The organism is Citrobacter sp. C6_1 (assembly GCF_014596835.2).
In the GTDB taxonomy this organism is placed as follows: domain Bacteria; phylum Pseudomonadota; class Gammaproteobacteria; order Enterobacterales; family Enterobacteriaceae; genus Citrobacter; species Citrobacter pasteurii.
Genome location: NZ_CP115031.1, coordinates 572,621 through 630,291, shown reverse-complemented (window position 1 = coordinate 630,291; position 57,671 = coordinate 572,621). Strand labels below are relative to the sequence as shown.

Here is a 57,671-nt window from a genome sequence, read left to right as displayed (position 1 = left end):
TTCCCACCGCCAATCCCAACCACACCACGGCAACCGTGCTGCTTCAGAATGGCAATCAGGCGATTAATTTCGACATGGCTGCATTCACCATTGAAGCGTTCCGCGTGACAACTAATACCGTGGCTGTGCAGGCCATTGAGTACTTTGTCTCCCGCCAGTTTCATGACGAAGTCATCTGCAATCACGAAAAAGCTGTCTGCCAGATTTTTAGCGTATTGACCAAATAAGGTAGAAGCGTCAGGACCCTGGAGATATTTGGCTGGAGATTGAATAACTTTTAGCATTCCTTTCATCCTCAAATAAGTACATGTTTTTACATGGTGAGCCCTGGCGTTAACCTGTTTAGCCTGTTGCGAACGGCGAAAACGGGAGGTACCGGAGCGATGCAATAACTGTATGGCGAGGCGGGAACAAAAAAATCATTCATCTTTTTGTTCTGATATGAAACAGATAAAAATGACATGCGTTCCATATTGAAACGGTTAACCCTGAAAATATTAAGGTTTGCGATCCCGATCCGTTCATTTATCGACAAATCCTTGCAGAACGCGAAAATCAAATTCCCTTTGCCCCTCTCTGACACCGTTAAAAGCAGTAACAAAACGTTTACTGTGCGCTGTGGCCAGCACTGAAAAGGCGATAAAAAAGTCGAGCGGGCTCGCATTGTGATCGTTCTCCTCAAAAATACGTTCCATTACGGAACAAAAAATAACAATTACGTTCCGTAATGAAACTCATTTTGCCGCTGTTTTTTTCCACGCTGACTCCGCCAGAATCTCCCCATCGCCTCCGCACCATGACAATGCATTCGGGGGTTTGTCTTACACTCAACCTCGAGGAGCCGTTATGTCTCAATTCTTTTTTAATCAGCGTACCCAACTCGTTAACGACGTCATCGACGGTACGATTATCACCAGTCCGTGGAACAATCTGGCGCGTCTGGAAAGCGATCCGGCTATTCGCATCGTGGTACGTCGCGATCTCAACAAAGATAACGTGGCGGTGATCTCTGGTGGTGGCTCAGGACACGAACCCGCCCACGTTGGCTTTATCGGCAAAGGGATGTTGACCGCGGCAGTTTGTGGCGACGTGTTTGCGTCCCCGAGCGTAGATGCAGTGCTTACCGCAATCCAGGCGGTAACTGGCGAGGCTGGCTGTTTGTTGATCGTTAAAAATTACACCGGCGATCGTCTTAACTTCGGCCTCGCCGCCGAAAAAGCACGCCGCCTTGGCTATAACGTCGAAATGCTTATTGTCGGCGACGATATCTCCCTGCCGGATAACAAGCATCCTCGCGGGATTGCGGGCACTATCCTGGTACATAAAGTGGCAGGCTATTTCGCTGAACGCGGCTACAACCTCGCTACCGTCCTGCGTGAAGCGCAGTATGCAGCAAGTAACACCTTCAGCCTGGGCGTCGCCATTTCCAGTTGCCATCTGCCGCAGGAAACTGACGCCGCCCCGCGCCACCATGCGGGCCATGCCGAACTGGGCATGGGCATTCACGGCGAACCGGGTGCTTCGGTTATCAACACGCAAAACAGTGCGCAGGTGGTGGCTCTGATGGTCGATAAACTGCTGGCGACACTGCCTGAAACCGGCCGTCTGGCGGTGATGATTAATAATCTGGGCGGCGTGTCCGTTGCTGAAATGGCGATTATCACTCGTGAACTGGCAAACAGCCCACTGCATCCGCGTATCGACTGGCTGATTGGCCCGGGCTCGCTGGTCACCGCCCTGGATATGAAAGGTTTCTCGCTGACCGCCATCGTACTGGAAGAGAGCATCGAAAAAGCACTGTTAACCGAAGTAGAAACCAGCAGCTGGCCGACGCCTGTCCCACCACGCGAAATCAACTGTGTGCCGTCATCGCAGCGCAGCGCGCGTGTCGAATTCCAGCCCTCAGCCAACACGCTGGTCGCCGGGATTATTGAGCAGGTCACCGGAACACTTTCCGATCTGGAAACACACCTCAACGCGCTGGATGCCAAAGTAGGCGATGGTGATACGGGTTCAACTTTTGCCGCTGGTGCGCGTGAAATCGCTGACCTGCTGCATCGTCAGCAGCTTCCACTGGATAACCTCGCCACGCTGTTCGCCCTGATCGGCGAACGCCTGACCGTGGTGATGGGCGGGTCCAGCGGCGTACTGATGTCCATCTTCTTTACCGCCGCCGGTCAAAAGCTGGAGCAAGGGACTGATGTTGCCGAAGCCCTGAACACAGGGCTGGCGCAGATGAAGTTCTACGGTGGTGCAGACGAAGGTGACCGTACGATGATTGATGCGCTGCAACCCGCACTGACATCTCTGCTGGCACAACCGCAAAACCTGCAAGCCGCTTTTGACGCCGCACAAGCAGGCGCAGAACGTACCTGTCTGTCGAGCAAAGCCAACGCGGGTCGCGCATCATATCTCAGCGGCGAAAGCCTGCTGGGCAATATGGACCCCGGCGCGCACGCCGTCGCAATGGTATTTAAAGCGCTGGCAGAGAGTGAACTGGGATAAGCCATAAGTGCCTGATGCGCTGCGCTTATCAGGCCTACGAGTGCAAAGCTTTGTAGGCCGGATAAGGCGCTTGCGCCGCCATCCGGCGAAGATGCGCCTGATGCGCTGCGCTTATCAAGCCTACGAGTGCAAAGCTTTGTAGGCCGGATAAGGCAACGCCGCCATCCAGCTGAATATTAACGATAAACGCGAATACCGCCTTCTACGCCCCGGCTAAACAGTACTTGCCACAGCTCAATATCTCTGGCGCGGAACGCACCAGCACAAGCGCACAGGTAATAATTGAACATCCTTCTGAAGGTGGCGGAATAACGTGATGACAGTTCCGGCCATGCCTGATTAAAGCGCTCGTGCCATGCCATCAGCGTTTTATCGTAATCGCTGCCAAAGTTATGCCAGTCTTCCATCACAAACCGTGATTCGCTGGCCTCGGCAATATGGGAGATCGCCGGTAAGCAGCCGTTCGGGAAAATGTATTTATTGATCCATGGATCGACGCTCATCCCTTTTTTATTGCTACCAATGGTATGTAACAGGAACAGCCCATCCGGTTTTAAACAACGGTCGGCGATGCTGAAATAGGTGTCGTAGTTTTTCGGCCCTACGTGTTCAAACATCCCCACGGAGACAATACGATCGTAGTGTTTATCGAGGTCGCGATAATCCTGCAGCAGAATATTAACGTCCAGCCCTTCACAGCGCTGCTGCGCCATTTTCTGCTGCTCTTTGGAGATAGTGACCCCTTCTACCGCCACGCCGTAATGACGCGCCGCATATTCGGCCAGCCCGCCCCAGCCACAACCAATATCGAGTAAACGCATACCCGGTTTAAGTTGCAACTTCTCGCAGATCATTTTTAATTTGGCATTTTGCGCGTCTTCTAAGGTGGTTGCCTCTTTCCAGTAGCCACAGGAATATTGCATGTGGGGATCCAGCATGAGCGCAAAGAGATCGTTGCCAATATCGTAGTGTTCTTTACCGACAATCCACGCACGACTGCGAGACTGCAAATTAAACAGGCGGGCGCTGGCAATACGCAATATATCCTTCAGATTTCCCGGCATTTGCTGGTCGAGTTTTGCTTTCAGGATTTTGCAGAACAGAACATCGAGCCGTTCGCAATCCCACCAGCCTTCCATATAGCTTTCGCCAAGCCCTAAGGAGCCTTGTTGCAGCACCCGTTTAAAGAAACCGGCATGATGAAGCTGAATGTCCCAGGGGCGGGAACCATTGATCTGAATATCTGCTTGCTGGAGCAGCTCTTTTCCCATTCGGGTCCAGTTATCATTTGTTTCATTGACGATGACAGCATCTGAACAAAGCGTGTTCATGGTATTTACCAAAAGTGGGCTATTAATTATTACGCAAGATTATTATGGAAAAAAGAATGTATGTATTATGATTTGCGGACAAGATCTATCGAACAGCGGCCACACCACCGGGAGCATTGACGATTTATTTATGGAAACTCTCGCGCAAAAACATTGGAATTCCTTCCCGGACGATTCCATGGCAGAGCTGCCGCAGGACGTTTACTTTCGCTCTTATGTCCTTGAAGCCAACCACCATGTTCCGCAGCACTCGCACGCTTTTATGCAGTTTCATTTTGCCCGCAAAGGCAGTATGCGCATTGATGTCGCCGGCAAGTGCTGGATAATCCCCGCGCATTACGGCATCTGGATCCCCAATAATACTGAGCATGCAGTTTGGGCGCTGGATGATGTGCATTTAGAAAATCTGGATATTAAACCGGGTTTTCTCGAAGAAAGTATCCATGAGTGTAAAGTCGTGGCGATCAGTGATTTCGCCAGAGAGTTTATTCATTACGCCACAAATTCAATTTCAGGCCATTATGATAGCCAGTCAAAAGAAGGCAAACTGGTCAGTGTGCTGGTGGACATTATTCTGCAATTACCAGAGGTCGCCTTTGTATTACCCTGGCCACAGGATCGTGAATTAACCCATGTGTGCCGAACAATACAAGCGTCTCCGGCGCTGGAACATTCTGTAGAGTATTGGGCACAACATTTGGGTATGTCTGCCCGTACCTTTTCGCGTCATTTCAAAAAAGAAACCGGATTACCCTTCAGCGTCTGGAAGCAAAAAATGCGAATTCTGGAGTCTGTACTCATGCTGAAGAAAAATAAAAGCGTAACCGCCGTGGCGCTCGATGTGGGATATTCAAGCACCGCAGCGTTTAGCTATGCATTCCGCCAGGCGTTTGGCGTTTCACCGTCACATTATTAATTAACGTTCCGACGTTGATGCCAGTAAGCCGCAGCACGCACCAACTGCTGATCGAAAGCCTCAGTAGCAAAGCGGGCGCTCAGGTTTTTCACCACTTTTCCTTCGCCAGTTATCCAAATGAAATAATCCTGTGCAGGTACGATCAGCTGTGAAAGCTGATCATTCACTGCCTGTTCGTCATGGCCGACAAACCACTGAATCGTAAAACCGTCGAGATGAGCGAAATAATCCTGATACGCTGCATCGTGTACGCTGACCAGCGCCGTCACGTTTGGACGTACCGCTAAACGACCGATCGCCTCCAGCCGACGACGTAGCGCTGGCATTCCAGATTCATCACACACGTAAACCTGGTACGCATAGTCTTCTGGTACCACCAGCGAGCCACGCGGTCCGCCAATCGTCAATTTGTCACCTTCACGCGCATTCATCGCCCACGTACTCGCCACCCCGCCATCGTGGATATAAAAATCCAGCGCCAGTTCATGGCGTGCCGGGTCATACAACGGCGTGTAATCACGGGATACCGGGCGTACACCCTCTGGCCAGACAATCCCCTCATCCGTCACCACGGGTGGCACAAAGTGACTGCCCGGCTCAGGGAAAAAGACCTTGGTGTGGTCGTCAAAACCCTGTGAGCTAAAACCATCCAGAGCGTCACCGCCCAGTACAATGCGCTGGAAACCCGCGCTGATACGTTCAACCCGCAGGACGGTCAGTTCACGGAAGCGCAGCTCATTGCGAACGCGCTGTGGATAGCGTGAAGTGTTATTTGTCATTTTTTCGCCTTTGTGACAGAGATTAGATATATCTAAATAAATTTTAAATGATAATGATTGCTAGTTGAGAATATTGCAAGAACTTTTTTGATAGGGTCTGGATAGAGCATCTCAAACGCTGCAATAAAAAATAAAAACATATAAATCAATCAAATAAATTAATATCTCTGCATGGACTTGCAAATAGAAAAAATTTAGATATAAATTAGATATATCTAAACAACATCGGGAGATGAATGATGCAAGATCATCATGAAGGGTGCTGTAAACATGCGGAACACCAGCACGAAGGCTGCTGTAAGGGTGAAGAACGTCATCACGAAGGCTGTAACAAAGAACACCATCATGAGCATGGCTGCGGACACCGCCACGGCCGCGGCGGTGGTGGCGGTCGACGTCAGCGTTTCTTCGGCCACGGCGAATTACGTCTGGTGATTCTGGATATTTTGACCCGCGATGCCAGTCACGGTTATGAACTAATCAAAGCCATTGAAACATTGACTCAGGGTAATTACACCCCAAGCCCGGGCGTGATTTACCCGACACTGGATTTCTTGCAGGATCAGTCGCTTATCGCCATCCGTGACGAGGAAGGCGGACGTAAGCAAATCACAATCACGGAGCAAGGCCTGCAATGGCTGGAAGAGAACCAGGAACATCTGGAACATATCCACGAACGTATTAAAGCACGCTGTGTCGGCTTTGAATTACGCAAGAATCCACAGATGAAACGAGCACTGGAGAATTTTAAAGCCGTGCTGGATCTGCGGGTCAATCACGGTGACACCAGCGAAGCGCAAATCAAGAAGATCATCGGTATTATCGATCGCGCATCGCTGGACATCACCCAGCTTGATTAAGCAGGCTGCGCGTCCTCTTTACGCACGCGGAACACTTTAATCATCTCTTTTAAGTGTAATGCCTGTTCGTTTAATGACGCCGCTGCCGCAACGGACTCCTCTACCAGACAGGAGTTCTGTTGCGTGGTGGTGTCGATCAGGCCAATCGCACTGTTAATCTGCGAAATACCGTCCGTCTGCTCGCGGCTGGCCTGACCGATTTCCCGTAATATCACATCCATTTCTTCAACGTTAGTGACCATTCCATTGATCAACACGTTGGCTTTTTCAACCAGCACCAGTCCTTCCCGGGTCTGACTGGTGGAATCTTCAATCAGATTGCGGATCTCACTGGCAGACGATGCGCTTTTTTGCGCCAGTTGACGCACTTCTCCGGCAACTACCGCGAAACCACGCCCATGCTCACCGGCGCGTGCCGCTTCGACAGCCGCATTCAGCGCCAGGATATTGGTTTGAAAAGCAATCGAATCTATCAGGTTGATAATCTCTGACATACGGTTAGAGGTTTCATTAATCACGCGTATTTTCTGCGTCACCTGATTCATCATCTCACCGTTGTTTTTCACCACCGCCGCCGCTCCCGTAGACAGCTTCGTCGCTTCATGGGTATGGTCTGCCGTCGTTTTTACCGTCGCGGTAATTTGTTCCATCGACGCCGCCGTCTGTTCTACCGAGCTTGCCTGTTCTTCGGTACGCGCAGCCAAATCCTGATTACCCGCGACAATCTGCGCCGCCGCCGCAGAGATATTCTCGGAGCCGTTTTGCACTTCCTCGACAATCTCTAACAGTCGGGTTTTCATTGCCATCAGCGCTTGCAGCAGCACACCGGTCTCATCCTTCTGTTCCATACTGATATTGCGAGTAAGGTCGCCCTGCGCAATCGCCTCGGCAAACTGCACGGCTTCATTAAGGGGTCGGGTAATTGAGCGCACAATATACCAACCCATCACACAACCGGCGGCAATGCTAATCAGCGCCAGAGTAATCAACAGCGCACGATTGGTGTGGAAATCATATTCCACCTGAGCGCCCGCCTTCTGCATCTGGGCATCTTCAATGGCGATCAATTCCTGCACTTTTGCTTTATACGCCTGCTGCACATTCACCGTGCGGGTCATCATCTCGTGCATCGCACCGGAGCGATCGTGATTCTGCAGCGCCTGCAGAATACGGAATCGGGAAGCCAGATACTGCTCACGCACATCGCGGATATCCGCAACAATTTTTTTGGATGCATCATTGAGAGGCGCAGCACTCAGCGCATCCAGCAGAGCAGAAATTTGCTGGCTGATGGTATCGAGCTTTTTCTAGGACGCCTGGGTCCATTTGCCTTCCTCATCCAATAACATCAATTGTTGAGTACTGACAAACTCCTGAAAATTATCAATGAGCAGATTGGCTTTTACCGTAATCGGATAGTCATTGGTAATGATGTTCTGCATCCCACTGTTACTACGATCCAGACTCAACAGCGAAAGACCCGAACTCACCATCATCAGTACAATAAACAAACCAAACGCGATAAATAATTTCGAGCGAATCTTTACGTTATGCAAGAACATATTTTCTCCCTGGAGACAGTTTTCTTCAGACAGATAACCTTATCGGTCAATACCAACCTAACTTTATGATATTGATCGTTTTTTAATTTACACCAATGTTACGAAATAGTTTTTGACGATGAATCAAGCAAGACCGATCGTTATATAAGCGATATTTAACAATATTTAAAAATAGGACGCTCACGGTTAGAACGGAATAAGGAAAATAGAATCGTAATACCAAAGTGGTATTATTTAATATATGATTAACAAAAATATTACAAAAAACGCCTACCGGGGACGATAAGCGTTTGGCGGGAAAATGGAATGGGGTGAGAATTAATGCAGCACGGTCACCGCATCTTCCAGACGACCGGCACGATGTTTTACCATTGCTGAAATCTGCGCGCTCTCTTCAACCAGTTCAGCATTTTTCTGCGTAATATTGCTCAACTCATTTACGGCACGGGTCAGGCTGGAAAGCCCATCTGACTGCTCCAGCGTTGAATGGCTGATTTGAGCAATCAACTGTGTCACATTCTGGACCTGCGCCACAATATCATCCATTGTCCGCCCTGCGGCATGAACCTGATCGGAGCCGGACTGCACCTTGTCGGCGCTGGCATCAATCAGTTTACGGATATCATTTGCTGCGCTTGCACTACGACTGGCAAGATGACGCACTTCTCCCGCCACCACGGCGAATCCTTTCCCCTGCTCACCTGCCCGTGCGGCTTCAACGGCGGCGTTCAGAGCCAGAATATTTGTCTGGAAGGCGATATCGTTAATCAGGGTCGTGATAGTGCCGATCCGTTGGGTGCTGTTGGCAATATCGTCCATTGTTTTAATGACCGTATCCATCGCCTCACCGCCCTGTGTCGCCGCGCTGCTGGCGGCAATAGACAGCTTATCAGCGGCCGCAGCTGTCGCAGAGTTTTGCTTCACCGATGCCGCCATCTGATTCATGGTGGTGACCGTTTCCTGCACATTCTCTACCGTCTGCTGTGTATGCTTGTTTAAATCATCACTGCCTTTCGCCAGCGTTTCACTGTCGTTACGCACACAACTGACCTGACTCGACACGTCATGAATAAGCCAGCGGCACATTAACCCTAACTGCCCCACCGCCCGTAGCATCAGACCCAGTTCATCGCTACGGTTAAGATGGGTCACGCTGTTGCGCTCGCCAGTCGCGACTTTCAGTGCCTGCTGGGCAACATTCTCGATTGGGCGCACAATCTGCCATTCGAAAATAACCGTCGCCAGCATCATCACCAGTGCGCTCACCAACAGTTGCGGCCATTCAGCGCCCATCTGCTGTAGCGCAGTCGCCAGGATAACAAACATGAAAGCCATGACACTGCGTACCCGCCAGCGAACCGGCAGCGACGGGAGTTTACCCAACCAGCCTTTACGTACCACCAACCCCTTATGGACGCGCCGATGACAACGGCCTTCATTGAGTGCTTTATATAAGGGTTCGACCGCCGCAATTTCCGCTTCCGTCGCCCGGGTACGGATCGACATATACCCGGTTACGCGCCCTTCCCGCACCATCGGCACCGCATTGGCCCTCACCCAGTAGTGATCGCCATTCTTCCGCCGGTTTTTCACAATACCACTCCACGGTTCCCCCTGTTTCAGGGTGTACCACATATCCGCAAACGCCGCTTTCGGCATGTCCGGATGACGAACCAGGTTGTGCGGCTGAGCAAGCAATTCATTCAGCTGATAGCCGCTGACCTGGACAAAGGTATCGTTCGCATGGGTGATATAGCTTTGTAAATCGGTGGTCGACATGAGGGTGATATCATCATCCAGCGGTGTATTTTGCTGGCTAACATAGGGATGAGAAGACATGGTTGCGTCCTGTGCAGGTTATCTGGTTGTTAACTCTTTCGGCTTATGTTATTTCGGCGCTAATCTTTTTAACTTTAGTTGTTAAATTTGATTTAGATCGCAATTTGCGATTAAACCTCAAAATTTGTACGTTTTCTAATTCATTGATTTAAATTACTTTCATTACGTAACTATTCAACACACCTTCACTCTGCGCACCGCAATAGTGCAATTTTCGCCCACTTTTAGCGCAATAACGCGTTTTTCCCGTCGGTTTTACGTGCGTAAACCTGGGTAAAATATCAGCAAATGTTAATGTTTGAGATTAAATGTTGCACAAGCAAGATCTTCCCTGGTGTTTATCCCGATTTTCGTTAAGCGCGTCGGGATGGCGCAATCCCTGCAATACTTAATTCAGTATCATGTGATACGCGAGCTCCGGGAGCATATTTTGAACAGGTTACCTTCCAGCGCATCGGCTCTGGCCTGCAGCGCACACGCACTGAATCTCATCGAGAAGCGAACGCTTGATCATGAGGAAATGAAAGCACTAAACCGAGAGGTGATTGATTACTTCAAAGAACATGTCAATCCTGGGTTCTTAGAGTATAGAAAATCTGTAACTGCCGGCGGGGATTACGGAGCCGTAGAGTGGCAAGCGGGAAGCCTGAATACGCTTGTCGACACCCAGGGACAGGAGTTTGTCGATTGCCTGGGAGGTTTTGGAATTTTCAACGTGGGGCACCGTAATCCAGTAGTGGTCTCCGCCGTACAGAATCAACTCGCGAAACAACCTCTGCACAGCCAGGAATTACTTGACCCATTGCGGGCCATGCTGGCAAAAACGCTTGCTGCACTGGCACCCGGAAAGCTGAAATACAGTTTCTTCAGTAACAGCGGAACCGAGTCGGTTGAAGCGGCGCTAAAACTGGCGAAAGCGTATCAATCGCCGCGCGGTAAATTTACATTTATTGCCACCAGCGGAGCCTTCCACGGTAAATCGCTGGGGTCGCTATCCGCCACCGCTAAATCAACCTTCCGCAAACCGTTTATGCCGCTGCTGCCGGGCTTCCGCCATGTTCCTTTTGGCGATATTGATGCCATGCGCACCGTCCTGAGTGAATGCAAAAAGACCGGCGACGATGTTGCCGCTGTGATTCTGGAGCCGATCCAGGGGGAAGGAGGCGTGATCCTACCGCCGCAAGGGTATTTAACCGCGGTACGTAAACTTTGCGATGAGTTTGGCGCGCTGATGATCCTCGACGAAGTGCAAACCGGCATGGGGCGCACTGGCAAGATGTTCGCCTGCGAACATGAAAACGTGCAGCCTGACATTCTGTGTCTGGCCAAGGCGCTTGGGGGTGGCGTGATGCCAATTGGCGCGACCATTGCCACCGAAGAAGTGTTCTCCGTTCTGTTCGACAATCCTTTCCTGCATACCACCACGTTCGGTGGCAACCCGCTCTCATGCGCGGCGGCGCTGGCGACCATTAACGTCCTGCTGGAGCAAAATTTACCCGCTCAGGCAGAGCAGAAAGGCGATATGTTGTTGGATGGCTTCCGTCATCTGGCGCGTGAATATCCGGATCTGGTACACGACGTTCGCGGTAAAGGCATGCTGATGGCGATTGAGTTTGTCGATAATGAGATTGGCTACAGCTTTGCCAGTGAAATGTTCCGTCAGCGAGTGCTGGTCGCCGGAACACTGAATAACGCGAAGACGATCCGTATCGAACCGCCGTTAACGTTAACGATCGAGCAATGCGAACTGGTATTGCGATCAACCCGCAAAGCCCTGGCCGCATTACGGGTGAGCGTGGAGCAGGTATAACCACTGCCGGATGTATCTTATCCGGTCTACTAAAGGACCTCCTTTGTAGGCCGGTTAAGGACCGGAAGGCTGGTCACCGTTGTTTAACGGTGCGGCCACACAATCCCATGCGGATGCGGTAATTAGCGTGATGCTCGATCCTAAAGAGTTCAACACATATGTCCCACCTGGCTCCGCTGCACTGACCCATCCGACCTTCGGCGCGGACGCGTCTGGGTGGATCAGTTCTGGTTCGGGCTAAAAGGGATGGTGCATTATGGCTATCGCGATGAAGCATTAAAACTGGCCGATACTTTCTTCCAGCATGCCAAAGGGCTGACGGCAGAAGGCCCAATTCAGGAAAACGACAACCCGTTGACCGGCGCGCAGCAGGGCGCACCTAACTTCTGCTGGAGCGCCGCGCATCTCTACATGCTGTATAACAATTTTCTTAAACAGCAGTAACGTCGATTGGCTCTCCTGAAAAGGAGAGCCTCTTTTTTGAATCTCATCACAATCACGGCATTCCCCTTTTCCCTTTTACGCGGCGACGGCTAAATTAGTAACTCATCCGACCACATAACAATAATTTTACATACTGGACACCTTTATGAGCTATCCGTCGCTGTTCGCCCCGCTCGATTTGGGATTCACCACGCTTAAAAACCGCGTGCTGATGGGTTCAATGCATACCGGTCTGGAAGAGTATCCCGATGGTGCAGAACGGCTGGCTGCGTTCTATGCTGAACGCGCTCGTCACGGCGTAGCCCTGATTGTGACCGGAGGAATTGCGCCCGCGTTATCGGGCGTGGGTATGGAAGGCGGCGCGATGCTGAACGACACCAGCCAGCTGGCGCACCACCGTATCATTACCGATGCGGTTCACGATGAAGGCGGGAAAATTGCCCTGCAAATCCTGCACACTGGTCGCTACAGCTATCAACCGCATCTGGTTGCGCCTTCAGCCATCCAGGCCCCTATTAACCGCTTTATGCCGCATGAACTGACGCACGATGAAGTGCTGCAACTGATTGAAGATTTCGCCCATTGTGCACAGCTGGCGCGGGAGGCAGGCTACGATGGCGTCGAAGTGATGGGCTCGGAAGGTTATCTGATCAACGAATTCCTGACCCTGCGCACCAACCAGCGCGATGATGAATGGGGCGGTGACTATGCCAACCGCATGCGTTTTGCCGTGGAAGTCGTGCGGGCGGTGCGCCAGCGTGCCGGCAGTGACTTTATTATTATCTTCCGCCTGTCGATGCTCGACCTGGTGGAGCAAGGCGGAACCTTTGACGAAACCGTCCAGTTAGCTCAGGCTATAGAAGCCGCAGGCGCCACAATGATTAACACCGGCATTGGCTGGCATGAAGCGCGTATTCCCACTATCGCCACACCGGTACCCCGGGGTGCGTTTAGCTGGGTAACGCGCAAGCTGAAAGGGCACGTGACGATCCCACTGGTCACCACTAACCGCATCAACGATCCGACCGTTGCGGATGACATTCTGGCACGCGGCGATGCCGATATGGTATCGATGGCCCGGCCATTCCTTGCCGATGCTGAGCTGCTGTCAAAAGCACAAACCGGGCGAGCGGATGAGATCAATACCTGTATCGGCTGTAACCAGGCCTGCCTGGATCAGATCTTCGTCGGCAAAGTCACCTCTTGCCTGGTGAATCCGCGCGCCTGTCATGAAACCAAAATGCCGATCGTTGCGGCCACTCAGCCGAAAAATCTGGCGGTGGTCGGCGCGGGCCCTGCGGGTCTCGCTTTTGCTATTAACGCCGCCGCGCGTGGACATCATGTAACGCTGTTTGACGCGCATGGCGAGATAGGCGGGCAGTTTAATATCGCCAAACAGATCCCCGGCAAAGAAGAATTCTATGAAACCCTGCGTTACTACCGCCGGATGATCGACGTAACGGGTGTCACGCTGAAACTCAATCAGTTTGTTAGCGCCCACGAACTGCAAGCCTTTGATGAAGTGATCCTCGCCAGCGGGATCGAACCGCGCATGCCGCCGATCGAGGGGATCGATCACCCTAAAGTACTAAGTTACCTCGACGTCCTGCGCGATAAAACGCCGGTAGGGAAACGCGTGGCGATCGTTGGCTGCGGAGGGATCGGTTTTGATACCGCCATGTATCTGAGCCAGCCCGGCGATCCCACCAGCCAGAATATTGCCGAATTCTGCGTGGAATGGGGAATCGACACCAGCCTGCAACAGCCCGGCGGTTTACGTCCGGAAGGACCACATCTACTCCGCAGCCCACGCCAGATAGTGATGTTGCAGCGTAAAGCCAGTAAACCCGGGCAAGGTTTAGGTAAAACAACGGGATGGATCCACCGCGCTACCCTGCTTTCACGCGGCGTAAAAATGATCCCGGCAGTCAGTTATCAGAAAATTGATGATGATGGCTTACACGTTGTGCTGAACGGCGAACCGGTGATCTTTAACGTGGATCACGTGGTGATTTGCGCCGGACAAGAGCCACGCCGTGAACTGGTCGATCCGCTGCACGCGGCAGGTAAAACGGTGCATCTGATCGGGGGGTGTGACGTGGCGATGGAGCTGGATGCCCGACGCGCTATTGCGCAGGGGACCCGCTTAGCGCTGGAGATTTAACACGTTGTATCCCGTAGGTCGGATAAGGCAACTGCTCACATCTTTGCCTGATGGCGCTACGCTTATCAGGCCTACGAGGCAGCTCGTGTAGGCCGGATAAGGCGTTAGCCGCCATCCGGCACACGCGATTAGCGGCGGCGACCCGTTTTGATCGCTTTCAGCACCACAAACTTATTGTTGGTGGCGATGGTCACGCAGTTGCCAAAAATCTTCTTCAGCTTGTGGAAGTAATCGAGGTGGCGGTTGGCCACGATGTACAATTCACCATTGATTTTCAGGCAGCGACGCGCGTGGTGGAACATCTCCCAGGCGATGTTATCGGTCAGCGCATGTTTCTGATGGAACGGCGGGTTACACAACACGGCGTTAAAGCGGAAAGGCTCCACGCCAGACAACGCGTTGTTGATCATAAACTCGCAGCGATCCAACGCTTCCGGCATGTTGCTTTCGACGTTCAGACGGCTTGATGCCACCGCCATCGGTGATTCATCCACAAACACCACGCTGGCTTGCGGGTTCTTCTCCAGCAAAGTCAGGCCAATCACACCGTTGCCACAACCGAGATCGACAATCTCCCCTTCCAGATTTTCCGGCAGATGCTCAATAAAAAAGCGCGCGCCGATATCCAGCCCGGTACGGGAGAAGACGTTGGCGTGGTTATGGATAGTCCAGTCGGTACCTTCCAGTTTCCAGCTCAGCGTCTGCAAGGCATCAGCCAGTTCTGGATTACTGAAAGTGCAGTTAATCAGACGGGCTTTTTTCCACGCCAGCGTGGTGGTGGTTGGACCTAGCACCTTTTCAAACAACTCCAGCGTCGAGGTATGCACATCGCGCGCCTTCGCCCCGGCGATGATGCGCGTTTGTGGCGTTACCACTTCGCGCAGAGCACGCAGTTGCTGCTCCAGCAGCGCCATGGTTTTTGGCAGCTTAATCAGCACCACGCCCGGCGCCTGCGGATATTCAGCGGTGCTGTCGAGGAATTTGACGCTCGACTCGGCAATATCGTTGTGACGCAGGTTCTCACGTGTGGCAAGCTCGCTGAGATAGGAGTCGCCAATGCTGTACGGCGTATGTTCCGCCAGCGCACAGCCCAGCGCACCGAAGGTATCATTCAGGAGAAGCACCGGGCCGCTAATCTCGGTATCGTCCAGCTGTTGCAGCAGATATTCATCTGCAGCTTCCCACGCCAGCAGCGGGTTAACGTCATCCGTTTCCGGGAAACGTTTAAGTGACAGCGAACGGAAACCGTTGTCTATGTGGCTCATCGGCCCTCCTGAATGGTAAAATTTCGGCGTATCCCTGAAAAGGGTGCGTGAGTATACACTTTTTATACTTTATATGGGGCACTAATGAGTCAGTTGACCTATCTGCAAGGCTACCCGGAAAATTTACTTTCCCAGGTTCGTACGCTGATTGCTGAACAGCGTCTGGGGGCGGTGCTGGAAAAACGTTATCCCGGTACGCATGACTTCGCGACCGACAAAGCGCTCTGGCAATATACCCAGGATCTGAAAAATCAGTTTCTGCGTAACGCCCCGCCGCTGAATAAAGTCATGTATGACAGTAAGATACACGTGCTGAAAAATGCGCTGGGACTGCATACCGCCGTCTCTCGCGTGCAGGGTGGCAAGCTCAAAGCCAAAGCGGAGATCCGCGTCGCTACCGTGTTCCGTTCTGCGCCTGAACCTTTTTTACGCATGATCGTCGTACATGAACTGGCGCATCTGAAAGAAAAAGAGCACGACAAAGCGTTTTATCAGTTGTGCTGCCATATGGAACCGCAATACCACCAGTTGGAGTTTGATACCCGCCTGTGGCTCACGCAACAATCGTTAAAGCAAACTGCGTAGTCGCGCACTGGCTTTGTCTTCAGGGCATGCTAAATTGACGAAAGAATCCCTTTTCGCAGCCTGAAGGCCTTTATGATACGTTTCGCAGTAATTGGCACAAACTGGATCACCCGCCAGTTTGTCGATGCCGCCCATGAAACCGGCAAGTATAAGTTAACCGCAGTGTATTCCCGTAGCCTTGAACAGGCACAGACCTTCGCCAATGATTATCCCGTCGAGCATCTGTTTACCTCGCTGGAGGCAATGGCGCAAAGCAACGCGATTGATGCCGTTTACATTGCCAGCCCGAACTCTCTGCACTTCCCGCAGACAACGCTGTTTCTACAGCACAAAAAGCATGTCATTTGCGAGAAACCGCTGGCCTCAAACCTGGCGCAAGCCGAAGCCGCTATCGCCTGCGCGCGCGAAAATCAGGTGGTGCTGTTTGAAGCGTTTAAGACCGCCAGCCTGCCTAATTTCCTGCTATTACAGCAATCACTCCCCAAAATTGGGCGAGTCAGGAAAGCGCTGATCAATTACTGCCAGTATTCTTCACGTTATCAGCGTTATCTGGACGGTGAAAATCCCAATACGTTTAATCCGGCGTTTTCTAACGGTTCAATTATGGATATCGGCTTTTACTGTCTGGCCGCTGCGGTTGCGCTCTGGGGTGAACCACTGAGCGTTCAGGCAAGTGCCAGCCTGCTGGAAAGCGGCGTCGATGCCCACGGCGTGGTGGTACTGAATTACGGCGATTTTAGCGTCACGTTGCAGCACTCGAAAGTCAGTGATTCCGTACTGGCCAGCGAAATTCAGGGCGAATCAGGGTCACTGGTTATCGAGAAGATTTCCGAGTGTCAGAAAGTGTGCTTTATTCCGCGCGGTGGCAAAACGCAGGATCTTACGGTGCCTCAGCACATCAATACTATGCTTTATGAGGCAGAGGCTTTTGCTCATCTGGTTGAATCCGGCGAAGTGGATCATCCGGCACTGGCCGTCAGTCGTATTACCGCCAAACTGCAAACGGAGATTCGCCGCCAGACCGGCGTTATTTTCCCCGCAGATGATGCACAGATACCGCTGACCGCGTAAAAGTATGTAAAATGAATGTTGCAGGCCATTGACTGAAGGCATGGCCTGTAATATTTTGTAACCCGCAAAGGGGAGTAACTTCGTTGTCGGTTGATCGTCATTACGATGTGTGAAAAACCACATCCGGTCACCGGGCGATAACAAAGGAATACGACAGCGTATTCCTTTGTTGTTGTAAGTGAGACCTTGCCGAATGGCAAGGTCTATGCATAAAAAGCAGCGGCTAACGTCATTCGGCGTTGGCCGTTTTTTTATGCATGGGGAAATAAAATGAATACTGTCGGCACACCGTTGTTATGGGGTGGCTTCGCTGTTGTGGTGGTCATTATGCTGGCCATCGACCTGCTGCTACAGGGTCGTCGTGGCGCACATACGATGTCGATGAAACAGGCCGCGGCCTGGTCAATCATCTGGGTAACGTTGTCGTTGCTGTTTAACGCGGCATTCTGGTGGTACCTGGCTGAGACTCAGGGCCGTGCCGTTGCCGACCCGCAGGCGCTGGCGTTCCTTACCGGCTATTTAATTGAAAAATCGCTGGCGGTAGATAACGTCTTTGTCTGGCTGATGCTGTTCAGCTACTTCTCCGTACCGCCTGCATTGCAGCGTCGGGTACTGGTGTATGGCGTGCTGGGAGCGATTGTTCTGCGTACGATCATGATCTTCGCTGGCACCTGGCTTATCACCCAGTTTGAGTGGCTGCTGTACGTGTTCGGCGCGTTCCTGCTGTTTACCGGCGTGAAAATGGCGCTGGCAAAAGAGGATGAATCAGGCATTGGCGACAAACCGCTGGTACGCTGGCTGCGTAGCCATTTACGTATGACCGATACTATCGAAAACGAGCACTTCTTCGTGCGTAAGAACGGCCTGCTGTTTGTCACGCCGCTGATGCTGGTGTTGATTCTGGTTGAGCTAAGCGACGTGATTTTCGCCGTCGACAGTATTCCGGCAATCTTTGCCGTCACCACCGACCCGTTCATCGTACTGACCTCGAACCTGTTCGCTATTTTGGGTCTGCGTGCGATGTACTTCCTGTTGGCAGGTGTGGCAGAGCGTTTCTCCATGCTGAAATATGGTTTGTCGATCATCCTGGTGTTTATCGGTATCAAGATGCTGATCGTCGATTTCTACCATATCCCGATCGCTATCTCGTTAGGTGTGGTCTTCGGTATTCTGTTTGTGACGCTGGTTGTGAACGCGTGGGTCAACCACCAGCACGATAAAAAGCAGCAAATACAGTAACTTTTACTTAGCGAGTTGATAAAGCCCGACCGCACATTGCGTGCGTCGGGCTTTTTGCTGGGTATGTCAAAACAATGTTAATATAAAGTTATAAAATATAATCTGAGCGCGGAAATCAGGATTTTTATCTCCCCGAAACGGCATCTTTCCTTGCTGTGGGGCTACGCGCAACTGCTGGCCGTACTGGTTGGCTGTATGCTGCTGGTGGCGCTGGTGGTCAACCCGCTGCTGGTATTCTGGAAAATTCGCCGTAACCCGTATCCGCTGGTGCTGGCCTGTCTGCGCGAAAGCGGCGTGTACGCTTTCTTTACCCGCAGCTCTGCCGCCAACATTCCGGTGAATATGGCGCTGTGTGAGAAGCTGAATCTGGACCATGATACCTACTCGGTATCTATCCCGCTGGGCGCCACCATCAATATGGCGGGCGCGGCGATCACCATTACCGTACTGACGCTGGCGGCCGTGAATACGCTGGGCATTCCGGTCGATTTACCGACGGCGCAGTTACTGAGCGTGGTGGCGTCGCGGGGGGCTCTCTGCTGTTAATTCCGCTGGCGTGCAATATGTTTGGTATCCCGAATGACATCGCCATGCAAGTGGTGGCCGTTGGCTTTATCATCGGCGTATTGCAGGATTCCTGTGAAACGGCGCTGAACTCTTCTACTGACGTGCTGTTTACCGCGGCGGCCTGCCAGGCTGAAGATGAACGTCTGGCAAATAACGCCTTGCGCGGCTAATCGTTTCTCCCCTCCGTCAGCGGGCGGAGGGGTTCTCTTGCTGTACGCTTTTTTCAATTTTGAACGGATCAATTCCGCGTTTTTGCATGCGCCTGAAGCGGATAATGTTCAGGCCGTTCATCACCAAAAAGCTGCCTTCGATCATCGTCCCGCCAATCGATCCTAACCAGAAATTATGAACAACCCAGCAGGCGGTTGCGCACCACATTACGCAGCGCACGGTTAACCCCTGGCAGCGAAACAGTGCCCAGGTGCTGGCCAGCGTGCCGATTATCGGCAACAGCTCCATCGCATGCTGCAATTTTGCCAGCCCAAGAACCAGCGTGAGGACAATAAAAACGGTCATGACCCACAGCTTGCGGGTATGCATTGAGACGAGTGTGCGGATGGTGTTGAGCTCAGCGCTCATTCCCGCGGGCCAGGCGCCCATCAGAAAAAAATGCACGCCGATAGTGGCGCTGTAAACGGCGAGTTGCAGCCGAAACCGGCGCTCATCACGATTGAAAAAGGTGGTAATGCCGATCAGAAAGGCGATGACACCTACGCCCTGGGCCAGCCAATACGCGGTCATGCAAGCAACCCCAACTCCATTTTGTAGGCCGGATAAGGCGTGTTCGCCGCCATCCGGCAACGGTTTGTGCCTGATGGCGCTACGCTTATCAGGCCTACGATTTGCGCAGACCTGCAGGCTCCATCAGGCATTTATTACAGCGTCACTCCCGACTTAAACAGCGCCAGTTCGCGGAAATCGTTGCGCTCGTTGCAGGTTTGCTTACCGTTGGTGAACTCAACGATGGTATCGACAAACTCGTTCAGCAGTTGCGGCATCGCTTTACCGTGGATTAGCTGCCCGGCATCAAAATCGATCCAATGCTTTTTCTTCGCGGCCAGCTCGCTGTTGGTCGCGATTTTCACCGTCGGTACAAAACCGCCGTACGGTGTACCGCGTCCGGTACTGAACAACACCATATGACAGCCGGCCCCCGCCAGCGCACTGGTCGCTACGGCATCATTACCCGGAGCACTTAACAGATTCAGACCTGGCGTTTTCAGGCGTTCGCCGTAGCGCAGTACATCAACAACTTTGCTGGAACCCGCTTTCTGTGTACATCCCAGCGATTTATCTTCCAGCGTGGTGATGCCACCCGCTTTGTTCCCCGGCGATGGATTCTCGTAGATCGGCTGGTCGTGGGCAATAAAGTACTGCTTAAAGTCATTGACCATGGTAACCAATTTGCCAAAGGTTTCTTCATCGCGGCAGTGATCCATCAGCAACTGCTCGGCGCCGAACATTTCCGGCACTTCGGTCAGCACGGTAGTTCCGCCGTTCGCAATCACGTAGTCAGAGAAACGCCCCAGCATCGGATTAGCGGTGATCCCAGACAAGCCGTCAGATCCGCCGCATTCCAGACCAAACTTCAGCTCACCCAGCTTACCCGGCTCACGCTTATCGTTACGCATCACGTTGTACAACTGATGGAGATGTTCGATCCCCGCTTCCACTTCATCTTCCTGGTGCTGGCAGACCATAAAGTGAACGCGATCAGGATCATACTCCCCTAACGTTTCGCGGAAGGCATCAACCTGGTTGTTTTCACAACCGAGGCCAACCACCAGCACCGCCCCCGCATTCGGGTGACGCACCATGTTTTGCAGCATGGTGCGGGTGTTAATGTGGTCGTCACCCAATTGCGAGCAGCCATAGGTGTGACTGAAGAGATGCACGCCGTCGATACCTTCAGCGTCGTGGGTCTCTTTCAAAAAGCGGTTCTGCATCTGACGCGCCATGGCATTCACGCAGCCGACGGTCGGCAGGATCCACAGTTCGTTACGCACCCCAACGTCACCGTTCGCGCGGCGATAAATCTGCACATCGCGATCGGCAGGCTGCGCGACTTCCGCCTGGAAATCAGGTTGGTAGCGATACGTGTCCAGGTCGCTCAGATTCGTGCGCGTGTTGTGAGCATGAATGTGCTCACCCGCAGCGACATCAACCAGCGTATGACCGATTGGCAAACCGTATTTAATGACGTTTTCACCTTTCGCGATACCGCGTAAAGCGAATTTATGGCCACGAGTCACCGCCTGGCGCAGAGTGACCACCTGCCCGTCAACGGTGACGTCGGTTCCTTCTGCCAAATCAGCAAGCGCAACTGCGACGTTATCCAGCGCATGGATCTTGATGTATTGCATACCTTCACCCGGGCCTTAGTTCAGTTCAATGGCGAAGTAATCACGCGCATTGTTGAAGCAAATATTTCTCACCATTTCACCCAGCAGCTGGATGTCGGCAGGCGCTTCACCTGCGGCAACCCAGCGACCAATCATCTGACACAGGATGCGACGGAAGTATTCATGGCGGGTGTAGGACAGGAAGCTACGGCTATCAGTCAGCATGCCGACGAAACGGCTCAGCAGCCCGAGCTGCGCCAGCTGCGTCATCTGACGTTCCATCCCGTCTTTCTGATCGTTGAACCACCAGCCGGAACCGAACTGCATTTTGCCCGGCATACCTTCGCCCTGGAAGTTACCGATCATAGTCCCCAGCACTTCGTTATCGCGCGGGTTCAGGCAGTACAGGATGGTTTTCGGCAGCAGGTTTTGTTCATTCTGCTTGCTCAACAGTTTGGACAGCTCTTCCGCCATCGGACGGTCGTTGATGGAGTCAAAGCCGACGTCCGCACCCAGCAGCTTGAACTGACGCAGGTTGTTATTACGCAGCGCGCCGATGTGGTACTGCTGTACCCATTCGCGACGCGCGTATTCTGCGCCGAGGAACACCAGCACGGCAGTTTTGAACTGGGCGACTTCGTGCTCGCTCAGGGTTTCACCGGCCAGGCGACGGGCCAGGATGTTATCCAGTTCAGCTTCGTTAGACTCGGCAAACAACACCACATCCAGCGCATGGTCAGAGACTTTACAACCGTGCGCAGCAAAGTGATCCAGACGCTTGGTCAGTGCGGTTTGCAGGTCGGTAAAGCGGCGGATCTCGGTGTCAGAAACTTCACCCAGCTTCGCCATGTAATCGTTAAAGGTCGCCAGTTCAATGTTGAAAGCTTTATCCGGACGCCAGCTTGGCAGCACTTTGATAGCAAAGGTGCTGTCTTTCGCGACCGCAGCGTGATGCTCCAGAGAATCGATCGGGTCATCGGTGGTACCGACCATTTTCACATTCATCTGCTGCATGATTCCACGTGCGGAAAACCGATCCTGCGCCAGCAATTCGTTGCACTGATTCCAGATTTCATCGGCAGTTGCAGGTGACAACAGCTTACCTGTAATACCAAATGGGCGACGCAGTTCAAGATGCGTCCAGTGGTAGAGCGGGTTACCGATGGTGTGTGGGACCGTCGCGGCCCATGCTTCAAACTTCTCGCGATCGGACGCATCACCGGTACACAAGCGTTCAGCGACGCCGTTAGTACGCATGGCGCGCCATTTGTAGTGATCGCCTTTCAGCCAGATGTCATACAGGTTGTTAAAACGGTAGTTATCCGCGATTTGTTGCGGCGGCAAATGGCAGTGGTAGTCGAAGATTGGCTGGTCTTTGGCGTAATCATGATACAGACGACGGGCAAATTCGGTGTCCAGCAGGAAATCTTCAGTCATAAACGGGGTCATTATCGTCTTCCTCTCAGCGAGTGCGTCAGATTGCTTATGTTTTGATGTTGTCAAAGTTATCACACCAATTTCCATACACCGAAGATATTTTCGTGAGTTAGATCAACAAATGATAACAAAAAAATTACTCTCAAAGAGGTAAAACTCACGGCAAGCCGCGCCAGCACTGGCTTTGCTGAATCGAATTAATGACCACACGAAGATTCACACTTTTGTGATGGCACTCACCTTTTAAAGCTGTATGACAAGTTATCTTTTTGCCGTCGCGATACATAGGCCGACGGAATGCAAATTACCGATGGTCCACCATCGGATTGACCGGTATGGAAACCGAATTAGCACAATCATTGACATGGCAAAGTTCGGGGCAGTGCCGGTTTTTTTTCGGTCACGCCCTTCGTAAAAGAACATCCTCCGCCCTGGACTGGACGATGACCGCTCGTTAGCGGACATAACAAAACGATGAGGTTTTACATGCGTAAAATTAAAGGGTTACGTTGGTACATGATCGCACTGGTGACGCTTGGCACCGTGCTGGGTTACCTGACACGTAACACTGTGGCGGCAGCTGCGCCAACTCTGATGGAAGAGTTACACATCTCCACTCAACAGTATTCCTATATCATCGCAGCGTATTCTGCTGCTTACACCGTAATGCAACCCGTTGCTGGCTACGTGCTGGATGTGCTCGGCACCAAAGTAGGCTACGCGATGTTCGCCGTTCTGTGGGCCGTCTTCTGTGGTGCCACGGCGCTGGCTGGTAGCTGGGGTGGACTGGCACTGGCACGAGGCGCAGTCGGTGCCGCAGAAGCCGCGATGATCCCTGCGGGTCTGAAAGCCAGTTCAGAATGGTTCCCGGCAAAAGAGCGTTCTATTGCCGTAGGTTACTTTAACGTCGGCTCTTCTATTGGCGCGATGATCGCTCCGCCGCTGGTCGTGTGGGCTATCGTCATGCACAGCTGGCAGATGGCGTTTATTATTTCTGGTGCCCTGAGCTTCATCTGGGCGATGTCCTGGCTTGTCTTCTATAAACACCCGCGCGACCAGAAAAAACTGTCTGACGAAGAGCGTGATTACATCCTTAACGGTCAGGAATCGCAGCATAAAAACAGCACAGCGAAGAAAATGTCGCTTGGCCAGATCCTGCGTAACCGCCAGTTCTGGGGTATCGCACTGCCACGTTTTCTGGCAGAACCAGCCTGGGGGACATTCAACGCCTGGATCCCGCTGTTCATGTTTAAAGTCTACGGCTTTAACCTGAAAGAGATTGCGATGTTCGCGTGGATGCCAATGCTGTTTGCTGACATGGGCTGTATCATCGGGGGTTACTTACCGCCGCTGTTCCAGCGCTGGTTCGGCGTAAACCTGATCGTGTCCCGTAAAATGGTCGTCACCATGGGTGCACTGCTGATGATTGGCCCAGGGATGATTGGTCTGTTCACCAGCCCGTATATTGCTATTGCCCTGCTGTGCGTCGGTGGTTTTGCTCACCAGGCACTGTCTGGCGCGCTGATTACGCTCTCTTCTGACGTATTTGGCCGCAATGAGGTCGCGACCGCTAACGGCCTGACGGGGATGTCAGCCTGGCTGGCGAGTACTCTGTTTGCCCTGGTCGTTGGCGCCCTGGCTGATACCATCGGTTTCAGCCCGCTGTTCGCCGTACTGGCAATATTCGACCTGCTCGGTGCGTTAGTCATCTGGACGGTACTGCAGAACAAATCGGCCAGCGAGATTGATTCAGATCCGCAAACCGGCTCTCCCGCCACGCAAAATTAACCTGACGCTAGTCGTCATGGGTATATAATGCAGAGCCGCCAGTTAACTGGCGGCTTTTTTGTCGGTGCGAGTAGAGCCGCCATCGCAAAAGTGGTATAACAAATATAGTCTGCTGTATCATGCCTGGAGTGCATATGGAAATCACTGAACCACGACGTTTGTACCAACAACTTGCTGCCGATCTAAAAGAACGCATCGAGCAAGGCGTCTATCTGGTGGGCGATAAACTTCCCGCCGAGCGCTTTATTGCCGATGAAAAGAATGTCAGCCGTACCGTGGTTCGTGAAGCGATTATCATGCTCGAGGTTGAAGGCTACGTTGAGGTGCGTAAAGGATCAGGTATCCACGTCATCTCTAACCAACCCAAACATTATGTTGCTCCCGACGAAGGTCTGGAATTCGCCAGCTACGGTCCTTTTGAATTGCTGCAAGCGCGTCAGCTCATTGAGAGCAACATCGCCGAGTTTGCCGCCACCCAGGTGACCAAGCAGGACATCATGAAACTGATGGAAATCCAGGAGAAGTCGCGCAACGAAAAAAGCTTTCGTGACTCCGAATGGGACCTGCAGTTCCATGTTCAGGTCGCGCTAGCGACGCAAAACTCAGCTCTGGCCGCCATTGTTGAAAAAATGTGGACTCAGCGCGTTCACAACCCCTACTGGAAGAAATTGCACGATCACATTGATCTGCGCACGGTAGACAACTGGTGTGATGACCATGACCAGATCCTGCGAGCATTAATTCGCAAAGATCCACATGCAGCCAAACTGGCGATGTGGCAGCACCTTGAGAACACGAAACAGATGCTGTTTAACGAAACCAGCGATGATTTCGAGTTCAACGCGGATCGTTACCTTTTCACGGAAAATCCGGTCGTTCATCTGGATACTGCTGCAAACAGCACAAAATAAACGTTCAGACTTTCACAGGCGCGATAACAGCGCCTGTTTCTGACACACGGTAAGCATTAGGTATAAAGTGTCAGCCTGTGTAAATCCTCTCGCCTCACTCCATTGCGATCAGCAAAATCAGAGTTCAACCACCGTAATTTCTATAACGGACAACGTTGACCTTTGTTACAATTAGATGCTATTTGAATTTTTGTGTTTGAGAGCTTGCTTACTTCACAACTTTACAGGGAATAGTTCAGGCCGTGAATTTGTGTCAGACCGCGATCCATGTAAAAAACACCAATAAAATTGCGGCGTTACAAACTCCAGAAAACCGGCATGACGACAACCGATTCTCCAGGAATATTGAATGGAACTACTGACTCAATTATTGAATGCTTTATGGGCTCAGGATTTTGAAACTCTGGCCAATCCTTCCATGATTGGTATGCTGTATTTTGTACTGTTTACAATTTTGTTCCTGGAAAATGGGTTGCTACCCGCGGCCTTTTTACCTGGTGACAGTTTACTGGTACTGGTCGGCGTTCTTATTGCCAAAGGCGCAATGGGTTTTCCGCAAACCGTACTGCTGCTCACCACCGCAGCCAGCCTCGGTTGTTGGCTCAGCTATATTCAGGGCCGATGGTTGGGTAATACCCGCACCGTGCAAAACTGGCTTTCACATCTTCCTGCTCATTATCACCAACGCGCGCATCATCTTTTCCACAAGCATGGCTTATCCGCACTGTTGGTCGGTCGCTTTATTGCGTTCGTCAGAACATTACTACCGACCATTGCCGGACTGTCAGGGCTGAATAATGCGCGTTTTCAGTTCTTCAACTGGATGAGCGGGCTATTGTGGGTACTGATTCTGACCACGCTGGGCTATCTACTGGGCAAAACACCTGTTTTTCTCAAGTATGAAGATCAGCTCATGTCCTGCCTGATGCTGCTTCCTGTCGTATTACTGGTGGTTGGCCTGGCCGGTTCACTGGTTGTACTCTGGAAAAAGAAATACGGGAACCGAGGGTAAATTATGCTGAAATCACGCATAACGCTCCGACGACTGGCCTGGACCACCTCCTTTATGCTGTTTTTGAGCGCGTTAATCCTGACCTGGTCGGTCATTCGCCAGCAGGAATCGACGCTTGCCATTCGCGCCATAAACCAGGGAGCCAGCATGCCTGATGGCTTCTCTATCTGGCATCACCTGGACGCCAACGGCATTCGTTTTAAAAGTATTACTCCGCAAAATGACGCGCTGCTGATCACCTTTGATTCCAGCGCGCAGAGCGCAGCCGCAAAGGTCGTGCTGGACCGAACGTTACCGCACGGCTTCGTTATTGCTCAACAGGATGATGACAATCAGGCAGTGCAGTGGTTATCTCGTTTACGGGATACACCGCACCGCTTTGGTTAATCTCCAGGAATCTGAATTAGATCACTCACTTTGGTGATTTCACCGTTTAGTGCCTATGATTAATAAACTGAAGTTATGACCTACAGCTTTATTATTCTGGAGCATCGACCACAACACATCGGGTCGCATCACAATGGAAGGTTCAAGAATGAAATACCGCATCGCTTTGGCAATGAGTCTTTTCGCTCTCAGTGCCGGCAGCTACGCTAACTCCCTCTGTCAGGAAAAAGAACAAGACATTCAGCGGGAAATTAGTTATGCCGAAAAACACAACAATCAGAGCCGCATCAATGGGTTAAACAAAGCACTTAGTGAAGTTCGGGCAAACTGTACTGACAGCAAACTGCGCGCGAATCACCAGAAAAAAATCGCGGAGCAGAAAAATGAGATAGCCGAACGTCAGCGTGATTTAGCCGAAGCGAAGCAAAAAGGCGATGCGGATAAAGTCGCAAAACGCGAACGTAAGCTTGCAGAGGCTCAGAAAGAGCTGAAGGAACTTGAGACCCGCGATTACTAAGTACGGTAACTACCCACTCACCTGGAGAAAACTATGTCAAAAGATAACGCTACGGAAAATCTGCGCGCTGAGCTGAAATCCCTTGCGGATACGCTCGAAGAAGTACTGAGCTCCTCTGGCGATAAGTCGAAGGAAGAGATGAGTAAAATTCGCAGCAAAGCCGAACATGCGCTGCGCGAGAGCCGCCATCGTCTGAGCGAGACCAGCGATGTGATTGCTAAGCAAACCCGTGAAGCGGCCGCCAAAGCCGATAACTATGTGCGCGAAAACCCATGGACAGGCGTTGGTATTGGCGCTGCGGTCGGTGTGGTGCTTGGTGTACTGCTGTCGCGCCGCTAACAATGGCAGACTCTCAACACGCACAAGGTCCAGGCAAAAGCATCCTGGGGACTGGACAACGGGTTCTCACGATTCTCGTTGAGATCGTAGAGACCCGATTACGGCTGGCCGTCGTTGAGCTGGAAGAGGAAAAAGCCAATCTCATCCAGATCCTGCTGATGCTTGGGCTGACCATGCTGTTCGCGGCGTTTGGCCTGATGAGCCTGATGGTGCTTATCATCTGGGCCATCGACCCTCAATATCGCCTGAACGCCATGATTGCCACAACCGTTGTGCTGTTGCTTTTGGCGCTCGTTGGCGGGATATGGACATTACGTAAAGCCCGTAAATCGACGCTGTTACGCCATACACGCCACGAACTCGCTAACGACAGGCAGGCCCTGGAGGATGATTTCTAATGAGCAGTAAAGTCGAGCGCCAAAAACGTAAGGCACAACTGCTTGGACAGATCCAGCAGCAACGGCTGGATCTGTCTGCCACTCGTCGCGACTGGCTGGAGGCCACCGAAGTCTACGATCGTGGTTGGAAGACGCTGTTGAACCTGCGCGGCTGGGTGCTGGTCGGCAGCAGTATTATGGCGGTTCGCACCATCCGTAATCCGAACCTACTGGTACGCTGGGCCAAACGTGGCTTTAGCGCCTGGAGCATCTGGCGTCTGGTAAAATCGACCATCAGACAACAGCAGCTGCGCGGCTGATCCCCTCTCCTTCCACCTAACCTCAAATTTTTTGAAAATTTCTGACAGTTTTCCTTGCTAACAATTGTCATTCTGTACGTCTATGATTCTCTCCATCGACAGCAACGACGCGTTCTGCAGCGTTGATGCACAAAAAACAAAACAATCCGCCTGAGTGGTTTCCTGGAGAGTATGATGAAAAAATTAGAAGATGTTGGTGTACTGGTAGCGCGCATTCTGATGCCAATCCTGTTTATTACTGCAGGTTGGGGAAAGATCACCGGATATGCGGGTACCCAACAGTACATGGAAGCCATGGGCGTCCCTGGTTTTATGTTGCCGCTGGTTATTCTGCTTGAGTTCGGCGGAGGTCTGGCAATCCTGTTTGGTTTCCTGACCCGTACTACCGCGCTGTTCACCGCAGGCTTCACGTTGCTGACGGCGTTCCTCTTCCACAGCAACTTTGCGGAAGGGATGAACTCTCTGATGTTCATGAAAAACCTGACCATCGCAGGCGGTTTCCTGCTGCTGGCTATCACCGGTCCGGGCGCATTCAGTATTGACCGTGTACTGAATAAAAAGTGGTAAGCGAGCTATACTAAACGCATTAAAAAGCGAGGAGACATCTCCTCGTTTTTGCTATCTGAGGAGGCGAAAATTATGGGACAACTCATTGACGGCGTCTGGCATGACACCTGGTACGACACCAAATCAACCGGGGGAAAATTTCAACGCTCGGCATCGGCATTCCGTAACTGGCTCACCGCGGATGGCGCACCGGGTCCTACGGGTGAAGGTGGCTTCGCCGCCGAAAAAGACCGCTATCATCTCTACGTTTCTCTGGCTTGTCCGTGGGCGCATCGCACGCTGATTTTGCGTAAACTCAAAGGGCTGGAACCGTTTATTTCCGTTTCCGTAGTGAATCCGCTGATGCTGGAAAACGGCTGGACGTTTGACGATACCTTCCCGGCAGCAACCGGCGATACCCTGTATCAGCACGAGTTTCTTTATCAACTCTACTTACATGCCGATCCACACTACAGCGGTCGGGTGACCGTTCCAGTGTTGTGGGACAAAAAGAATCACACCATCGTCAGTAACGAATCTGCAGAAATCATCCGCATGTTTAACACTGCGTTTGATGCGCTGGGTGCGAAAGCCGGAGATTACTATCCACCAGCTCTGCAAAGCAAAATCGATGAGCTGAATGGCTGGATCTATGACAACGTCAATAACGGCGTATATAAAGCCGGATTTGCTACCAGCCAGGAAGCTTACGACGACGCCGTAGAAAAAGTCTTTCAATCGTTGGCGCGGCTGGAGCAGATCCTGGGTCAACATCGCTACCTGACCGGTGACCAGCTAACCGAGGCCGATATTCGCCTGTGGACCACGTTGGTACGTTTTGATCCTGTGTATGTCACCCACTTCAAATGCGACAAACACCGCATCAGTGACTACCTGAATTTGTACGGTTTTCTGCGCGATATCTACCAGATGCCAGGCATTGCGGAGACCGTCAATTTCGATCACATCCGCAATCACTACTTCCGTAGCCACAAAACGATCAACCCGACCGGTATTATTTCAATCGGCCCGTGGCAGGACCTCAGCGAACCTCATGGACGTGACAGCCGTTTTGCCTGATTTACACAGGCCTCCGTTTGGGGCCAAATAATTAATACTACAAACATTTACCAGCATTATATTCGCAGCTATTCTTATTTTGATTGCTTTAAAAACAAGTAATTGAATGCAGAACGAGGCAAAAATGGATTGGTATTTAAACGTATTAAAGAACTACTTTGGGTTTGGTGGCCGCGCGCGTCGTAAAGAATACTGGATGTTTGTGCTGGTCAACATCATCTTCACGTTCGTGCTGGGCATTCTGGACAGAATGCTTGGCTGGGAACGCGCCGGAGGAGAAGGCATATTAACGACGATTTATGGGGTTCTGGTCTTTATTCCATGGTGGGCGGTACAGTTCCGGCGTTTACATGACACCGACCGTTCAGCCTGGTGGCTACTGGTGTTGCTGATCCCGATCGTCGGCTGGTTGGTCATCATTATTTTCAACTGTCAAAACGGCACGACGGGGAGCAACCGCTTCGGCGCTGACCCCAAACAGTTATCCTGAATTTAAATACGCCCCTTCCGTTGAAGGGGCGTATTTCTTATTTACCCGCAAACAGCTTGGGGATTTCCCGCAGACACCAGGATTTCGCCTCACCCATGCTGTCCCGACGCCAGGCCATAATAATATCAATTTCGCTTGTCGATTCCGGGCTTACTACCCGCAGCCGACCAGCGGCAATATCCTCTTCCACCAGTGGATACGGCATCGTCGCCACGCCCAGGCCAGCCAACAGCGCCTGGCGTTTATCTTCAATCGTACTCACCGTCAGACGCGGCTGTTTATCCAGCAGTTGAACCGTGAGTACCGGGCGTTCACGGGCGGTGTCCGCCACTGCGATCCCGCGGTATTTCACGCGGGTGACTTCCGATAACGGTTCCGGCTCCTGATGAATGGGATGATCCGGAGCCGCCACATAGACGTTCATCAGTGAGTACAGCTTACGCGAGTTGATTTCTGAGGATGAGCGAAAATGCATATCCGGCGCAATCACGATATCCGCCCGCCCCTGCTCAAGACGCTCCCACGCCCCGGCCAGAACTTCGGTAATGACGGAAAGCTGGGTATTGGCCTTCCCGGCAAGTCGGTCGATCAGTGGGAAAAACGCCGCCGTCGGTACCAGCGCTTCGGTAACGATGGTCAGATGCGTTTCCCAACCGCGAGCCAGCGCTTCGGCATCGGTAGTCAGCTTATCCGCAGCTTCCAGCAGTACGCGCCCACGCTCCAGCAGCATACGCCCGACGTTAGTGAATTTTGTACGGTGGCCTGAACGGTCAAACAGCACTACGTCCAGCTCTTCCTCCAGCTTCTGCATGGTATAGCTAAGTGCGGAAGGCACGCGCCCCAGTTCGTCCGCTGCGGCGGCAAAGCTGCCGCGCCTGTCTATTGCGTCCATGACGCGTAACGCTTCAAGCGTTAAAGCCCTTTCTTTAGCCATCTCGTTCTCATTCAGGAAATTTGAACATACCGGGCAGAATATCTGGCTAACAATGCAGCGTCTAGCCATTTAACATAAAAGGAAGTAAAGAGAGGTCAAGAACTATGATTACTACCCGTACAGCCAAACAATGCGGGCAAGCAGACTACGGCTGGCTGCAGGCCCGTTATACCTTCTCCTTTGGACACTATTTTGATCCTAAACTGCTGGGTTATGCCTCGCTGCGTGTTCTGAACCAGGAAGTTCTGGCACCGGGGGCCTCTTTCCAGCCACGTACCTATCCAAAGGTTGATATCGTCAATCTGATCCTCGAAGGGGAAGCAGAGTATCGCGACAGCGAAGGTAACCATATTCAGGCCAAAGCCGGAGAGGTGTTACTGCTCGCTACGCAACCAGGGATCAGCTACAGCGAGCACAATATCCGCAAAGATAAGCCCCTGACCAGAATGCAGCTCTGGCTGGACGCCTGCCCGCAGCGCGAAAACGCCTGCGTACAGAAAGCGACGCTGAGCGCAGGTAAGCATCAGCTGCTGGCCTCACCGGACGGTGAACAAGGCAGTCTGCATCTGCGCCAACAGGTATGGGTGCACCACGTTGAACTGCAGCAAGGTGAATCGCTGAGTTTTCAGTTACATGGGCCACGCGCTTATTTACAGTCGATTCACGGCAGATTCCATGCGGTGACGGCTGGCGCCGAAAAAGAAGCGCTCACCTGCGGCGATGGGGCATTTATTCGTGACGAAACTAACATAACGTTAGTCGCCGATACCCCGTTGCGCGCTTTGCTGATAGATTTGCCCGTATAGTCAGAGAAAACAACGGAGTACGACTGTTGAGTAAGAAGTTATCAAAAAAACGCCAGCCGCAGGCTGTGCCGGAAAAACGGGAGACAGTTCCCTTCGGCTATGAAGAAATGCTGACAGAGCTGGAAGCAATTGTGGCCGATGCTGAGCTACGGCTGGAAGATGAAGAAGCCGCCTGAAAAGGCGGCTTAGACTTATGCCGGGTGACGGCTGCGCCTTACCCGGCCTACAAGACAGAGTATGTTGTAGGCCTGATAAGCACAGCGCCATCAGGCACCGGGTTTACCATCGTTCCTGCTTAATGTGTCTTACTGGCCATGATCTCAATGATCTGCTTGTCGGTTTCCTGCATCGAACGACACGCCAGCGCACACAGGTTAGTGATAGATTGCTCCACGTTGTGCGCCACAATCCCTTCGTTGCCGGTTACAGCGGTATCATCCAGCGCCATCAGCACCGCTTTCCACGCCGCAGATGCGCTGGTTGAAACTTTCATCGCGCAGCTGTTTGAAGCGCCATCGCAAATCATTCCGCTCACGTCGCCAATCATGCTGCTGATCGCCATCGCGATAGTGTTATAACGACCATCCACGATCCATGCCATCCCCGCCGCCGCGCCCATTGCTGCCGTGGTTGCCGCGCACAGCGCAGACAAACGCGGAAGCTGATGATGGATGTAAATAGCACTCAGGTGAGACAGCATTAGCGCACGGGCCAGTTTCTCTTCATCAGCCCCAAAGTGCTCAGCCACCACCATCACTGGGACGGTGGCGGTAATCCCCTGATTGCCGGAGCCGGAGTTGCTCATGGCTGGCAACGTCGCCCCGCCCATTCGCGCATCCGATGCCGCGCTGGTACGAATAAGAATGGCGGTTGAGAGATCGTTAGCCAGCAGACCACGTGCGCACTGCTTCTCCAGCGTAGTTCCGATGTGCAAGCCCCAGTTGCCACGCAGTCCTTCCTGAGACAGCGCACCATTCAGTTTGGCCGCATCGAGAATAAAGCGGATTGACTCAAACGGCACAGCATTCACAAATGCCACAATCTCTTCCAGCGACGTGTGGGATAGCACTGCCAGCGGGGATTCCTGCTCATCAGCCTGAACCTGCTCAGGCTTAGTAAACACCACGCCGTTATTGGTCTCGATGTGCACAATGTTGGTATGACCGCCGACAATCGTCACGCACGCCCATCCTTTAGCGCCGTACACCTTCGCACGAGAGAAGAGAATATCCTCGCAAGGCTCCTGCAGCATTACCGCCACCTTCCCGGCGGTCAGCATCGCTTTGGCATCCGCAATCGCTTGTGGTGACGCATCTTTCAGTACCTCTAAACCGGCACGGGCATTTCCCCCCAGCGCACCCAGCGCCGCCGCGACAGGCAACCCGACCATTCCGGTACCCGGCACGGTAACGCCCATGCCGTTTTTCATCAGGTTCGGTGAGACCCACGCATCAATACGTTCTACCGCGCCGTCCAGCTCGGAGGATGCGACCGCTGCCGCCAGAGCCAGAGAGATAGGTTCCGTACAACCCAGCGCAGGCTTAACTTCTTCCTGCACCGCGCGGATAAAACTATCCCATAATGGATTCAATGTAGTCTCAAACATAACAACAACCCTTGCTCAGATAACTCAGGAAAATGCCAGGAACGGAGAAACGCACAACAACAGGCCGGTGACGATAATCAGGTACAGAGAGGCGCCTTTGTATTTGTGCAGTGCAGGAACTTTGTAGACCAGCCAGGCCGGGATCAAGCAGCCCACCATGCCGAAGATTGGGCTACAAATAGAGGTGAAGCTCAGTACCGGCGCATTGAGCACAATTGCACTCCAGGCCAGTAAGATAGCGAAGACCATAATGCCGCGTTGAACCAGAGTTTCGTTGATTTTCTCGGCTGGCATTTTGCGGCGCAGCACGTTCATTACGATCCCCTGAGTGGCTTCACGAAAGCCTAAGTAAACACCGAAGAAGGCGGTCATCACGGCGAAAATGTTCAGAATAACGCTGACGATTTTCACCCAACCTGCACCATCACCACTGATAAACTGCGCGGCGATCGCCAGAGCGGAAATGTTCTGCTCATAGGCTTTAACCGCTTCGTCATGCCCCATCGCCAGCGTGAAGGAAACGGCGTAGAAAAAGACGGTGACAAACAGAATACCGAACGCGATGTTCATAGCACGCAGAGCTTTATGGCGTGCCACCTCAATCGATTTCTCACGAGAGCGGTACGAAATAACCATCGGGCTTAGCGTCTGAATAAACAGAATTGAAGTCAGGGTAAACGGCAGCGTGATAATTGCGTTTTTGATCAGCAGCGCCATCGGCGGCAGTGAGCCCGCGTTATACAAATGCCACATTCCCACCATCGATACACCAAGCGCTGCCACCACCAGCAGCTTGGTCAGTACCATGCCGGTGGAGATCTTAAACAGCAGTTTTTCCCCGCGTGACGAGATAGCCACCAGGATGCAAATCAGCACCAGGCCGTAGAACGGGCTGTCGGATAGTAAGCCTTCAGTAACGCCAAATGTGTGCAGATAAGAGGCGCTGTCGTTGGTGATGGCGGTGGAATAGACGAACATCCAGATAACCAGCATCACAAAATATAATGCGCCTAACAGGATGCCCCAGTTTTTACCCAAATAGCCGCTGATTACGCTTGGGTAATCTTTACATTCCGGGGATTCCGCCAGCGTGTTGATAAACAGGCGCTGGAATAAATACATCGCAGGATAGCCGATAATGGAGGAGAGCAAGAAAACCCACAGCCCCATCAGACCCACCTGGACGGGAAGGAAAACAATCCCCGCACCAATCGCCATCCCAATACTCATAATGACCCAGCCGGTGTCCGTGCTGTCGAACTTAATAGCTTCCCGCCATTCGCTTTCGGTCATTCCCGCCCGACGCGCAGGCGCTGATGCGTCGAGTATTACGCTACTATTCGTTGCCGTTTCCATAATTTCCCGCTTAATGTGTAGGTAGAGGTTTTTTTTATTTTATCGCACTGCTTCAAGGCGATACGCAGTACATGAGATGCAGGCAAGCTATTAGAATGGAGAAATCATACGCGCAGGGTTAGAGAAAAACTTCACAAACAAACCCCTGTAATTGCTGATAGTTAAGAAATATTTTCTCTTAAACCTTGATAAGATGTTATTCCTTTCTATTTTTGAAGCAGATCACAACAAAAAAGGCGTACTAAAGTACGCCTTTTGGGTTCTGTCGGATTGAGTCACTCTTTGCCGGATAGCGGCGCTTGCGCCTTATCCGGCCTACAAAAGCGTGCAAACTGTAATCACGACCATTAACCTCAGGTACAAACCACTTTAATTGCCAGGCCTCCACGTGAGGTTTCACGGTATTTGTCGTTCATGTCTTTGCCCGTCTCGTACATGGTCTCGATCACTTTATCGAGTGACACGCGTGGCTCGGACGTCCGTCGTAACGCCATGCGCGCGGCGTTGACGGCTTTTACCGCGTTGATCGCATTGCGCTCAATACACGGTATTTGTACCTGCCCGGCGACCGGATCGCAGGTCAGTCCCAGGTTATGCTCCATGGCGATTTCCGCCGCAATACACACCTGAGACGGGCTACCGCCAAGCAACTCGGTCAGCCCGGCAGCCGCCATTGAACAAGCAACGCCAATCTCACCCTGACAGCCCACTTCGGCACCCGAAATCGAGGCGTTCATCTTATACAGCGCGCCTATCGCCCCCGCGGCCAGTAAGTAGCGGGCAATGGAATTTGCATTCACCGGGCGGCGGAACTTGTCGTAATAGGCCAGGACAGCAGGGATAATCCCACATGCTCCGTTGGTCGGTGCCGTCACAACCCGGCATCCGGCGGCGTTTTCTTCGCTCACGGCCAGCGCGAACATGTTGATCCAGTCAATGACGTTCATTGGGTCGCTGGACAGGTTGTCGCTGGAGACCAGCAGTCGACGCAATGCCACGGCGCGACGCGGTACATTAAGCGGGCCCGGCAGGACGCCTTCGGTGTTCATGCCGCGCTCAATCCCGGCATGCATGACGTCCCAAATGGCAGCAAAGCCAGCATCGATTTCTTCTTTGCTGCGCATCGCCAGCTCGTTTTGCATCATCAGACCGGAAACAGACAGCCCGTTGCGCTCACACAGTTTCAGCAGTTCGCTGGCGGAATGAAAATTGTAGGGCACGTGTGCTTCAACATCATGCGCCTGACCAAATTGCTCCTCTTCAACGATAAAACCACCGCCGACGGAGTAATAGGTTTTGCTTAACAGCGTCTCGGTGCCGTTCCACGCGGTGATGCGCATACCATTTTCATGGCGCGGCAGCGTTTCGGTATGGAAGAGAATATTTTCATCTGGAGAGAAATCGACAACATGTGTGCCCTCTGCCACCGGTAAACGTCCGGTACGGGCCACTTCCTGCGTAAAACCAGCGATTGAATCTATATTAACGTTTTGTGGGCTGTTACCAGCCAGCCCCATCATGATAGCGACATCTGTCGCATGACCTTTTCCGGTCAGGGAGAGCGATCCATAAAGATCGACCACAATATGTGTAGCCCTGGGGAGTTCCCCGCTGCTGACCAACAGATCGATAAAGCTTTTACCTGCATTCATGGGCCCCACGGTATGGGAGCTGGAAGGTCCAATGCCAATCTTAAAAATATCGAATGCGCTAATCATATCCACACCCTCGGATTGCCGTTCAGTGAAGACCAGGTTTCACACTCATTAAAGGATCGGGGCGATCCGCAGATCGCCCCGCAAGGGATTACACCGTGTCGCCACGTACAGCGATGGCTTCAATTTCCAGCTTTACATCCTTCGGTAAGCGGGCGACCTGCACGCAACTGCGCGTGGGGTAGATAGCCTTGTGCTCATCAAAGAACTGCTGGTACACCTGGTTAATGGTGGCGAAGTCATTCAGATCGGCAACGAAAACGGTGGTTTTCACGATGTCGCTCACTTTCAAACCGGCGGACTCGACAATCGCTTTCACGTTTTCCAGGCTTTGACGCGCCTGATCGATCACGTTTTCTGCCACTTCACCGGTCTGTGGGCACACCGGTATTTGGCCCGATGTGAACACTATGCTGCCCAGATCCACACCCTGTACGTAAGGGCCAATGGCCCCTGGCGCACATTCAGTTGCAATAACTTTTCTCATAGCCCCTCCGGCGTTAAAGCGCCTGGGTGAAAGTACGGGAAATTACATCCTGCTGCTGTTCACGGGTCAGCGCGTTGAAGCGCACCGCATAACCAGACACGCGGATCGTCAGGTTTGGATAGTTTTCCGGGTGCTCAATGGCATCCATCAACATTTCACGGTTCATGACGTTAACGTTCAGATGCTGCCCACCTTCCACATGCGCTTCATGATGGAAGTAACCGTCCAGCAGACCGACCAGGTTGGTTTTACGCACCCCGTCCTCTTTGCCCAGCGCAGCCGGCACAATGGAGAAGGTGTACGAGATACCATCTTTGGCATAGGTGAACGGCAGTTTGGCCACCGAGGTTAACGACGCAACCGCACCTTTGCGATCGCGACCATGCATCGGGTTAGCCCCTGGCGCGAATGGCGTGCCTGCGCGGCGTCCGTCCGGCGTGTTACCGGTTTTCTGTCCATACACCACGTTGGAGGTGATGGTCAGAATGGACTGCGTCGGCACCGCGTTACGGTAGGTTGGCAACACCTTAATTTTCTTCATAAAGCGTTCGACCAGGTCGCAGGCAATGCTGTCCACGCGCTCGTCGTTGTTGCCGTATTGCGGATAGTCGCCTTCGACTTCGAAATCAATTGCCAGGCCGTTTTCATCGCGAATCGGTTTCACGTGGGCGTATTTGATAGCCGACAGAGAATCCGCCGCTACGGACAGACCCGCCATACCGCAGGCCATCGTGCGATAAACATCACGATCGTGCAGCGCCATCAGCGATGCTTCGTAGCTATACTTGTCGTGCATGTAGTGGATGATGTTCAGTGCGCTGATGTACTGCACGGCCAGCCAGTCCATAAAGTGGTCCAGGCTCTCCATCACCGTGTCGTAGTCCAGCACGTCATCCATCAGTGGTGCCGTTTTCGGCCCGACCTGGATTTTCAGCTTCTCATCCATGCCGCCGTTGATTGCGTACAGTAACGTTTTAGCGAGGTTGGCGCGCGCCCCGAAGAACTGCATTTGCTTGCCGATAACCATCGGGCTGACGCAACAGGCAATGGCATAGTCATCGCTGTCAAAGTCTGCACGCATCAGGTCGTCGTTTTCATACTGTAAAGATGACGTGACGATAGATACCTGGGCGGCATATTTTTTGAAAGCAATCGGTAGCTGCTCAGACCACAACACCGTCAGGTTCGGTTCAGGTGCCGGGCCCATGGTGTGCAGCGTATGCAGATAGCGGAACGAGTTTTTCGTCACCAGCGTGCGGCCATCCAGCCCCATACCGCCGATAACTTCGGTCGCCCAAATAGGGTCTCCTGAGAACAGAGTGTCGAATTCCGGGGTACGCAGGAAGCGCACCATGCGGATCTTCATAATGAAGTGGTCGATCAGCTCCTGCGCCTGCTGCTCGTCTAAAATTCCCGCTTTGAAATCGCGCTCAATGTAGATGTCGAGGAACGATGCGGTACGACCCAGCGACATCGCGCCGCCGTTCTGAGATTTCACCGCAGCCAGATAAGCAAAGTACACCCACTGCACCGCTTCCTGCGCATTACGTGCCGGGCGGGAGATATCGCAGCCATACTTCGCCGCCATTTCCTGCATTTGCAGCAAGGCGCGACGATGTTCAGACAGCTCTTCACGCAGGCGAATCGTGGCTTCAAGATTCTGCCCCCACTCCAGGTTCGACTGAAGATCGGCAAACTGCAGTTCACGCTCGCGCACCAGGTAGCGGATACCGTACAGCGCCACGCGGCGATAGTCACCGATGATACGGCCACGGCCATAGCCGTCCGGCAGACCAGTCAGCACGCCGGATTTACGGCAGCGCAGCATATCCGGAGAGTAGGCGTCGAATACACCCTGGTTATGGGTTTTACGCAGCTCAGTAAACTGGTATTCAAAATCAGCATCCATCTCACGACCATAAGCATCAAAAGAGCTTTTGATCATGTTGATGCCGCCAAACGGATGTAGCGCACGCTTGAGCGGCTTATCCGTTTGCAGACCGACGATTTTTTCCAGTTCTTGTTCAATATAACCCGCATCATGTGCGGTAATTGTGGTAGCAATATTGGTATCAAAATCAACCGGCGCATGCGTCGAGTTTTCGATACGGATGCCCGCCATGACTTTTTCCCACAATGCCGTGGTCGCAGGCGTTGCTTCGGCGAGGAAAGATTCATCCCCTTCATAAGGCGTATAGTTGTGCTGAATAAAATCACGGACATTAATTTCTTCTTTCCAGTCCGTACCTTTAAAGCCATTCCAGGCTTCGGCATACAGCATATCGCTGGTATCGATATTTACCTTCATGAAAAATAATCTCTCTGCTGAAAATTAATTATGCAAATTCTACTGGTGTATTAATTTTGCCTAACGCAATGGCATCACTCGCAATCATTTTCTCTTCATTTGTGGGAATAACCGCACAAATAACACGAGCATCTTTATTTGAGATAATTCTTTCGCCATGGGAATTTGGCAGACTATTCATTTCGCTGTCTATATTCACACCTAAAACAGCAAGGTGCTCAATAACCAGACGACGAATTAATACCGAGTTCTCACCTATTCCACCAGTGAAAATAATCCCATCAAGACGATGCAGCGATGCGGCATGTCCGGCGATATGACGCGCGATACGATGCACAAACGTTTTAATTGCCAGTTGTGCGCGTTCGTGTCCCTCGTGCCAGGCTTTTTCCAGCGTACGTAAGTCGGACGACAAACCGGAAATACCCAGCAGGCCAGATTCCTTATTCACTACACGTTCAAGGTCGCTTAGCGTCTGGTTGGTTTCACTGGCGATCCACGCCATCGCACCGAAGTCCACATCACCGCTGCGAGTCCCCATCATCAGGCCTTCCAGCGGCGTCATCCCCATCGAGGTATCCACGCTCAGTCCATTACGCACCGCACAGATAGACGCCCCATTCCCGAGGTGAGCCACAACAAGGCCAGAATCATCATGCGGTAGCTCAAGCAGCTCATGCGCACGTTGAGAAACATAGCGGTGCGACGTGCCGTGGAAGCCATAACGACGAACACCCAGTTCCTCAAAATATTTCCACGGTAAACCGTACATATACGCTTCAGGCGCCATTGTCTGGTGGAAGCTGGTATCAAATACCGCGACCTGCTGCCGACCTGGGAAAAGATGCTGTGCAGATTCAATCCCACTCAGGTTCGCATAATTGTGTAACGGTGCTAAAGGAGAGACCCGGCGAATATTCTCGATAACTTCATCTGTAATAATGGCTGATTCGGTAAAGATATTTCCGCCGTGGGCAATGCGGTGGCCAATTAAGGCCACGCTGTCCATTAAATTACGTTTCTCCAGTTCAACGGCAATAGCCTTTAATGCGTCTTCGTAGCTGTGGTGAGCCAGCTTAGCTGGCTCTCCTCCATTAATTGCTATGAACGCATTTTCAGAGTTAATACCGTCTGCAATTCCCGCCAGTAAAACTTCACAGTTTGCTGCATCCAGCACTGAAAATTTAATGGAGGATGAACCACAGTTAATAACCAGTACTACCGGAAACTCATTCATTTCACTACTCCGCTCATCCTGAGCTTATGGATTAAAACAGTTTGTAGACAATGTTCAGGATGGTCAGCAGACCAATCGCGGTAACAAACACGTTATCCAGACGGCCACGGTATTTCGCCAGTGACGGCGCTTTACGGATGGCATACATCGGCAGCAGGCAGAGCAGAGAGGCAATAATCGGCGCGCCCATTGCTTCAATCAGGTCCAGGATATTCGGGTTGGCGTAAGCCACAACCCAGGTGGAGCCCATGATGAAGATCATGCTGATAGTGTTCAGTTTGCCGACGGAAACTTTCGTTTTATCGCCTTTGTAACCAAACTTCAGCACCAGACCGTTCAGGCCTTCCAGCGTGCCCAGATAGTGGCCGAAGAAAGATTTGAAGATAGCGACCAGGGCGATGATAGAAGCACCGTACTCCAGAACGGTCGCGAAGGTGGACTTCGTACCGGACAGTGAAGCGAAGTGGTTCGCCAGGTAAGACAGTACCGGAATGTTTTGCGCTTTCGCATCCGCCATATTTGCCGGAGACAGCGTAAACAGGCAGCTAAAGGCGAAGAACATAACTACGGCAACCATCAGCATACTGGCGCGGGAGATGATTTTGGAACATTTCTGCTCGGTGAATTCACGACCGAAATCTTTCTCATACTCTTCACGTTTAGACACTACGAAGGAAGAAACGATCGGTGAGAAGTTAAAAGAGAACACCATGATGGAAATACCCAGCCATACGGTAACCAGGATACCGTCATGGCCAGTCAGTGCGATATTGCTGAGATCAACCTGATCGATAACCGCAGAGTTCCAGTAAGGAATCAGTGACAGAGAGATTAGCACCAGGCTGGCGATAAACGGCCATACCAGGTAGCTCATCACTTTAACCATCAGATCTTTACCGAACCAGATGACGAATGCCATCAACAGCAGCAGGAACAGTGCCACGAAGCCACGGTTTAACGCGGGCATCTGCAGCTGGTTTTCCCAGAAGGTCATAAAGGTGTTGGTAATGGTGACGCCATAAATCCACAGCAGCGGACAAATCGCAAAGAAGTAGAGGAACGTGATAACCACGCCGCCCGTTTTACCAAAGTGCTCTTCAACCGTTTCTGTGATGTTACCGGAAGGATTAGAACCGGAAAGACACAGGCGTGCCAGCGCACGGTGGCAATAGAAGGCGATGGGGTATGCTAACACCAGCATGATCAGAATGGGGATCAGTCCGCCAAAACCTGCGCGGATAGGGAAGAACAGCACCCCTGCGCCGATGGCTGTACCAAATAAACCCAGTGTCCAGGTGGTGTCCGATTTGCGCCAGGACGACTGTTTTGTCTGGCTGGATACAATGCTATCAGTAGTACTCATATCCTATCCTCAACGAAGTATATTAAGCGTCAACTAAACCAGTAATTTGAGATACACGAGAAAGGTCGATATTACCGCCAGAAATAATGCTGACTGTTTTTCTGTTCTGGATATAGCTATCTAATTTCCCGCTTAATAATGCTGCGCATGCCAGCGCGCCGGCACCTTCAGTCACAACTTTATTTCGCTGAATTAATGCCACCATGCTGTTGCGAATTTCATCTTCGCTGACCAGGACAATGTCATCCACCAACTCACGAACAATTTCATACGTTAAAGTACCCGGGCGAGAGACGTCACAACCATCCGCCAGGGTGCCGGTCGTTCGGTGCGTGGTTATTTCTCCAGCGTGGAAAGATGCCGCCATGCCGTGAACGTTTTCAGACTGCACACCAATAATTCTAATTGTTGGGTTGATAGATTTAATTGCTACGGCAACACCCGCAATCAGTCCACCACCGCCAATTGGTACAATCACGTTATCGACATCGTACAGATCTTCTAAAATTTCCAGGCCAATCGTTCCCTGGCCAGCAATCACTTTTGGATCATCGTATGGCGGAATAAAGATACGGCCTTCCGTTTCCACAATCTCGCTAACCTTCGCGATGGTGTCGTTGAAGTTGTCGCCGTGCAGCACAACTTCTGCGGAATAATCGCAGGTTGCCGCCACTTTTGACTTCGGCGCGCCTTTTGGCATCACCACTTTGCCATCGATACCGAGCATAGCGCAGGAGAGAGAAACCCCTTGCGCATGGTTACCCGCAGAGCAAGCCACCACGCCCTTCATTCTTTCTGCTTCAGTTAATGAACTGAGCTTGTTAAAAGCGCCACGGATTTTAAATGAACCGGTACGCTGCATGTTTTCAAACTTGAGGAAAATTTCCCCTTTGCAACGTTCACTAAAATAGTTAGAGCGAGGCATTCCCGTTTTATAAATTTTCCCCGCCAGTCTTTTTTTCGCTTCGAGGATATCTTCAATTGCAACTGGGAGATCGTATGTAATGTGCATTAGAACCTCTTACCTGGGTATTAAAGTAAATAGATAGCCGTGACCAACGTCTGATATAGATCGATGGCGTTAATTTTGCATTAAAACAAGTTCAACCTTTAATCAATTTCAATTAATTGCTTTCGCCTACAAGAATTATATGATGAATATTCTTTGGCTAATTCAACCAAAATAGATGCTGCTTTTTTTATTCGATAATTTTTAGACCAAACGGCGGCATAACGTGCAACCGGTAAGGCTTCTTCTACCGGGATAGTAATAAACTGGTCTGAACCAAATGGAGCGGTCATATCACAGGGAATTACTGTTAAGAAATCAGCATTGAGAACAAGATTATAAATCGTGACAACGGAGTCTGTTTTAACGATGTTTTCACTGCTGATGCCATTATTTTGTAACGTGGTGAGAAGTTCGCTGTAGTAACCCATATTCGTTTGTGGCAACACCCACTGTTCGTTTTTCAACGCGCTCAGTGTGGTGATGCCGGTGCATGTTCGGGACTTACTGGCCACCAGAATAAACTCTGACTCAAAAAGCGGCTCAACATGGAGATCCTGCAGTTTCATCTCATCACTTAGCGTACCAATGGCGAAATCCAGACGCCCATCGCGTACCGCAGGTAAGAAAGAGGAGAGCTGGGCCTCATACATGGAAACCTGCGCTTTCGGGAACACCTCTTTGAATTTTTTTATCATGCCGGACATGATGGTAAAGGCGATCAGTGAAGGGAAGCCAAACGACACATCAACGATCGCGTTGCTGGTCATGCTGTTCATCTCATCAACCATGTTTTTCATTTCGCGGGTAATGGATTCAGACCATGAAAGCATCACCTGACCTGCCTGGGTCAATGTCACACCGGTATTTTTACGTACGACTAACTCAATGCCAAAATAAGCCTCAACATCGTTAATGATTTTGCTGACAGCGGGTTGAGTTAAACCTAATTCTTTTGCAGCCGAGCCGATAGAACCACTTCTAATGACTTCCTGAAAGACCACTAAATGCTGTGTTTTAGGGAGAGTAATAGTATTCATATCGACCTGCGTTAATTACTTTGTTGACGGCAGGAAGTGTACCAAATTAAGCAATCGAGGATATGTGCGACCACTCACAAATCCCCTTCACTTACATTTTGTAAGAGTATTATTAAACAATAAAATTCTTTATAATCAATAAATTATAAAAACACGATCTCACTTTAACCTGACTTTAATCAAAAAAAGATGGGGGGATAACAGAATTTTATGGCAATAACACACCTGCTTTTCCCGCTATTTCCAAAAATCGTGAAAGGCTATATTTCAATCAATTACAGAACAATTATACGGCAAAATGATGCTTAAATTTAATAAGCAACTTATCAAATTTAATTATATTTTAATTGTAACCATGAATAAATAACGCCATGCATCACATTTTTTCGCCTTATTTGTTTGTAAAGAAACATTGCATTCATTAATATTTAAATCAAATAATACATAAAATCATCATATGCAACATTACATTAACACTGATTTTGTACGATTTACCAGCGAGTAATTTTGTGATGGCGATCGATTACGTTCATTTATTCTCGATAAAAACGTATCGCACAGCGTTTTGTGTTGGCCATCACAAAACAGGAAATATCCACCAGTACCTGTTGCCAGATAAAGAAGGTTATCTCCTTCAATAAAGGGAAGGCCACTTCTCATTGCGAGCCACCAGGTTACATCATTAATGCCATACTTAAATGCGCTGTCACTTCATGAAGGGGGATTTGCACCCAGCAATGGTTTTCTTCATCACAAAAAGTGACCTCATTGTCGCTACCGTCTATAAGCAAAATAAAACGTGCTCCCTGGCGTTGCGCGTTCTTCTGCCGGGTCGATAAGCGTAGCGTGGAGCAGTCATTGACAATGCTTAAATGCGGGAAATTACGCCTGAGCCGGCGGCCAAGCAGTATTGCCTGATCCCGTGCCCGTTCCTGGCTGGGTATGATGACAACATCGACATGCTTAGCGTAATCGCTGTTTTTTTTCGTCACGGTGAGCAACTGCATAATCGGTTCCAGCATGAAAGCGAAGCCACATGCAGAGACAGGATGCCCAATTAGCCGACTGGCGCTGTTGTCGTAACGCCCGCCCCGACATAGTAATTTATTGTGATGCAAAGAATCCGCATACCATTCGAAAAGCTGGTCGTTATAGTCATTTACGGGGAAGAGATTTTTATCGTGGGTAAAAGGGATATTCAGTGCAGTCAATGAGTCGCAAAGATGCGTAAAACGCTGACGGGATTGTAATGACAGGCATGCTTCAAGTTGCGGCGCTTTTTCTGCCAGCCGCAGCATCAAATTATCTTTATCACTCAGTAAACGCTCAGGATGTTGCTCCAGGCAAGCTAACTGCCTGGAATTAAGCAGTGATGCCAGCGGCTGATAGTATTGCTGCAAGTGACGGCGAAATTGAGTGAACTCCTCGGCATTGCCTAATGTATTGACTTTGAGTTCGACAAACGGCAACAGTTGTAGCGATTTGAAAAAATCGTACTGTAAGGAAATAAGTTCAATCTCAATGCCAATATCTGGATAGCCAAACGCTTCCACGCCCAATTGATGAAATTGGCTGATGTTCTGTTGGTTCTGACGGCGGAACATTGCCCCCTGATACCATAATCGTGTGCCAATTTGTAAATTCTGATATTGCGATAAAAGCCGTAGACATCCCATCGTTCCATCACCACGAAATAACGCCTGATGATTAAGCATTAGCTCATCACTTTCACCGGAAAAAGACCTCGTAGCGTTTTCTTTCAGCCTTTCAAGAAGCGGCATGCGGATCTCCTTGTAGCAATACTGCTGCAATAAATACTCCGCTTTTTTTTCCAGCCACTCCCAGTCCGCGGCGGGGTTCTGGTAATGCTTACGTGGACGACCACTTTTTCGTGGCCGCAGATTCCGCTGATATTTTTCTTCCAGCGACTGAGAGTAAGGTGTCGTTGCCAGTAGGCAGTTTTGCACCAGTGATGACTCAATACGCGTAATGACTGCTGGAACAATCATACCCAGGCAAAAGCGCTGGTAGGCACCTGAACGCTGCGCCGCATTTTCTCCGAGGCGCAGATACTCTTCATGGGGAGTGATCCGCACTTCAGGGGAATCAGCAAAACTATGATGAGGTGTTTCATCCACGCAATGGCATTCAACGTATTTTTTTGTCAGTAAGAAATAGGCGTTGGGTTCGACGGGGCAGCAATTGTATCGACTATCCCAAAGCGTACCATGGCGTTGGTGACGGTGGTTGAAGTAGTGGGTGTAACCTTTGGCGATATATTGCATAAAACGCCCGAGGCATTCTTTATCAGGAGCGGACAGAAATAAAAATATTTTCTTTGATGAAAGTGAATACGCATATAATCTTATCGCATAGATACTCATTGCAGCATCAATGCATTGATAAAAATACTGGTAATCTTCTTCACCTTTAAAAATAGTTTCATCATTATGCCCGCACAATTGCACGAGGTGAGGAATTCCATCGATAAATAATCGGTTTTTTCGTGGCATAGGAATAATGTTTGAATAATATTTAAGTTGGCTAAATAGTGTTTTTATTAGTACATAAGCCACGTCTGTTAATATATTAAGATTTCTAAAGAATCTTACAGGAGCTACCAAAAGACAACAAGATGCCCTTTTGATAGCCCAGTTCACTTATTTCTGGTTAAGCTCATCAAGTCGTAATGCAATATCTTGAATCGCTAGTAAATTTTGCTGGTTATTTTGTAAATCCCAAAGACGAATTTGTTGATCAGCATTAATGGTCAGAATAAAACGACAACCACTCTTAAGGGCATTTTGATGCTGTCGTTTAAGTTTGGTACCGCTACAATCAGTGAGGACACGTAAACCAGGCAAGTCTCGACGAAGCACGCAAGCCAGCACTTGCACCTGTACGCCCCCATCTTCCAGCTCGCTGGTAATCACAACGTCAGGATGGAATTGCCACTGAGGATTCAGGCCGTCATAAACAGTCTGCAGCAGAAGCAACAATCGTTCGATACCTATGGCAAACCCACAGGCGGGCAATTTCTTACCATTAAATAACTCAGCCAGGCCATCATAACGACCACCACCGCAGACTGTCCCCTGAGAACCTAAGTCATCGGTAATCCATTCAAAAACAGTGCGTGAATAGTAATCCAGCCCGCGCACCAAGCGTGGGTTAATGTGATAGGTTATATCGGCATTGTCCAGCAGAGTCCGCAACGTATTGAAATGCCGCTGTGAATCATCCGCCAAAAAATCCAGTAAACGAGGTGCGTTCTCTATCATTTCTTGCATTTCAGGGTTTTTACTATCGAGGATACGCAGAGGGTTTACGTCCAGACGCTTGATGCTGTCTTCGTCCAACAAGTCTCTATGTTGAGTGAACCAACTCACCAGTTCCCTGCGATGTGCCTGGCGTTCTTCCGGTGTCCCTAATGAGTTAATTTCCAGCCTGACGTTCTGTGATATGCCTAAATCTTCAAATAGATCGCGCACCATAAAGATCAGTTCAGCATCAACATCGGCACCGGACATTCCGAAGGCTTCGACGCCAAACTGCGTGAACTGGCGTAACCGCCCTTTTTGCGGACGCTCGTAACGAAACATCGGTCCCTGATACCACAAACGCTGTGACTTGTTGTAACACATGTTATTTTCCAGGACCGCACGCATACATCCGCTGGTTCCTTCCGGACGCAAGGTAATATGCTCACCGCTTTTATCGGTAAAGTCGTACATTTCTTTTGAGACGATATCAGTCGCTTCACCCACCGCACGTTCAAAGAGCGCAACGGGTTCCAGGAGCGGCAGACGCATTTCCTGGTATCCATAACGAAACGCCATTTGATGAAATTTACGCTCCAGCCACTGCCACATAGGTGTTTCGTCAGGCAGCACATCGCGCATACCTCGTATGGCCTGAATTTTGCTCATGACAACTCCTTGCTTAATAAAGAAAAATATTGTTCAGTCAAATTGTGCTGCGGGACACCCTTGTTCAGGCGATGGCGTCGGGCAACATAAAGAAGGTAAAGAGGGATGGTGATCATCTGTAAAATAATTCCCCATACCACGGTAGAGGCACTCTCTGTCATTAACGCCAGCGCAATAAAGCTCAACGCAACCAGACTGAGGCAGCAATAACTCCAGAAACTGGCATCTCCTCCCCGGCGATGAACAACCATCATGACCGGCAGTGATACTGCAGCAAATGCATAGGGGAGTAAGCTGGCAGAGATGGCCAATGTAATCACGCTCTGGAACTGGTTCTGCAGATTTGGCGACAATGTGAATAGCAGAAGTGCAGTCATCAGCGCTGCAGTAAAAACCAACCCACACCAGGGAACACCATGGCGGTTAGTACGGGCAAAAAAAGCAGGGAGTAAATTATCTTCCGCCGCAGCCCTGGGCACTTCCGTTTGCAGGATTTGCCAACCAGGCATCGCACCGAGGCAAGCGATAACAACCATGGCTGAAATAATCGCTCCAACCGTACTTCCCCACATTGCTTTTGCGCTGTCGGCAAAAGGAGAGGAGGAGTTCATCAGCACATCATGGGGGAGTAGCCCCATCATGACATTGGTTGAACTGGCATAACATAACCCAGCGAGCCCCAACCCTAACAAGGTGGCCAGCGGTATTGTGCGGCGTGGGTTTTTCACTTGGCTAAACGAGACAGATGCAGATTCAATACCCAGAAAACCCCATAATGAGATGGTTGCCGCGTTAATAATTGCCTGATGATCACTGACGCCACTAAGATTCCAGGCAGCCTGATAACGCGCAACGTCAAAATGTCCCCAGCCCATGACGCCGATGCTGAGGATCACCAGCACCATGCAGCTGCCCGTGAACATTTGCATATAGCCAACCCGTTTCGCTCCACGTAATCCCCAAAGAACAGAGCACCAAAGCAGCACAATGCATGCCGTCGTGCCATAAAATGGGTTGTGTAATACCGGGAAGAAGAAAGAGAGATATCCCACGCCGGCTAACAGCAGCGCGCAGTTGCCAATCCACGTTGACAACCAATAGAACAATGTCATTTGTAGGCCGATAAAGGGGCCAAAGCTGGCAGTAATACTGGCTATGATGCCGCCATTGCGCGGAAATAACTCACTCATTTTGCAGAAAATGAGTGCCAGGGCAGCAATCGCTAAAAACGCAAGTCCCCACCCCCAGACAGAGATTGAACCTATTCTCGCAAGCGTGGCAGGCAGCATAAACACACCGCTACCCATCATATTTGATGCTGTCATCATGGTCAGCGCAAGCAGGCCCATTTGGTTTGTTTTCGCGCAACATTTATCCATGCCAGTCCTCATTTAATAGATCATGGTGAGATGAACGGGACTTCCCCCGCGCATGTCCTGGGCCAAAGTTTGTCGTTACAACCCATCGGTAAAGCGGTAATCTCGTTGAAGGCTCTGTAAGAACAGAGCCTGATAGACGCAACCGATATTGATTGGTCTCGGCATCGGTTGCGCCGCCCCTGAGGGCAGTGATGATTATCACTGCCCTTTCTTCATGCGGCCTGCTGGTTCAGGTCAGCAATCACATCGTCAATCAGCTCATCAATCTTGCTGGAGTCAAGGTGGTGCGCAGTGGTAATCAGGTGAGCGATGTCACCGGAAGTGGCCAGACAGTGTTTCTTCCAGACTGCTTCTGACGGGCAAGGGAAAACCACGGTAATTGAGTTTTTATTGCGCCATGCATCAATACCAGCAGCCTGTAAGCGATCGACTGCGTACTGTGCCATATTCAGGCTATGTTCAATGCGGCGTTGCCAGTCGCTCCAGGAATGGCTGCGAATAGCTTCCCACATCATTAGCGGTGTATGGCCGTTACGAGAACCAGAAATGGTTTTATCGTGTGCAGAGATGTAATCAATTTCGACAGAAATCCGGTCAACGTTTTTCCTTTTCGCTACCACGATGCCGCAGGGAATAGGCGAACCAATCATTTTGTGGCCGGAAACGCCAATAGAATCAATACCATCAGCGAAGTTAAAAGGTTGCGGATCGTTGACAAATGGCAAAATCATACCGCTCAACGCAGCATCAGCGTGTAGATAATAATCGTCACGTTTGATACCCAGTTGACCAATCCGTTGTTGGATCTCAGCAATATTATCAATAGCGCCACGAACGGTTGTGCCGATATTTGCAAAAATAATCGGATGTTCTTCGTTATCGCGTTGAATTTTACGAATCAAATCATCATAGTCCATCTCACCATTCGGCTGTGATTCCACCAGACTTGATTTAATGCGCAACAACTTAACAATTTTTGCAACGGAATAATGAGTATCTTTCGAGTAATAAAGCGTACCTTCTGGAAACAGTTCACGCCCCAGATAGCAGCCAAACATATTACCTTCAGTTCCCCCATTGGTAACGTAGCCCCAACTTTCTTCAAATGGGATTTTGAAAATTCTGGCGAAATACTCCATTACTTCTTTTTCAAAATCAAACGAGTTCAGCAAATAATTACAATACTCTCCCCAATCACCACAATTATTTATGGAGAAACGCATAAACCGTTCCAGTATAGTGTAATCGAAGTCGGCTGACTCCGGATAGCCTATATTAAAATACTGATTTTTTACGCAATATGACCAAAAAGCATCGAGCTTATTCTGATCGACAATAGATAATGTCATTTTAAACTCCCGTGGATAAAACCAATACAGTTGGATACGTTTAGATACGTTTATCTAAATAAAGAATATCCTGACCTTTCTTACTACGCCCGGCAGCAACAAAAGAGAACAATGGAATGGTTACCATCATCATCAAGATGCCCCAGAATATGGAGTCGCTGCCAGAACCAAGCAAAGCAAAAATGCAGTAAATCATGCCAATAACAACCAACGTGCAGTAAAACATAAACGATCTTCCACGATTGGCTTTCTTCGAAACAAGAATAATTGGAAGCGAAATCAGGGCGTACATATATGGCAGAAGTGAAGCAAATACCGACATTAAAATTACAGCCTGGAATTGTTTCGCCAGATTCGGAGATGCCGTCAGAAGCAAGACAATACTCATTAATACACCGGTGAAAATGAGGCTTTTCATCGGGACATCTTGCTTGTTGGTTTCTTCAAAGAATTTCGGGAAAAGTCCTTGTTGAGCACCTGCGCGCGGGCCTTCTGACTGAAGTATCAGCCAACCTGAAATTGAGCCAAAGCAGGCAATGATGCTCAGTGCGGAAGCAATGTTCCCTGCCGTATTACCGAACATATAGCGTGCGGCATCAGCAAAAGGTGCAGCTGAATCTACCAGAACATTATGTGGTACCAACCCCATAATAACGGTGCAGCTACCAACATAGCATACGGAAGCGATTAATAACCCCATAACGGTAGCCCGAGGAACCGTGCGTTCAGGATCTTCGACCTGACCGGTAGAAACGACTGCAGATTCAATACCAAGGAAGCCCCATAGCGCAATCGACGCTGCAGAAATAATTGCCGAGGAATCACTATGACCCGTTCCATTATAAACTTCAGTATAGAGCGACGGGTTAAACCAGAACCACCCAATAAATCCTACACCTAATATTACGATTAACCCGCAAGTTGCGGTAAAGGATTGTGCCCGCCCCGCAACTTTGGCACCAAAACTAGCAAGGAAAACAAATGCCCACAGAATAATAATTGCGGCAATACAACCGTAAGTTGGATTTTTAAGCTCTGGGAAAAAGAAACTGAGATAGCCGACACCTGCGACCAATAATGCAACGTTACCTACCCATGCGCTGATCCAATAGCACATTGTTGTCTGAAACCCAATGAATGGGCCAAAGGCATCACTGGCATAAGCAACGATACCGCCGGTACGAGGTGTAATTAAACTAGTTTTAGCAAAAACTAATGCCAGTGCAATAACGCCGATGATGGTAAATACCCATCCCCATATTGAGATGGAGCCTATGCCTGCGAGATTAGTTGGCAACATAAATACGCCAGACCCCATCATATTTGATGCGGTCACTAACGTTAGGGCAATGACTCCCATTTTATGAGCAGAGCCTGAGCTTACTGTTCCCATAATGGTTTCCTATTAATTTAAAATTTTGCAATAAGTGGAAATTCGTACTGAATTCGTGGGTCATTGTTATGAATAGAAATGTCCATTATTGTGACAACAATCAAAAATAATAATGAATCAATTTTTTTTGAGCTGTTTTTTCGCTCACTTTTTAACCATTTTATTAGTAATTGACTCTGTCCCCTTTTATTCGACCTGAATAAATAAAAGGCGACACTAAAATAATCAGGAAAAAATCACGACGATCATTTATTAATAATGTAATTTTTTGTTGATGGCTTTGTTTTAATGTTAATAATTATGAGTAATTTAAAGATGTCCTGTTTATTACGCCAAAAACGGGCATTTCTGATATGGATAAAGTAGAAGGGTGTGATTCAAAAGAGGGAACATAATTTATGTTACAACGGACAGAACGATGACTTCCTGTGAGCTACGCCTCACAAAGCAAAACCCCGCCGAAGCGGGGTTCTATAAAGAGTGAAGCTGACCGATAAGCCGCGTTCTTTTGAGCATAGCGTCGTGGACAGTCATTCATCTATTCTGTCTCACAAAGCAAAACCCCGCCGAAGCGGGGTTTTATAAAGAGTGAAGCTGACCGATAAGCCGGGTTCTGTCGTGGACAGTCATTCATCTAGGCCAGCAATCGCTCACTGGCTCAAGCAGCCTACCCGGGTTCAGTACGGGCCGTACCTTGTGAACCCCTATTTGGCCTTGCTCCGGGTGGAGTTTACCGTGCCACGGACTGTTACCAGCCGCGCGGTGCGCTCTTACCGCACCCTTTCACCCTTACCTGATCCCACTTGCGTGGGCCATCGGCGGTTTGCTCTCTGTTGCACTGGTCGTGGGTTTCCCCCCCAGGCGTTACCTGGCACCCTGCCCTATGGAGCCCGGACTTTCCTCCCCTCCGCCCGTCTCCCCCGAAGAGGACGACGACGAAGCGGCGACTGTCTGGTCAGCTTCGGCGCGCAGTATAGAGGGTTTGCGGGGTAATGTCACCCCGCACTGCGCATTCCTATCGCTAACGTGGCGGCGATGTTTCTTGAAGCACGATAAATATTATCAAATGCCCCACGGAAGGCCTCTTCCAGCGTGCTAATGCTGGTCAAGACGCTAAACACTGCATCGATGCCATATTGATGCACCACCTCCACATCACGCGTCAGGCTGCCGCCAATACCAATTACCGGTTTGTGGTATTTCTTCGCGACGCTTGCCACGCCCACCGGCACTTTGCCGTGCACACTCTGGCTGTCGATGCGTCCCTCACCGGTGACCACCAGCGTACAATCGTGAATATGTTCTTCCAGATTGAGCGCCTGCGTCACAATCTCGATACCACTGCGCAGATCCGCGCCTAAAAAAGCCATTAACGCGGCCCCCATACCACCAGCCGCTCCTGCGCCAGGCACGTCTTTCACATCCACCCTGAGCGATTTTTTAATGATATCGGCATAGTGAGAGAGATTACGGTCCAGTTCGAGAATGCGTTCTTCCGTCGCCCCTTTCTGCGGGCCGAAGATGCGGGATGCGCCAGTATCGCCTGTGAGCGGATTGGTCACATCGCAGGCCACGCGAATGGAGCAGGTTTTTAATCGCGGATCCAAACCGGAAATGTCGATGCTGTTGAGGCTCATCAGACTACCGCCCCCGTAGCCAATCTCAGTCCCGTTAGCGTCGCAAAGTTTCGCGCCCAGAGCCTGCACCATACCCGCGCCGCCATCGTTGGTTGCACTACCGCCAATGCCGATAATAATGCTCTGCGCCCCGCTATCCAGCGCCTGCAAAATCAATTCCCCGGTACCGCGTGACGTGGTGACTAGCGGGTTACGCTTTTCAGGAGGTACTAACGCCAGACCGCTGGCTGCCGCCATTTCGATAAACGCAGTTTTACCATCTCCGGACATGCCCCAGCAGGCATTCACTTTTTCGCCCAGCGGCCCCGTCACCCACGCGGAATATTCACTCCCTTGCGTGGCGGCAATCATGGCTTCGACCGTTCCTTCGCCGCCGTCGGCCACCGGAACTGAAACATATTGCGCATCGGGAAATATTTCCCGAAATCCTTTTTCTATTGCCTGAGCGACCTCAGTGGCAGATAGACTTTCTTTATAAGAGTCTGGGGCAATTACGATTTTCATAGTTATGTAGCCTGACTGTGCCGCGCAAGGCAAGAAATACAGGGCGCACATCCGCGCCCTTCTTGTTAGCGTGTGACTTCCACTTTCGCCAGTTTTTCGTAGTAGCATGCGAGCGCGCTATGATCGGCGGTGCCCAGCCCATCTGCGCGGAGCGCCTGCATCATTTCCATGACTGCAGCAGTCAACGGCAACTGCGCGCCGACCCCATGCGAGGTATCCAGCGCATTCGCCAGATCTTTGATATGCAGATCAATACGGAAACCCGGCTTAAAGTTGCGATCCATGACCATCGGCGCTTTCGCATCCAGTACGGTGCTTCCCGCCAGTCCGCCTCGGATCGCCTGATACACCAGATCCGGGTTCACACCCGCCTTGGTCGCCAGCGTCAGCGCTTCAGACATCGCCGCAATGTTCAGCGCCACAATCACCTGGTTCGCCAACTTAGTAACGTTACCCGCGCCAATGTCACCGGTATGTACCACCGAACCAGCCATCGCTTTCAGCAGATCGTAATACTTGTCAAAAATCGCTTTATCACCGCCAACCATCACCGACAACGTGCCATCAATCGCTTTTGGTTCGCCGCCGCTTACCGGCGCATCCAGCATATCCACGCCTTTCGCTTTCAGCGCGTCGCTGATTTCGCGACTGGCTAACGGCGCGATGGAACTCATGTCGATAAGCACTGTGCCCGGCTTCGCCCCTTCAATAATACCGTCTTCCCCCAGCGCCACCTCTTTCACGTGCGGAGAGTTCGGCAGCATGGTGATGATCACGTCGCACTGCTCAGCAATGGCTTTCGCCGTGGCAGCGGTTTCTGCACCTGCGGCAATGACTTGTGCAATGGATTCCGGGTTACGGTCAGCAACCACCAGCGAGTAACCTGCCTTGAGGAGGTTTTTACTCATTGGTTTACCCATGATACCGAGGCCAATAAAACCAACTTTCATTGTCATGTCTTTATCTCTCTCTACTGTCGATGGTGGTTATTTCTTAAAAGAATCAGCCAGTTTCTGTGTGGCTGAACGGAACACGCCAAGGTCGCTGCCAACGGCAACAAAGGTCGCGCCCCACTCCAGATAACGACGCGCATCCGCCTCTACCGGGGCCAGAATACCGCTTGGTTTGCCATGTGCTTTCGCGCGGGCAAAAATGTGCTGGATAGCTTTCTGCACATCAGGATGTGACGCATTGCCGAGATGGCCTAACGCCGCGGCCAGATCGCTTGGGCCGACGAAGACACCGTCTACGCCTTCGGTCGCCGCGATGGCGTCAACGTTATCAACGCCCTGCTGACTTTCGATCTGCACGATGATGGTGATGTTCTTATTCGACTGCGCAAAGTAGTCCGGTACGGTGCCAAACATATTGGCGCGATGGGAGACGGACACACCGCGAATACCTTCCGGCGGATAGCGGGTCGACGCCACGGCGTTCACCGCTTCTTCTTCGGTCTCAACAAACGGGATCAGGAAGTTATAAAACCCGATATCCAGCAGACGCTTGATAATCACCGGCTCGTTGGTCGGTACACGCACGACCGGCGCGCTGGCGCTGCCTTTCAGCGCCATCAATTGCGGGATAAACGTCGAGATATCGTTCGGCGCGTGTTCGCCATCCAGCACCAGCCAGTCAAAACCTGCCAGGCCTAAAACCTCGGTACTGATTGGGCTGGCTAATGCAGACCAGCAGCCAATCTGAATCTGTTGCGCCGCGAGAGCCGCTTTAAACTTATTCGGGAAAATCGTGTTATTCATCGCCTATACCTTTGTTTATTTCTGCAATTCCATACGTTTAATGTCACCGACAATAAACAGGTAGCAAACCATTGCCATCAGCGCCGAACACCCTACAAACATCAGCGCAGCATTAAATGAGTGCAGCTCGCTCACCAGATAACCAATCACCAGCGGGGTGATGATGGAAGCGACGTTGCCAAATACGTTAAAAACACCACCACACAGACCGACGATTTCTTTCGGTGCGGTATCGGAGATCACCGGCCAACCCAGCGCGCCGAAGCCTTTGCCGAAGAACGCCAGCGCCATCAGCGCGACAACCAGGGTGGTGTTATCGGTGTAGTTACACAGAATAATGGTCGACGCGAGCAACATTCCGAGCACAATTGGCAGCTTACGCGCCAGAGTAATACTGGAGCCGCGTTTAATCAGATAATCGGAGAACACCCCGCCGAGCACGCCACCGGCAAATCCACACAGCGCAGGAATAGACGCCACCAGGCCTACCTTCAGGATCGACATACCTTTTTCTTGCACCAGGTAGATCGGGAACCAGGTCAGAAAGAACCAGGTGATGGTATTGATAAAATACTGTCCGAAGAACACCCCAAGCATCATGCGATTAGTCAGCAACTGCTTGATATAATGCAGCTTAGGACCGCCAGATGCTGCATCGCCCGGCTTCTTGTGATCCATATCCACAACCGCGCCGTTGTCAGAGATAAACTTCAGTTCTTCTTGCGACATACGCGGATGCTCGGTCGGGTTATGGATCAGTTTCACCCACAGCCCAGTGAGCACAAAACCGATAACGCCCATCACGGTAAAGACGTGCTCCCAGCCCCAGGCGAAGGTCAGCCAGCCCAGCAGCGGCGAAAACAGTGCCAGGGAGAAATATTGTGCGGAATTAAAAATCGCGGATGCCGTGCCGCGCTCTTTTGTCGGGAACCAGGCCGCCACGATACGGGCGTTCGCCGGGAAGGACGGCGCTTCGGAGAAGCCCAGCATAAAGCGCATGATGAACATTGAAATACCCGCCCAGGCCAGCGGGAACATATCGACAAAACCCTGCAAAAAGGTAAACAGCGACCAGAAGAACAGGCTGTAAGTGTAGACTTTCTTCGAGCCGAACTTGTCGAGCAGCCATCCGCCGGGAATTTGCATCAGCAAATAAGCCCAGCCAAAAGCCGAAAAAATGTAACCCATTGATATGGCGCTAAGCTGTAGCTCTTTCGCCACTTCCGTACCGGCAATAGACAACGTCGCACGGTCCGCATAGTTAACGGCTGTAACAATAAAGATTATCAGCAATATTAAATAACGAGTGTGCGTACCTTTCTTTTTCTCGACAACTGTATCCAGTATCATTCTAATTACCTCGGGTACATAAAAGTTTT

General features: G+C 51.0%; 49 protein-coding genes, 1 other RNA gene and 3 pseudogenes (1 of these 53 cut by a window edge). 23 read left to right on the top strand and 30 right to left on the bottom strand.

Annotated features, from left to right (window positions below):
- Positions 1-284, bottom strand: partial view of a glycerol dehydrogenase gene (locus IB196_RS03135; protein ID WP_005131422.1) — the 5' end (the start) only. The gene continues 814 nt to the left of window position 1, outside the view; the window shows 284 of its 1,098 coding nt (coding positions 1-284); it begins with the start codon at positions 282-284; its stop codon lies off the left edge, out of view.
- Between the two features lie 237 nt (positions 285-521).
- Positions 522-695 (bottom strand): hypothetical protein, encoded by a 174-nt coding sequence (locus IB196_RS03130; protein ID WP_005131423.1) that lies wholly within the window; start codon positions 693-695, stop codon positions 522-524.
- Positions 696-846: 151 nt separating this feature from the next.
- On the opposite strand from IB196_RS03130, the gene IB196_RS03125 reads away from it, so the two are divergent.
- Positions 847-2,505 carry a glycerone kinase gene (locus tag IB196_RS03125; protein WP_188231876.1) on the top strand — a complete coding sequence of 553 codons (1,659 nt, stop codon included), beginning with the start codon at positions 847-849 and terminating at the stop codon, positions 2,503-2,505.
- A gap of 176 nt (positions 2,506-2,681) precedes the next feature.
- On the opposite strand, the gene cfa is transcribed toward IB196_RS03125, so the two are convergent.
- Positions 2,682-3,836 (bottom strand): cyclopropane fatty acyl phospholipid synthase, encoded by a 1,155-nt coding sequence (gene cfa / locus IB196_RS03120; protein WP_005131429.1) that lies wholly within the window; start codon positions 3,834-3,836, stop codon positions 2,682-2,684.
- A 67-nt stretch (positions 3,837-3,903) separates the two neighbouring features.
- On the opposite strand from cfa, the gene IB196_RS03115 reads away from it, so the two are divergent.
- Positions 3,904-4,752, top strand: a complete 849-nt coding sequence (locus IB196_RS03115) for a helix-turn-helix transcriptional regulator (RefSeq protein WP_040230561.1) — start codon at positions 3,904-3,906, stop codon at positions 4,750-4,752.
- Here the strand turns inward: IB196_RS03115 and IB196_RS03110 are convergent.
- Positions 4,749-5,531 carry a siderophore-interacting protein gene (locus tag IB196_RS03110; protein WP_005131431.1) on the bottom strand — a complete coding sequence of 261 codons (783 nt, stop codon included), beginning with the start codon at positions 5,529-5,531 and terminating at the stop codon, positions 4,749-4,751. The two genes, IB196_RS03115 and IB196_RS03110, sit on opposite strands and share 4 nt — an antisense overlap.
- Before the next feature lie 239 nt (positions 5,532-5,770).
- On the opposite strand from IB196_RS03110, the gene IB196_RS03105 reads away from it, so the two are divergent.
- Positions 5,771-6,391, top strand: a complete 621-nt coding sequence (locus IB196_RS03105) for a PadR family transcriptional regulator (protein ID WP_124021455.1) — start codon at positions 5,771-5,773, stop codon at positions 6,389-6,391.
- Here IB196_RS03105 and IB196_RS03100 read toward each other — a convergent pair.
- Together IB196_RS03100 and IB196_RS03095 are read right to left on the bottom strand one after the other, a co-directional pair.
- Positions 6,388-7,953: pseudogene (locus IB196_RS03100) on the bottom strand (methyl-accepting chemotaxis protein). The gene IB196_RS03105 and the pseudogene IB196_RS03100 overlap by 4 nt on opposite strands.
- Positions 7,954-8,271: 318 nt before the next feature.
- Positions 8,272-9,792, bottom strand: a complete 1,521-nt coding sequence (locus IB196_RS03095) for a PAS domain-containing methyl-accepting chemotaxis protein (RefSeq protein ID WP_048213331.1) — start codon at positions 9,790-9,792, stop codon at positions 8,272-8,274.
- Between the two features lie 430 nt (positions 9,793-10,222).
- Here IB196_RS03095 and ygjG point away from each other — a divergent pair, with 430 nt between their 5' ends.
- From ygjG to IB196_RS03080, 3 genes and pseudogenes are all read left to right on the top strand, one after another.
- Positions 10,223-11,602 carry a putrescine aminotransferase gene (ygjG, locus tag IB196_RS03090; RefSeq protein ID WP_167335587.1) on the top strand — a complete coding sequence of 460 codons (1,380 nt, stop codon included), beginning with the start codon at positions 10,223-10,225 and terminating at the stop codon, positions 11,600-11,602.
- 58 nt (positions 11,603-11,660) lie between these two features.
- Positions 11,661-12,046 (top strand): annotated as a pseudogene (locus IB196_RS03085) (alpha-glucosidase); the annotation flags it as partial.
- A 145-nt stretch (positions 12,047-12,191) separates the two neighbouring features.
- Positions 12,192-14,210, top strand: a complete 2,019-nt coding sequence (locus IB196_RS03080; protein ID WP_040230547.1) for an NADPH-dependent 2,4-dienoyl-CoA reductase — start codon at positions 12,192-12,194, stop codon at positions 14,208-14,210.
- 128 nt (positions 14,211-14,338) lie between these two features.
- Here the strand turns inward: IB196_RS03080 and rlmG are convergent, their stop codons facing one another.
- Entirely contained in the window at positions 14,339-15,475 is a 1,137-nt protein-coding gene (gene rlmG / locus IB196_RS03075) for a 23S rRNA (guanine(1835)-N(2))-methyltransferase RlmG (protein WP_005131439.1), read from the bottom strand.
- An 84-nt stretch (positions 15,476-15,559) separates the two neighbouring features.
- On the opposite strand from rlmG, the gene IB196_RS03070 reads away from it, so the two are divergent.
- From IB196_RS03070 to sstT, 4 genes and pseudogenes are all read left to right on the top strand, one after another.
- A complete protein-coding gene (locus tag IB196_RS03070; RefSeq protein ID WP_155021876.1) occupies positions 15,560-16,060 on the top strand; it encodes a M48 family metallopeptidase in 501 nt (166 codons plus the stop codon).
- 72 nt (positions 16,061-16,132) lie between these two features.
- Positions 16,133-17,131 (top strand): Gfo/Idh/MocA family oxidoreductase, encoded by a 999-nt coding sequence (locus tag IB196_RS03065; RefSeq protein WP_188231875.1) that lies wholly within the window; start codon positions 16,133-16,135, stop codon positions 17,129-17,131.
- Positions 17,132-17,401: 270 nt separating this feature from the next.
- Entirely contained in the window at positions 17,402-18,370 is a 969-nt protein-coding gene (locus IB196_RS03060; protein ID WP_040230542.1) for a TerC family protein, read from the top strand.
- 153 nt (positions 18,371-18,523) lie between these two features.
- A pseudogene (gene sstT, locus IB196_RS03055) lies at positions 18,524-19,107 on the top strand (serine/threonine transporter SstT); the annotation flags it as partial.
- 16 nt (positions 19,108-19,123) lie between these two features.
- Here the strand turns inward: sstT and IB196_RS03050 are convergent.
- The 3 genes from IB196_RS03050 to uxaC all read right to left on the bottom strand — a co-directional run bounded on the left by IB196_RS03050 (position 19,124) and on the right by uxaC (position 22,728).
- Positions 19,124-19,678 (bottom strand): YgjV family protein, encoded by a 555-nt coding sequence (locus tag IB196_RS03050; RefSeq protein WP_005131445.1) that lies wholly within the window; start codon positions 19,676-19,678, stop codon positions 19,124-19,126.
- Positions 19,679-19,812: 134 nt separating this feature from the next.
- Positions 19,813-21,300: an altronate dehydratase family protein gene (locus tag IB196_RS03045; RefSeq protein ID WP_155021878.1), complete on the bottom strand. Its 1,488-nt coding sequence runs from the start codon at positions 21,298-21,300 to the stop codon at positions 19,813-19,815.
- A gap of 15 nt (positions 21,301-21,315) precedes the next feature.
- The gene (gene uxaC / locus IB196_RS03040; protein WP_040230541.1) at positions 21,316-22,728 is read right to left on the bottom strand and encodes a glucuronate isomerase; all 1,413 of its coding nucleotides are present in this window, start codon (positions 22,726-22,728) and stop codon (positions 21,316-21,318) included.
- 474 nt (positions 22,729-23,202) lie between these two features.
- On the opposite strand from uxaC, the gene IB196_RS03035 reads away from it, so the two are divergent.
- The 11 genes from IB196_RS03035 (at position 23,203) to IB196_RS02985 (ending at position 30,483) form a co-directional block, all read left to right on the top strand.
- The gene (locus tag IB196_RS03035) at positions 23,203-24,504 is read left to right on the top strand and encodes an MFS transporter (RefSeq protein WP_188231874.1); all 1,302 of its coding nucleotides are present in this window, start codon (positions 23,203-23,205) and stop codon (positions 24,502-24,504) included.
- A 134-nt stretch (positions 24,505-24,638) separates the two neighbouring features.
- A complete protein-coding gene (gene exuR, locus IB196_RS03030; RefSeq protein ID WP_005131459.1) occupies positions 24,639-25,415 on the top strand; it encodes a transcriptional regulator ExuR in 777 nt (258 codons plus the stop codon).
- A 349-nt stretch (positions 25,416-25,764) separates the two neighbouring features.
- Positions 25,765-26,427 (top strand): DedA family general envelope maintenance protein YqjA, encoded by a 663-nt coding sequence (gene yqjA / locus IB196_RS03025; RefSeq protein WP_005131462.1) that lies wholly within the window; start codon positions 25,765-25,767, stop codon positions 26,425-26,427.
- Positions 26,428-26,430: 3 nt separating this feature from the next.
- On the top strand, positions 26,431-26,814 hold the full coding sequence (gene mzrA / locus IB196_RS03020; RefSeq protein WP_005131464.1) for an EnvZ/OmpR regulon moderator MzrA: 384 nt from the start codon (positions 26,431-26,433) through the stop codon (positions 26,812-26,814).
- A gap of 148 nt (positions 26,815-26,962) precedes the next feature.
- On the top strand, positions 26,963-27,331 hold the full coding sequence (locus IB196_RS03015) for a DUF1090 domain-containing protein (protein WP_040230539.1): 369 nt from the start codon (positions 26,963-26,965) through the stop codon (positions 27,329-27,331).
- Between the two features lie 33 nt (positions 27,332-27,364).
- A complete protein-coding gene (locus IB196_RS03010; protein WP_003024832.1) occupies positions 27,365-27,670 on the top strand; it encodes a YqjD family protein in 306 nt (101 codons plus the stop codon).
- 2 nt (positions 27,671-27,672) lie between these two features.
- A complete protein-coding gene (locus IB196_RS03005; RefSeq protein ID WP_005131468.1) occupies positions 27,673-28,068 on the top strand; it encodes a phage holin family protein in 396 nt (131 codons plus the stop codon).
- Positions 28,068-28,367 (top strand): YqjK-like family protein, encoded by a 300-nt coding sequence (locus IB196_RS03000; RefSeq protein ID WP_005131470.1) that lies wholly within the window; start codon positions 28,068-28,070, stop codon positions 28,365-28,367. Before IB196_RS03005 ends, IB196_RS03000 begins: the two co-directional genes overlap by 1 nt.
- Positions 28,368-28,541: 174 nt before the next feature.
- Complete coding sequence (locus IB196_RS02995; RefSeq protein WP_005131473.1) at positions 28,542-28,934, top strand: DoxX family protein; 393 nt, start codon at positions 28,542-28,544, stop codon at positions 28,932-28,934.
- A gap of 72 nt (positions 28,935-29,006) precedes the next feature.
- Positions 29,007-29,993 carry a glutathionyl-hydroquinone reductase YqjG gene (gene yqjG, locus IB196_RS02990; RefSeq protein WP_188231873.1) on the top strand — a complete coding sequence of 329 codons (987 nt, stop codon included), beginning with the start codon at positions 29,007-29,009 and terminating at the stop codon, positions 29,991-29,993.
- Between the two features lie 124 nt (positions 29,994-30,117).
- A complete protein-coding gene (locus tag IB196_RS02985) occupies positions 30,118-30,483 on the top strand; it encodes a DUF805 domain-containing protein (protein WP_005131480.1) in 366 nt (121 codons plus the stop codon).
- Positions 30,484-30,520: 37 nt separating this feature from the next.
- On the opposite strand, the gene yhaJ is transcribed toward IB196_RS02985, so the two are convergent.
- Positions 30,521-31,417, bottom strand: coding sequence for a DNA-binding transcriptional regulator YhaJ (yhaJ, locus tag IB196_RS02980; protein ID WP_003024855.1), 897 nt, complete (start codon positions 31,415-31,417; stop codon positions 30,521-30,523).
- 104 nt (positions 31,418-31,521) lie between these two features.
- Here yhaJ and IB196_RS02975 point away from each other — a divergent pair, with 104 nt between their 5' ends.
- Together IB196_RS02975 and IB196_RS02970 are read left to right on the top strand one after the other, a co-directional pair.
- On the top strand, positions 31,522-32,223 hold the full coding sequence (locus tag IB196_RS02975) for a pirin family protein (protein ID WP_182289787.1): 702 nt from the start codon (positions 31,522-31,524) through the stop codon (positions 32,221-32,223).
- A 26-nt stretch (positions 32,224-32,249) separates the two neighbouring features.
- Positions 32,250-32,399 (top strand): hypothetical protein, encoded by a 150-nt coding sequence (locus IB196_RS02970; RefSeq protein ID WP_005131483.1) that lies wholly within the window; start codon positions 32,250-32,252, stop codon positions 32,397-32,399.
- Between the two features lie 119 nt (positions 32,400-32,518).
- Here IB196_RS02970 and IB196_RS02965 read toward each other — a convergent pair whose 3' ends face one another.
- The 19 genes from IB196_RS02965 to garP all read right to left on the bottom strand — a co-directional run bounded on the left by IB196_RS02965 (position 32,519) and on the right by garP (position 57,642).
- Positions 32,519-33,829, bottom strand: coding sequence for a serine dehydratase subunit alpha family protein (locus IB196_RS02965; protein WP_188231872.1), 1,311 nt, complete (start codon positions 33,827-33,829; stop codon positions 32,519-32,521).
- 24 nt (positions 33,830-33,853) lie between these two features.
- Complete coding sequence (locus IB196_RS02960) at positions 33,854-35,185, bottom strand: amino acid permease (protein WP_040230536.1); 1,332 nt, start codon at positions 35,183-35,185, stop codon at positions 33,854-33,856.
- Between the two features lie 353 nt (positions 35,186-35,538).
- On the bottom strand, positions 35,539-36,903 hold the full coding sequence (gene tdcG / locus IB196_RS02955) for an L-serine ammonia-lyase (RefSeq protein WP_005131490.1): 1,365 nt from the start codon (positions 36,901-36,903) through the stop codon (positions 35,539-35,541).
- Positions 36,904-36,991: 88 nt separating this feature from the next.
- The gene (locus IB196_RS02950; RefSeq protein WP_040230535.1) at positions 36,992-37,387 is read right to left on the bottom strand and encodes an enamine/imine deaminase; all 396 of its coding nucleotides are present in this window, start codon (positions 37,385-37,387) and stop codon (positions 36,992-36,994) included.
- A 13-nt stretch (positions 37,388-37,400) separates the two neighbouring features.
- Positions 37,401-39,695, bottom strand: coding sequence for a formate C-acetyltransferase (gene pflB, locus IB196_RS02945; RefSeq protein ID WP_188231871.1), 2,295 nt, complete (start codon positions 39,693-39,695; stop codon positions 37,401-37,403).
- Between the two features lie 28 nt (positions 39,696-39,723).
- Positions 39,724-40,932, bottom strand: coding sequence for a propionate kinase (gene tdcD / locus IB196_RS02940; RefSeq protein ID WP_005131695.1), 1,209 nt, complete (start codon positions 40,930-40,932; stop codon positions 39,724-39,726).
- A 31-nt stretch (positions 40,933-40,963) separates the two neighbouring features.
- A complete protein-coding gene (gene tdcC, locus IB196_RS02935) occupies positions 40,964-42,295 on the bottom strand; it encodes a threonine/serine transporter TdcC (protein ID WP_005131699.1) in 1,332 nt (443 codons plus the stop codon).
- A gap of 22 nt (positions 42,296-42,317) precedes the next feature.
- Positions 42,318-43,307 (bottom strand): bifunctional threonine ammonia-lyase/L-serine ammonia-lyase TdcB, encoded by a 990-nt coding sequence (gene tdcB / locus IB196_RS02930; RefSeq protein WP_005131704.1) that lies wholly within the window; start codon positions 43,305-43,307, stop codon positions 42,318-42,320.
- Positions 43,308-43,405: 98 nt separating this feature from the next.
- The gene (tdcA, locus tag IB196_RS02925) at positions 43,406-44,344 is read right to left on the bottom strand and encodes a transcriptional regulator TdcA (protein ID WP_040230533.1); all 939 of its coding nucleotides are present in this window, start codon (positions 44,342-44,344) and stop codon (positions 43,406-43,408) included.
- Positions 44,345-45,018: 674 nt separating this feature from the next.
- Positions 45,019-47,004, bottom strand: coding sequence for an ATP phosphoribosyltransferase regulatory subunit (locus IB196_RS02920; RefSeq protein WP_348936029.1), 1,986 nt, complete (start codon positions 47,002-47,004; stop codon positions 45,019-45,021).
- Positions 47,005-48,273 carry a histidine--tRNA ligase gene (gene hisS, locus IB196_RS02915; protein WP_005131715.1) on the bottom strand — a complete coding sequence of 423 codons (1,269 nt, stop codon included), beginning with the start codon at positions 48,271-48,273 and terminating at the stop codon, positions 47,005-47,007. It abuts the gene before it with no gap.
- The gene (locus tag IB196_RS02910) at positions 48,270-49,652 is read right to left on the bottom strand and encodes an amino acid permease (protein ID WP_223236871.1); all 1,383 of its coding nucleotides are present in this window, start codon (positions 49,650-49,652) and stop codon (positions 48,270-48,272) included. Before IB196_RS02910 ends, hisS begins: the two co-directional genes overlap by 4 nt.
- Before the next feature lie 212 nt (positions 49,653-49,864).
- Positions 49,865-51,001, bottom strand: coding sequence for a histidine decarboxylase (locus tag IB196_RS02905; RefSeq protein ID WP_005131724.1), 1,137 nt, complete (start codon positions 50,999-51,001; stop codon positions 49,865-49,867).
- 40 nt (positions 51,002-51,041) lie between these two features.
- On the bottom strand, positions 51,042-52,394 hold the full coding sequence (gene hdcC, locus IB196_RS02900; protein WP_005131726.1) for a histidine-histamine antiporter: 1,353 nt from the start codon (positions 52,392-52,394) through the stop codon (positions 51,042-51,044).
- Positions 52,395-52,980: 586 nt separating this feature from the next.
- Positions 52,981-53,357: RNase P RNA component class A (gene rnpB, locus IB196_RS02895), an RNA gene on the bottom strand.
- A 32-nt stretch (positions 53,358-53,389) separates the two neighbouring features.
- Positions 53,390-54,535 carry a glycerate 2-kinase gene (garK, locus tag IB196_RS02890; RefSeq protein WP_188231870.1) on the bottom strand — a complete coding sequence of 382 codons (1,146 nt, stop codon included), beginning with the start codon at positions 54,533-54,535 and terminating at the stop codon, positions 53,390-53,392.
- Between the two features lie 65 nt (positions 54,536-54,600).
- On the bottom strand, positions 54,601-55,491 hold the full coding sequence (garR, locus tag IB196_RS02885; protein ID WP_040234084.1) for a 2-hydroxy-3-oxopropionate reductase: 891 nt from the start codon (positions 55,489-55,491) through the stop codon (positions 54,601-54,603).
- A gap of 30 nt (positions 55,492-55,521) precedes the next feature.
- Positions 55,522-56,292, bottom strand: coding sequence for a 2-dehydro-3-deoxyglucarate aldolase (gene garL, locus IB196_RS02880; RefSeq protein WP_005131731.1), 771 nt, complete (start codon positions 56,290-56,292; stop codon positions 55,522-55,524).
- Between the two features lie 15 nt (positions 56,293-56,307).
- Positions 56,308-57,642 (bottom strand): galactarate/glucarate/glycerate transporter GarP, encoded by a 1,335-nt coding sequence (gene garP, locus IB196_RS02875; RefSeq protein ID WP_188231869.1) that lies wholly within the window; start codon positions 57,640-57,642, stop codon positions 56,308-56,310.
- Positions 57,643-57,671 lie beyond the last annotated feature (29 nt).

What these genes read in the sequence shown, in the direction of transcription:
- IB196_RS03130 (WP_005131423.1), bottom strand. Translation starts at nt 695, where the DNA reads ATGGAACGTATTTTTGAGGAGAACGATCACAATGCGAGCCCGCTCGAC.
- IB196_RS03125 (WP_188231876.1), top strand. Translation starts at nt 847, where the DNA reads ATGTCTCAATTCTTTTTTAATCAGCGTACCCAACTCGTTAACGACGTC.
- cfa (WP_005131429.1), bottom strand. Translation starts at nt 3,836, where the DNA reads ATGAACACGCTTTGTTCAGATGCTGTCATCGTCAATGAAACAAATGAT.
- IB196_RS03115 (WP_040230561.1), top strand. Translation starts at nt 3,904, where the DNA reads ATGATTTGCGGACAAGATCTATCGAACAGCGGCCACACCACCGGGAGC.
- IB196_RS03110 (WP_005131431.1), bottom strand. Translation starts at nt 5,531, where the DNA reads ATGACAAATAACACTTCACGCTATCCACAGCGCGTTCGCAATGAGCTG.
- IB196_RS03105 (WP_124021455.1), top strand. Translation starts at nt 5,771, where the DNA reads ATGCAAGATCATCATGAAGGGTGCTGTAAACATGCGGAACACCAGCAC.
- IB196_RS03095 (WP_048213331.1), bottom strand. Translation starts at nt 9,792, where the DNA reads ATGTCTTCTCATCCCTATGTTAGCCAGCAAAATACACCGCTGGATGAT.
- IB196_RS03080 (WP_040230547.1), top strand. Translation starts at nt 12,192, where the DNA reads ATGAGCTATCCGTCGCTGTTCGCCCCGCTCGATTTGGGATTCACCACG.
- rlmG (WP_005131439.1), bottom strand. Translation starts at nt 15,475, where the DNA reads ATGAGCCACATAGACAACGGTTTCCGTTCGCTGTCACTTAAACGTTTC.
- IB196_RS03070 (WP_155021876.1), top strand. Translation starts at nt 15,560, where the DNA reads ATGAGTCAGTTGACCTATCTGCAAGGCTACCCGGAAAATTTACTTTCC.
- IB196_RS03065 (WP_188231875.1), top strand. Translation starts at nt 16,133, where the DNA reads ATGATACGTTTCGCAGTAATTGGCACAAACTGGATCACCCGCCAGTTT.
- IB196_RS03060 (WP_040230542.1), top strand. Translation starts at nt 17,402, where the DNA reads ATGAATACTGTCGGCACACCGTTGTTATGGGGTGGCTTCGCTGTTGTG.
- IB196_RS03050 (WP_005131445.1), bottom strand. Translation starts at nt 19,678, where the DNA reads ATGACCGCGTATTGGCTGGCCCAGGGCGTAGGTGTCATCGCCTTTCTG.
- IB196_RS03045 (WP_155021878.1), bottom strand. Translation starts at nt 21,300, where the DNA reads ATGCAATACATCAAGATCCATGCGCTGGATAACGTCGCAGTTGCGCTT.
- uxaC (WP_040230541.1), bottom strand. Translation starts at nt 22,728, where the DNA reads ATGACCCCGTTTATGACTGAAGATTTCCTGCTGGACACCGAATTTGCC.
- IB196_RS03035 (WP_188231874.1), top strand. Translation starts at nt 23,203, where the DNA reads ATGCGTAAAATTAAAGGGTTACGTTGGTACATGATCGCACTGGTGACG.
- exuR (WP_005131459.1), top strand. Translation starts at nt 24,639, where the DNA reads ATGGAAATCACTGAACCACGACGTTTGTACCAACAACTTGCTGCCGAT.
- yqjA (WP_005131462.1), top strand. Translation starts at nt 25,765, where the DNA reads ATGGAACTACTGACTCAATTATTGAATGCTTTATGGGCTCAGGATTTT.
- mzrA (WP_005131464.1), top strand. Translation starts at nt 26,431, where the DNA reads ATGCTGAAATCACGCATAACGCTCCGACGACTGGCCTGGACCACCTCC.
- IB196_RS03015 (WP_040230539.1), top strand. Translation starts at nt 26,963, where the DNA reads ATGAAATACCGCATCGCTTTGGCAATGAGTCTTTTCGCTCTCAGTGCC.
- IB196_RS03010 (WP_003024832.1), top strand. Translation starts at nt 27,365, where the DNA reads ATGTCAAAAGATAACGCTACGGAAAATCTGCGCGCTGAGCTGAAATCC.
- IB196_RS03005 (WP_005131468.1), top strand. Translation starts at nt 27,673, where the DNA reads ATGGCAGACTCTCAACACGCACAAGGTCCAGGCAAAAGCATCCTGGGG.
- IB196_RS03000 (WP_005131470.1), top strand. Translation starts at nt 28,068, where the DNA reads ATGAGCAGTAAAGTCGAGCGCCAAAAACGTAAGGCACAACTGCTTGGA.
- IB196_RS02995 (WP_005131473.1), top strand. Translation starts at nt 28,542, where the DNA reads ATGAAAAAATTAGAAGATGTTGGTGTACTGGTAGCGCGCATTCTGATG.
- yqjG (WP_188231873.1), top strand. Translation starts at nt 29,007, where the DNA reads ATGGGACAACTCATTGACGGCGTCTGGCATGACACCTGGTACGACACC.
- IB196_RS02985 (WP_005131480.1), top strand. Translation starts at nt 30,118, where the DNA reads ATGGATTGGTATTTAAACGTATTAAAGAACTACTTTGGGTTTGGTGGC.
- yhaJ (WP_003024855.1), bottom strand. Translation starts at nt 31,417, where the DNA reads ATGGCTAAAGAAAGGGCTTTAACGCTTGAAGCGTTACGCGTCATGGAC.
- IB196_RS02975 (WP_182289787.1), top strand. Translation starts at nt 31,522, where the DNA reads ATGATTACTACCCGTACAGCCAAACAATGCGGGCAAGCAGACTACGGC.
- IB196_RS02965 (WP_188231872.1), bottom strand. Translation starts at nt 33,829, where the DNA reads ATGTTTGAGACTACATTGAATCCATTATGGGATAGTTTTATCCGCGCG.
- IB196_RS02960 (WP_040230536.1), bottom strand. Translation starts at nt 35,185, where the DNA reads ATGGAAACGGCAACGAATAGTAGCGTAATACTCGACGCATCAGCGCCT.
- tdcG (WP_005131490.1), bottom strand. Translation starts at nt 36,903, where the DNA reads ATGATTAGCGCATTCGATATTTTTAAGATTGGCATTGGACCTTCCAGC.
- IB196_RS02950 (WP_040230535.1), bottom strand. Translation starts at nt 37,387, where the DNA reads ATGAGAAAAGTTATTGCAACTGAATGTGCGCCAGGGGCCATTGGCCCT.
- pflB (WP_188231871.1), bottom strand. Translation starts at nt 39,695, where the DNA reads ATGAAGGTAAATATCGATACCAGCGATATGCTGTATGCCGAAGCCTGG.
- tdcD (WP_005131695.1), bottom strand. Translation starts at nt 40,932, where the DNA reads ATGAATGAGTTTCCGGTAGTACTGGTTATTAACTGTGGTTCATCCTCC.
- tdcC (WP_005131699.1), bottom strand. Translation starts at nt 42,295, where the DNA reads ATGAGTACTACTGATAGCATTGTATCCAGCCAGACAAAACAGTCGTCC.
- tdcB (WP_005131704.1), bottom strand. Translation starts at nt 43,307, where the DNA reads ATGCACATTACATACGATCTCCCAGTTGCAATTGAAGATATCCTCGAA.
- tdcA (WP_040230533.1), bottom strand. Translation starts at nt 44,344, where the DNA reads ATGAATACTATTACTCTCCCTAAAACACAGCATTTAGTGGTCTTTCAG.
- hisS (WP_005131715.1), bottom strand. Translation starts at nt 48,273, where the DNA reads ATGAGCAAAATTCAGGCCATACGAGGTATGCGCGATGTGCTGCCTGAC.
- IB196_RS02910 (WP_223236871.1), bottom strand. Translation starts at nt 49,652, where the DNA reads ATGGATAAATGTTGCGCGAAAACAAACCAAATGGGCCTGCTTGCGCTG.
- IB196_RS02905 (WP_005131724.1), bottom strand. Translation starts at nt 51,001, where the DNA reads ATGACATTATCTATTGTCGATCAGAATAAGCTCGATGCTTTTTGGTCA.
- hdcC (WP_005131726.1), bottom strand. Translation starts at nt 52,394, where the DNA reads ATGGGAACAGTAAGCTCAGGCTCTGCTCATAAAATGGGAGTCATTGCC.
- garK (WP_188231870.1), bottom strand. Translation starts at nt 54,535, where the DNA reads ATGAAAATCGTAATTGCCCCAGACTCTTATAAAGAAAGTCTATCTGCC.
- garR (WP_040234084.1), bottom strand. Translation starts at nt 55,491, where the DNA reads ATGACAATGAAAGTTGGTTTTATTGGCCTCGGTATCATGGGTAAACCA.
- garL (WP_005131731.1), bottom strand. Translation starts at nt 56,292, where the DNA reads ATGAATAACACGATTTTCCCGAATAAGTTTAAAGCGGCTCTCGCGGCG.
- garP (WP_188231869.1), bottom strand. Translation starts at nt 57,642, where the DNA reads ATGATACTGGATACAGTTGTCGAGAAAAAGAAAGGTACGCACACTCGT.